The 57,671-nt window shown below is 40.6% G+C and carries 45 protein-coding genes (2 of these 45 only partly in view); 12 read left to right on the top strand and 33 right to left on the bottom strand.

Annotated features, from left to right (window positions below):
• A protein-coding gene (gene metE, locus INT76_RS09555; protein WP_212570238.1) for a 5-methyltetrahydropteroyltriglutamate--homocysteine S-methyltransferase crosses the window boundary here: on the top strand, positions 1-525 show its final stretch. 1,725 nt of this gene lie to the left of the window's left edge; the window shows 525 of its 2,250 coding nt (coding positions 1,726-2,250); its start codon lies off the left edge, out of view; the stop codon is at positions 523-525.
• Positions 526-530: 5 nt separating this feature from the next.
• A complete protein-coding gene (gene metF, locus INT76_RS09550; protein WP_212570236.1) occupies positions 531-1,385 on the top strand; it encodes a methylenetetrahydrofolate reductase [NAD(P)H] in 855 nt (284 codons plus the stop codon).
• Positions 1,386-1,750: 365 nt separating this feature from the next.
• On the opposite strand, the gene INT76_RS09545 is transcribed toward metF, so the two are convergent.
• Positions 1,751-2,467, bottom strand: a complete 717-nt coding sequence (locus INT76_RS09545; RefSeq protein ID WP_212570234.1) for a YebC/PmpR family DNA-binding transcriptional regulator — start codon at positions 2,465-2,467, stop codon at positions 1,751-1,753.
• Between the two features lie 112 nt (positions 2,468-2,579).
• On the opposite strand from INT76_RS09545, the gene INT76_RS09540 reads away from it, so the two are divergent.
• From INT76_RS09540 to INT76_RS09530, 3 genes are all read left to right on the top strand, one after another.
• Positions 2,580-2,891, top strand: a complete 312-nt coding sequence (locus tag INT76_RS09540; protein ID WP_212570232.1) for a PadR family transcriptional regulator — start codon at positions 2,580-2,582, stop codon at positions 2,889-2,891.
• 12 nt (positions 2,892-2,903) lie between these two features.
• On the top strand, positions 2,904-3,530 hold the full coding sequence (locus tag INT76_RS09535; RefSeq protein WP_212570230.1) for a DUF2812 domain-containing protein: 627 nt from the start codon (positions 2,904-2,906) through the stop codon (positions 3,528-3,530).
• 81 nt (positions 3,531-3,611) lie between these two features.
• Positions 3,612-4,268, top strand: a complete 657-nt coding sequence (locus tag INT76_RS09530; protein WP_212570228.1) for a CPBP family intramembrane glutamic endopeptidase — start codon at positions 3,612-3,614, stop codon at positions 4,266-4,268.
• A gap of 101 nt (positions 4,269-4,369) precedes the next feature.
• On the opposite strand, the gene INT76_RS09525 is transcribed toward INT76_RS09530, so the two are convergent.
• The 3 genes from INT76_RS09525 to malQ (INT76_RS09515) are packed head-to-tail and all read right to left on the bottom strand — an operon-like array spanning position 4,370 to position 8,891.
• On the bottom strand, positions 4,370-6,535 hold the full coding sequence (locus tag INT76_RS09525; protein WP_212570226.1) for a PTS transporter subunit IIBC: 2,166 nt from the start codon (positions 6,533-6,535) through the stop codon (positions 4,370-4,372).
• A 13-nt stretch (positions 6,536-6,548) separates the two neighbouring features.
• On the bottom strand, positions 6,549-7,340 hold the full coding sequence (locus INT76_RS09520) for an endonuclease/exonuclease/phosphatase family protein (RefSeq protein WP_212570224.1): 792 nt from the start codon (positions 7,338-7,340) through the stop codon (positions 6,549-6,551).
• Between the two features lie 36 nt (positions 7,341-7,376).
• A complete protein-coding gene (gene malQ, locus INT76_RS09515) occupies positions 7,377-8,891 on the bottom strand; it encodes a 4-alpha-glucanotransferase (RefSeq protein ID WP_212570222.1) in 1,515 nt (504 codons plus the stop codon).
• Positions 8,892-9,119: 228 nt separating this feature from the next.
• Between malQ (INT76_RS09515) and INT76_RS09510 the strand changes: the two genes are divergently transcribed.
• Positions 9,120-9,827 carry a UTRA domain-containing protein gene (locus INT76_RS09510; protein WP_212570220.1) on the top strand — a complete coding sequence of 236 codons (708 nt, stop codon included), beginning with the start codon at positions 9,120-9,122 and terminating at the stop codon, positions 9,825-9,827.
• A gap of 81 nt (positions 9,828-9,908) precedes the next feature.
• Here the strand turns inward: INT76_RS09510 and glgP are convergent, their stop codons facing one another.
• Together glgP and malQ (INT76_RS09500) are read right to left on the bottom strand one after the other, a co-directional pair.
• Positions 9,909-12,173, bottom strand: coding sequence for a glycogen/starch/alpha-glucan family phosphorylase (glgP, locus tag INT76_RS09505; protein ID WP_212570218.1), 2,265 nt, complete (start codon positions 12,171-12,173; stop codon positions 9,909-9,911).
• Positions 12,166-13,674, bottom strand: coding sequence for a 4-alpha-glucanotransferase (gene malQ / locus INT76_RS09500; RefSeq protein ID WP_249116147.1), 1,509 nt, complete (start codon positions 13,672-13,674; stop codon positions 12,166-12,168). Before malQ (INT76_RS09500) ends, glgP begins: the two co-directional genes overlap by 8 nt.
• 303 nt (positions 13,675-13,977) lie before the next feature.
• Between malQ (INT76_RS09500) and INT76_RS09495 the strand changes: the two genes are divergently transcribed.
• Entirely contained in the window at positions 13,978-16,311 is a 2,334-nt protein-coding gene (locus tag INT76_RS09495) for a Cna B-type domain-containing protein (RefSeq protein ID WP_212570214.1), read from the top strand.
• A gap of 56 nt (positions 16,312-16,367) precedes the next feature.
• Here INT76_RS09495 and INT76_RS09490 read toward each other — a convergent pair whose 3' ends face one another.
• From INT76_RS09490 to rhaB, 9 genes are all read right to left on the bottom strand, one after another.
• Entirely contained in the window at positions 16,368-18,464 is a 2,097-nt protein-coding gene (locus tag INT76_RS09490) for an ATP-dependent Clp protease ATP-binding subunit (protein WP_212570212.1), read from the bottom strand.
• A gap of 298 nt (positions 18,465-18,762) precedes the next feature.
• A complete protein-coding gene (locus INT76_RS09485) occupies positions 18,763-19,455 on the bottom strand; it encodes a histidine phosphatase family protein (RefSeq protein WP_212570210.1) in 693 nt (230 codons plus the stop codon).
• A 67-nt stretch (positions 19,456-19,522) separates the two neighbouring features.
• Positions 19,523-20,860 (bottom strand): PFL family protein, encoded by a 1,338-nt coding sequence (locus tag INT76_RS09480; protein ID WP_212570208.1) that lies wholly within the window; start codon positions 20,858-20,860, stop codon positions 19,523-19,525.
• A gap of 11 nt (positions 20,861-20,871) precedes the next feature.
• Positions 20,872-21,138 (bottom strand): ACT domain-containing protein, encoded by a 267-nt coding sequence (locus INT76_RS09475; RefSeq protein ID WP_212570206.1) that lies wholly within the window; start codon positions 21,136-21,138, stop codon positions 20,872-20,874.
• Positions 21,139-21,256: 118 nt separating this feature from the next.
• Entirely contained in the window at positions 21,257-21,382 is a 126-nt protein-coding gene (locus INT76_RS11190; protein WP_212570204.1) for a helix-turn-helix domain-containing protein, read from the bottom strand.
• 84 nt (positions 21,383-21,466) lie between these two features.
• Positions 21,467-22,072, bottom strand: coding sequence for a DUF1349 domain-containing protein (locus INT76_RS09465; RefSeq protein ID WP_212570202.1), 606 nt, complete (start codon positions 22,070-22,072; stop codon positions 21,467-21,469).
• A 271-nt stretch (positions 22,073-22,343) separates the two neighbouring features.
• Complete coding sequence (gene rhaD, locus INT76_RS09460) at positions 22,344-23,159, bottom strand: rhamnulose-1-phosphate aldolase (protein WP_212573059.1); 816 nt, start codon at positions 23,157-23,159, stop codon at positions 22,344-22,346.
• Between the two features lie 13 nt (positions 23,160-23,172).
• Complete coding sequence (gene rhaA / locus INT76_RS09455; protein ID WP_212570200.1) at positions 23,173-24,435, bottom strand: L-rhamnose isomerase; 1,263 nt, start codon at positions 24,433-24,435, stop codon at positions 23,173-23,175.
• 10 nt (positions 24,436-24,445) lie between these two features.
• Positions 24,446-25,834 (bottom strand): rhamnulokinase, encoded by a 1,389-nt coding sequence (rhaB, locus tag INT76_RS09450; RefSeq protein WP_212570198.1) that lies wholly within the window; start codon positions 25,832-25,834, stop codon positions 24,446-24,448.
• A gap of 114 nt (positions 25,835-25,948) precedes the next feature.
• On the opposite strand from rhaB, the gene INT76_RS09445 reads away from it, so the two are divergent.
• Positions 25,949-26,908 (top strand): AraC family transcriptional regulator, encoded by a 960-nt coding sequence (locus tag INT76_RS09445; RefSeq protein ID WP_212570196.1) that lies wholly within the window; start codon positions 25,949-25,951, stop codon positions 26,906-26,908.
• A gap of 237 nt (positions 26,909-27,145) precedes the next feature.
• Here INT76_RS09445 and INT76_RS09440 read toward each other — a convergent pair whose 3' ends face one another.
• The 3 genes from INT76_RS09440 to INT76_RS09430 are packed head-to-tail and all read right to left on the bottom strand — an operon-like array spanning position 27,146 to position 32,824.
• The gene (locus tag INT76_RS09440) at positions 27,146-29,761 is read right to left on the bottom strand and encodes an alpha-L-rhamnosidase (protein WP_212570194.1); all 2,616 of its coding nucleotides are present in this window, start codon (positions 29,759-29,761) and stop codon (positions 27,146-27,148) included.
• Entirely contained in the window at positions 29,751-31,394 is a 1,644-nt protein-coding gene (locus INT76_RS09435) for a glycoside hydrolase family 3 protein (RefSeq protein ID WP_212570192.1), read from the bottom strand. The genes INT76_RS09440 and INT76_RS09435 overlap by 11 nt, the downstream gene beginning before the upstream one ends.
• 56 nt (positions 31,395-31,450) lie before the next feature.
• Positions 31,451-32,824: an MFS transporter gene (locus INT76_RS09430; RefSeq protein ID WP_212570190.1), complete on the bottom strand. Its 1,374-nt coding sequence runs from the start codon at positions 32,822-32,824 to the stop codon at positions 31,451-31,453.
• Between the two features lie 119 nt (positions 32,825-32,943).
• Here INT76_RS09430 and INT76_RS09425 point away from each other — a divergent pair, with 119 nt between their 5' ends.
• Positions 32,944-33,948 carry an AraC family transcriptional regulator gene (locus tag INT76_RS09425; protein ID WP_249116203.1) on the top strand — a complete coding sequence of 335 codons (1,005 nt, stop codon included), beginning with the start codon at positions 32,944-32,946 and terminating at the stop codon, positions 33,946-33,948.
• Between the two features lie 131 nt (positions 33,949-34,079).
• Positions 34,080-34,742 carry a beta-phosphoglucomutase gene (gene pgmB / locus INT76_RS09420; RefSeq protein ID WP_105120511.1) on the top strand — a complete coding sequence of 221 codons (663 nt, stop codon included), beginning with the start codon at positions 34,080-34,082 and terminating at the stop codon, positions 34,740-34,742.
• Positions 34,743-34,924: 182 nt separating this feature from the next.
• Here the strand turns inward: pgmB and INT76_RS09415 are convergent, their stop codons facing one another.
• The 10 genes from INT76_RS09415 to INT76_RS09370 form a co-directional block, all read right to left on the bottom strand.
• The gene (locus INT76_RS09415) at positions 34,925-36,076 is read right to left on the bottom strand and encodes an iron-containing alcohol dehydrogenase (RefSeq protein ID WP_212570186.1); all 1,152 of its coding nucleotides are present in this window, start codon (positions 36,074-36,076) and stop codon (positions 34,925-34,927) included.
• Positions 36,077-36,472: 396 nt separating this feature from the next.
• The gene (locus tag INT76_RS09410) at positions 36,473-38,785 is read right to left on the bottom strand and encodes a glycoside hydrolase family 3 C-terminal domain-containing protein (protein ID WP_212570184.1); all 2,313 of its coding nucleotides are present in this window, start codon (positions 38,783-38,785) and stop codon (positions 36,473-36,475) included.
• Positions 38,786-39,209: 424 nt separating this feature from the next.
• Complete coding sequence (locus tag INT76_RS09405) at positions 39,210-41,657, bottom strand: glycoside hydrolase family 3 N-terminal domain-containing protein (RefSeq protein WP_212570182.1); 2,448 nt, start codon at positions 41,655-41,657, stop codon at positions 39,210-39,212.
• A 109-nt stretch (positions 41,658-41,766) separates the two neighbouring features.
• Positions 41,767-43,251: an MFS transporter gene (locus INT76_RS09400; protein WP_212570174.1), complete on the bottom strand. Its 1,485-nt coding sequence runs from the start codon at positions 43,249-43,251 to the stop codon at positions 41,767-41,769.
• A gap of 12 nt (positions 43,252-43,263) precedes the next feature.
• The gene (locus INT76_RS09395) at positions 43,264-44,397 is read right to left on the bottom strand and encodes a pectin acetylesterase-family hydrolase (RefSeq protein WP_212570172.1); all 1,134 of its coding nucleotides are present in this window, start codon (positions 44,395-44,397) and stop codon (positions 43,264-43,266) included.
• A gap of 9 nt (positions 44,398-44,406) precedes the next feature.
• Positions 44,407-45,258 (bottom strand): MBL fold metallo-hydrolase, encoded by an 852-nt coding sequence (locus tag INT76_RS09390; RefSeq protein ID WP_212570170.1) that lies wholly within the window; start codon positions 45,256-45,258, stop codon positions 44,407-44,409.
• Between the two features lie 4 nt (positions 45,259-45,262).
• Complete coding sequence (locus INT76_RS09385; protein ID WP_212570168.1) at positions 45,263-46,303, bottom strand: alpha/beta hydrolase; 1,041 nt, start codon at positions 46,301-46,303, stop codon at positions 45,263-45,265.
• Between the two features lie 154 nt (positions 46,304-46,457).
• Entirely contained in the window at positions 46,458-48,794 is a 2,337-nt protein-coding gene (locus INT76_RS09380; RefSeq protein ID WP_212570166.1) for a family 78 glycoside hydrolase catalytic domain, read from the bottom strand.
• Positions 48,778-49,824: an alpha/beta hydrolase gene (locus INT76_RS09375; protein ID WP_212570164.1), complete on the bottom strand. Its 1,047-nt coding sequence runs from the start codon at positions 49,822-49,824 to the stop codon at positions 48,778-48,780. Before INT76_RS09375 ends, INT76_RS09380 begins: the two co-directional genes overlap by 17 nt.
• A 4-nt stretch (positions 49,825-49,828) precedes the next feature.
• Positions 49,829-51,280 carry a family 43 glycosylhydrolase gene (locus INT76_RS09370; RefSeq protein ID WP_212570162.1) on the bottom strand — a complete coding sequence of 484 codons (1,452 nt, stop codon included), beginning with the start codon at positions 51,278-51,280 and terminating at the stop codon, positions 49,829-49,831.
• A 132-nt stretch (positions 51,281-51,412) separates the two neighbouring features.
• Here INT76_RS09370 and INT76_RS09365 point away from each other — a divergent pair, with 132 nt between their 5' ends.
• Complete coding sequence (locus INT76_RS09365) at positions 51,413-52,159, top strand: AraC family transcriptional regulator (RefSeq protein WP_212570161.1); 747 nt, start codon at positions 51,413-51,415, stop codon at positions 52,157-52,159.
• A gap of 217 nt (positions 52,160-52,376) precedes the next feature.
• Here INT76_RS09365 and INT76_RS09360 read toward each other — a convergent pair whose 3' ends face one another.
• Positions 52,377-53,396 (bottom strand): alpha/beta hydrolase, encoded by a 1,020-nt coding sequence (locus INT76_RS09360; RefSeq protein ID WP_212570160.1) that lies wholly within the window; start codon positions 53,394-53,396, stop codon positions 52,377-52,379.
• Positions 53,397-53,662: 266 nt separating this feature from the next.
• Positions 53,663-54,586: a poly(ethylene terephthalate) hydrolase family protein gene (locus INT76_RS09355; RefSeq protein ID WP_212570159.1), complete on the bottom strand. Its 924-nt coding sequence runs from the start codon at positions 54,584-54,586 to the stop codon at positions 53,663-53,665.
• 141 nt (positions 54,587-54,727) lie between these two features.
• On the opposite strand from INT76_RS09355, the gene INT76_RS09350 reads away from it, so the two are divergent.
• On the top strand, positions 54,728-55,237 hold the full coding sequence (locus INT76_RS09350) for a TetR/AcrR family transcriptional regulator (RefSeq protein ID WP_212570158.1): 510 nt from the start codon (positions 54,728-54,730) through the stop codon (positions 55,235-55,237).
• 111 nt (positions 55,238-55,348) lie between these two features.
• On the opposite strand, the gene INT76_RS09345 is transcribed toward INT76_RS09350, so the two are convergent.
• The 3 genes from INT76_RS09345 to INT76_RS09335 all read right to left on the bottom strand — a co-directional run.
• On the bottom strand, positions 55,349-55,798 hold the full coding sequence (locus INT76_RS09345; protein ID WP_212570157.1) for an Rrf2 family transcriptional regulator: 450 nt from the start codon (positions 55,796-55,798) through the stop codon (positions 55,349-55,351).
• 9 nt (positions 55,799-55,807) lie between these two features.
• Positions 55,808-56,437 carry an NAD(P)-dependent oxidoreductase gene (locus INT76_RS09340; protein WP_212570156.1) on the bottom strand — a complete coding sequence of 210 codons (630 nt, stop codon included), beginning with the start codon at positions 56,435-56,437 and terminating at the stop codon, positions 55,808-55,810.
• Between the two features lie 279 nt (positions 56,438-56,716).
• Positions 56,717-57,671: the 3' portion of a PTS transporter subunit EIIC gene (locus tag INT76_RS09335; RefSeq protein WP_212570155.1), read on the bottom strand. 434 nt of this gene lie beyond the right edge of the window; only the last 955 of its 1,389 coding nucleotides appear in the window; its start codon lies beyond the right edge, outside the window; its stop codon occupies positions 56,717-56,719.

Here is a 57,671-nt window from a genome sequence, read left to right as displayed (position 1 = left end):
AAGGAGGAGGTTCTTGACCTGGAAGCGGCTGGTATCAAGATTATCCAAATCGACGAAGCTGCCCTTCGTGAAAAATTGCCACTGCGCCGCAGCGACTGGTATAGCGAATACCTTGATTGGGCTATTCCAGCCTTCCGCTTGGTACACTCTACTGTTGCTCCAGATACGCAAATCCACACCCACATGTGTTACAGCGAATTTACCGACATCATCCCAGCCATCGACAATATGGATGCGGACGTTATCTCCTTTGAAGCTAGCCGTTCAAACCTGGTCATCCTCGATGAACTCAAGGCTAAGAACTTCCAAACTCAGGTTGGCCCTGGTGTCTATGACATCCACTCACCGCGGGTCCCTGCCGTTGAAGAAATTGCACATACTATTACAGCAATTCTTGCCAAAGTACCAAAAGAAAAGGTTTGGATCAACCCAGACTGTGGTCTGAAAACACGCGGTGAACGTGAAACAAAAGAAAGCCTTATCCACTTGACACAAGCGGCCAAGGCAGCTAGAAAGGAACTCTAAGATATATGACAGGTCAAGCTCCCAGCCTCTCCTTTGAAATTTTTCCTCCTAAACCAGAAGTAGGCAATACAAAAATACTCCAAGCCCTCAAGGAGATGCAGGACTTGGCCCCTCATTTTATCAGTGTTACTTGTAGCAACAACAACCTCAATGTGGAAGAAACTACCATTCGTCTGGCAGACCATATTCATAATGACCTCCAGATTCCCTCGATTGCCCACTTGCCGGCTGCCTATCTGACAAGGGACAAGGTGAAATCTGTCCTGACCGCACTTGATGACATCGGGGTACAACGAATCTTGGCACTTCGTGGCGACATTATTGACGGACTTCCTCCCAAGGAGGACTTTCGTTATGCGACGGATTTGGTTTCCTTTATCAAAGAGGAGGCCCCTCACTTTGACATCATCGGTGCCTGCTACCCAGAAGTCCATCCAGAGTCACCAAACTCTGTATCTGACATCAAGAATCTGAAAAAGAAAGTTGATGCAGGCTGTTCTAGTCTGGTCACCCAGCTCTTCTTTGACAACGAGGTTTTCTACGATTTTCAGGAGAAATGTTCCCTAGCAGACATCGAGGTGCCTATTATTGCAGGGATTATGCCCATCATCAACAGGAATCAGGCCCTCCGTCTTCTAAAAACCTGTGAAAACATCCGCCTACCAAGAAAGTTTAAGGCTATTCTGGAAAAATACGAACACAACCCAGAATCCCTCCGAGCGGCTGGTCTGGCCTATGCAGTGGATCAGATTATTGACCTGGTGACCAATGATGTTCATGGTGTTCACCTCTACACCATGAACAATGCGGCCACAGCCCGCTACGTCCACCAAGCCACTCACGCCCTCTTTAAGCACTAAATAAACTGATATGAAAAGGTTCAAACCGATTGAGTTTGAACCTTTTTTGTGCTCTCAAGCCATAATTTGAAGCAATCTGCCGACGATTCTGATTTCAATTAGCTCTGAAAACCGCCTGCCGGCGGTTCCTATCTCCAACCTTCTAATAAAAATGACTGTCCCCCGGACAGTTGGATACAAAGAAAACCAGCTACCGCTGGTTCTCATTTCCAACCTTCTAGGACGTCCCACTAGAAAGAAAACCGCCTGCCAGCAGTTCTTATCTCCAACCTTCTTGAAAAAATTACTGTCCCCCGAACAGTTGGCTACAAAGAAAACCAGCTACCGCTGGTTCTCATTTCCAACCTTCTAGGACGTCCCACGTCCTAGAACCCATCTACATTCGTATAGATTTTTTGGACGTCTTCGTCATCATCGAGGGCGTCGTAGAGTTTTTCAAAGGTTGCTAGATCATCGCCTTCAAGGGTAACTTCTGACTGGGGAATCATTTCCAGTTCGGTTACTTGGAAGCTGGTGATACCTGATTCTTGGAGGGCTAGGATAGCCTTGTGGAGGTCAGTTGGTGCGGTGTAGACAGTGATGGTGCCATCTTCTGCTTCCACATCGTCCACTTCTACATCAGCTTCTAGAAGCAACTCAAAGATACTGTCCGCATCGTCACCTGCAAAAACTGCAACACCTTTTTTGTCAAACATGAAGGAAACGGAGCCAGACGCTCCCATATTTCCGCCATTTTTACCAAAGGCAGAGCGAACATTGGCTGCTGTACGGTTGACATTTGAAGTCAAGGTATCAACAATCAGCATAGAGCCATTTGGTCCAAAGCCTTCGTAACGACCTTCTACGAAGGTTTCGTCTGTGTTTCCTTTGGCCTTGTCAATGGCCTTGTCGATGATGTGTTTTGGTACTTGTGCCTGCTTGGCCCGGTCGATAACGAATTTGAGGGCTGAGTTGGTTTCTGGATCTGGATCACCCTTTTTCGCTGCTACATAAATCTCAACACCAAATTTGGCGTAAACTTTCGAGTTGGCACCGTCTTTAGCGGTTTTCTTGGCTACAATATTGGCCCATTTACGTCCCATGGGGAACCTCCTGCATTTTTTAAAATCGTTTTATTATACCATATTTGGCACAGATTGAGAAGATTTTTTCAAATGCAAGCGATATACAGTTGAACGATATATAGGAGGAGCTATGAAACGTAATAAGCATTTACCCCTAACAGAAACCACTTGTTATATTTTGCTAGCCTTGCTCAAACCGGCCCATGGTTATAGCATCATGCAAACCGTGGAAGAAATGAGCGATGGAGATGTCCGCATTGCAGCTGGTACTATGTATGGTGCCATCGAAAACCTATTGAAACTGCAATGGATTGTTGCTCTTCCCAGCACAGACAAGCGCCGAAAGGTCTATCAGCTAACGGCTGCTGGAAGGGAAATAGTGGCGCTTGAAACCGAGCGCATCCGCAAATTAGCACTGCTTGCCAAATCTCGCCATCTGTAAGGAGGTTTAGTTATGAAAAAATGGAAATTATTTACCAGCATGAAGAACGAAGAAACTTGGATTAACCACATTCAATCTCAAGGTTACCGCCTGACCAAGATCAATCCTTGGCTTGGCATCTACCAGTTTGAAGAACATCAAGGAAGTCCGCTCTTGGTACGATTGGATTTTCATGAACATATTAAAAGACAAGACTACCTTGAATACCTATCTTTATTTCAGGAAACCGGTTGGAACTGTCTGGAGGGGAGCAGACGCAGTGGTATGCACTATTTCCAGCAAGCGACCAATTCTTCTAGTACTGAAATTTTCTCCGACCGAGAATCCTTGGTTGCTGTTCATAAACGCTACCAACAGTTTGCACTAACCTACTTTACCATCTTTTTAGTCTATTTCTTCCTTTTTTACCAAAGCAATATCAACAACGGTTTTTACCCTTGGAATCCCAAATCTTGGTTTCTGACCCCTGGCCTTTGGGAACGAGAAGGCTTCTCCTTCTGGTTTGGTTTTTTGCTTGAAATACCGTTTGCTCTATTTCGGAGTGGTTTAATTCCTCTCGTTTTTCTCGTTTGTTCTATTTATTTTCTTTTTATCTCTGAAAAAGTTAAAAAAGAAATTCAACACATACAGGAATATTGAACAGTTCTTTCATTCCTACCTTGTCATTTTTTTCTGAAAATCCTATAATCAATACAGGCATTCATAGAAAGAAGGTTGTTTATGAAAATATTTACCAAGGTCCTCTGGTTGCTCCTTGTCTTTATGATATCTCAAATCTGGACCTTTATCATGGGCTTTACCATGGCCTCAAGCGTCTTAACGAACACGCCCTATGACCCCAATCTGTTGACGGAGTTCATCATCACCGCCAGTGCTATCGCCTCGATTTACCTCACTTGGCTTATTGCAAAAGCTGCTCAAATCCCTCTACCCAAACTCAAAGGTTGGACAGTAAAAGACTTTGCCGTTGTCCTTGGGATGACCATTCTGACACGAGTTTTGGTTCGTGTAGGAATCTTTTCACTCCAAAATATGGATATCAAAAGCACTGCCAATGATGCTGTGTTGGCAAATATGTTTACCAACTTCAGTTTTCCCCTCCTCTTTATCATCGTTGCTATTTGCGGTCCGATTTTGGAAGAATGGACCTTTCGGGCTGGGATTATCGGCTATCTCTTTGAAAAATATCCTATCATTGGCGTCATCATCAGTAGCCTGATTTTTGGGGCCATGCACATACCAACAAACTTAATTAGTTGGGGCATTTACGGAGGCATCGGCCTGGTCTACTCTCTGGTTTACTACAAGACCAAGCGCCTGGAACTCGTTATGGCCATGCACATTTTACACAATGCTGCTGCCACCTTCAATCTTTAAAACTAGAAGACTCTTAGACCTCTGGCTTCTAAGAGTTTTTTTTGCGACTAAAAAAATGAAGAGAGCCTCTCTAAGAGAACTGTCTTCATTTCTTTTCGTTCTTACAAGTCAACCGTTGCAACCTGGCTATCTTTGGTCACTTGGCCGAGGTTATCAAGCGTCACCGATTTGATTTCTGCTGTATTTGTAAAGGCAACAACGATAGTAGTTTCACGTCCTGCCGAACGGATAGCCTCTAGGTCTGCGACCAAGAGCAGGTCGCCTGCTTCAACGCGTTGGCCATCTGCTACCTTAGCAGAGAATGGTGCACCGTTGAGAGCTACTGTATCAAGACCAACGTGTACCAAAATTTCCAAACCTTCGTCTGTCAAGAGACCAATCGCATGTTTGGTTGGGAATACACTAGTAACTAGACCTGATACGGGGGCATAAACATTGCCGTTTGCTGGTTCTACTGCGTAGCCATCACCCATCATTTTTTGTGAGAAAACGGGATCTTTCACTTCTGTGATTGGGCGAACTTGACCTTCCGCTACGGATTGGACAGCAACAGTCAGCCCTTTAAAGGTGGTTGGAGTGTCTGTTGTTGTAGCTGCTGATAGATTGCTTTTAGGAATTTCAACTCCTGACTCCAAGAGGTCTTGAATATCAGACTTGAGAACATCTGCCTTTGGCCCGTATACTGCCTGAACCCCTGAATCTTTAATAATTAGACCCATGGCCCCAGCTTGTTTCCAAGCATTTTCCTCTCCGACTTGCGCAATATTCTTAACTGTCACGCGCAGGCGAGTCATGCAGGCATCAACATCCGCAATATTTTCACGGCCTCCCAAGAGGTTGATGATTTGAACAACTTGTGAGTTAGCATCCGCTGTTCCCGCTTCACCAGCAGGAGCGTCTGTTGTTTCAGTGTCATAGTTTCCATTGCGACCAGCAGTTGCAAGGTTGAATTTCTTAATCATGAAGTCTGCAATGAAGTACATCAGAACTGCAAAAAGGATACTTACCCAGACAAAGTTAACAAGATCCATACCGATACCGGCCTTCAGAGCCATCGGAGTACGGGTGAGAAACTCAATATTCCCAAATGAATGGACGCGCAGGTTGACGATATCTGCCATCGCAAAGGCGACACCCTGCACCAAGGCATAGACAATATAAAGAGGAAGAGCTGCAAACATGAACATAAACTCGATTGGCTCTGTTACCCCTGTCAAGAAGACAGCGAGAGCAGATGACAAGAACATCCCTCTGTACTTCTTCATCTTATCCTTATCTACATTGCGGTACATAGCAAAGGTCAAGCCCATGAGAATACCACTTGAACCAATCATTTGACCAACCTTGAAGCGAGCAGGTGTGACAGTCGCAAGAAGGTCATTGTACTGACTCATATCGCCAGCATCTTTGAGGTTAATCAAATCGGTAATCCATGCCAGCCAGAGCGGGTCTTGCCCAAATACTTGGGTACCTGCCTGGGCACCGGTCAAGATTTCGTAAGTACCGCCTAGAGAGGTGTAGTTCATTGGGATCGTCAACATATGATGCAGACCAAACGGCAAAAGAAGACGCTCTAAGGTACCGTAAACGAATGGAGCTAGGATAGGAGCCGTATCTTGTGAGTTGGCAATCCATTTACCAAAACTGTTAATTCCTGTTTGAACTAGAGGCCAGAAAACTGCCAACGCAAGAGCCACAAGGACAGAGCGATAGATGACCACGAATGGCACAAAACGCTTGCCGTTAAAGAAGGTCAAGACATCTGGAAGCTTGCGGTAATTGTAGTATTTGTTAAAGGTTGTAGCGCCAACGAAACCTGCAATAATACCGACGAAGACACCCATGTTGAGGGCTGGTTGTCCTAGAATATTGACAAAGTAACCTGAAACAGGAATCTGTGTGCCAAAGACCGTAGTCACTGTCGCTTCGGCATCTGCCAGCATGTCTGTGCTAACCCCAAAGAAGTGACCTGTAATGAGATTAATCAGGATAAAGGCCAAGCCAGCTGAGAAAGCACCGCCCGCCCGTTCCTTGGCCCAGCTACCACCGATAGCCAACGCAAAGAGCAAGTGAAGGTTTCCAATAATCCCCCAACCGATTTGGGCGATGATGTTTCCGATACGGATGAGAATTTCCGAATCTGCGTCAATTAAGGGGATGGAGTTACCGATACTCACCATAAGACCAGCCGCAGGCATAACTGCGATAACAACCATCAAACATTTTCCGAATTTTTGCCAAAATTCAAAGCTCAATAATTTTTTCATCTTATTGTTTCTCCTAAAGATCTACTATAATCTCCACACCATAATGGTCTGAGATAGGGAGTTTGTTATTTCCGTTGAAAATAACCCGACTTGATAGAATGCTCCTTTCTTGGTTTAAAAAGATATAATCCAAACGTTTGCCTTGGGCGTGACCTGTCCAGCCATCGATAGCCTTTTCCGCTGTGATACCAGAGTCTTTATCTGCTGTCAGTTCATAGCTATCATAGAGTCCTAAATCCTTAATAGCCTCATAGGATTTTTTGTCCGAAATAGCATCTGTATTGAAATCACCCATCAGAATTTTGAGGCGTTCCGTCTGACTCCGTTCCACGATGGTTCGTACATTTTCCAGCTGATCCTCTCCATCACAATCTGGTAGGTTGATATGACAGGAATAGACATCAATCAACTGACCCTTGTAGGATAGAGTCACCCCTAAAACCTTCCGAGATAAAATAGAATCCACTGTCTGATGTTGGCTGCAGTAAAAACTATCAACCTCATAAACAGGTAGCTTGGTCAATAGCGCAATCCCTTCGTCATAGCGACTGTATCCGATATGGGAATTGCTCCAAAAATAGGAATAGACATCGCCGACCAATTCTTTCAGCCGTTTTACCAATAGCAGTCCATAATTATCTGCCTTCAATTCTCGACTGATTCGCGGAGCCGAAATCTCCTGATTAACCTCTTGGAGGGCAATCACGTCGTATTTTTTCTCCGCAATCGTTTGGGCCAGCCGTTCTAGTTTTTCTTCCTGCTGTTCCTCCATCCAAGCATGAACATTGATGGTCAATAGTTTCATGATTTCCTCCTTTCTGATTTTAATTTTTTCTCATGACTAGGCTTCTTCCAAAGCTTCATTGACACGTTGATAAAGGCGAGTGACCTTGATGAGAAAAGCTTTTCTCTCCTCGGTCAAATCTTCTTCTCTCATGCGCCACTGCCAGTTGCCGCCGATGGTTGACGGGTAGTTCATCCGGCTATCTTCGCCCAGATCCAATATATCCTGCATGGTCGCAATGGCTGTATCACTAACTGTTGCAAAAAGAACGCGAAGCATGGCCTGACTGACAGGTTCTATCGGCTTGCGGTTGCTGTATGCATCAACGTACTCTTGCTGCTCAGCACTCAAATTTTGGTACCAGCCGTTGACCACTTCGTTGTCATGGGTTCCCATATAGGCAATAGAATTTGGGATACAGCGATGCGGTGCATCAATGCTCTTGCCAGTCACATCACTCAAACCAAATTCCAAGATTTTCATACCTGGATAGCCACAATCATTGAGCAGTTTTCTAGCCTTGGCATCAATATTTCCTAAGTCTTCTGCGATAATCGGCAGATCTCCCAGCGTTTCTTTGACAACTTTGAACAGACTGTAACCCGGGCCTGGTTCCCAGCTGCCAACTTTGGCAACCGTTGCTTTTCCATCAACCTGCCAGTAATCTGAAAATCCTTTGAAATGGTCAATTCGAAGCAAATCATACAGTTTGAAACTTTCGTGAATGCGGTAAATCCACCAGCTAAAACCGGTTTTTTCATGCTCTGCCCAATCGTAAAGCGGATTCCCCCAAAGCTGACCATCTGCGCTAAACTGATCTGCTGGAACACCTGCGACAAAGGTTGGCTTGCGCTCGCTGTCCAGTTTGAACAGCTGAGGTTTCGTCCATACTTCCACGCTGTCTGCGGAAACGTAAATAGGCATATCGCCGATAATCTTGATATGGCGTTCATTCGCATACCGTTTGAGCTGCTTCCATTGGCTGAAGAAGAAATATTGACACACCTTAAAGTAGTCGATTTTATCTGCCAAGGCTAACCGGTACTTGTCAAGTGCTTCTTCGTTACGAGCTACAACTGCCTTATCTTCCCACTCCTGCAAGGCACGATTGCCAAAATACTCCTTGATTGCCATAAATTCTGCATAATCATTGAGCCAGGAAGAGTTCGCTTTTTCAAATTCTAACAAGGCTACTTTTTGTTTCTCATCAGCCAAAAATGCCCTAACTGCTTTTTCTAGGATTGGCCGCCTAATCTGATACAGAAGAGCGTAATCCACACGCGTTGGGTCAGCACCGAAGCAAATCCCTTCGTAATCACTCTCTTGCAAAAAGCCGTCTTTTGCGAGTAAAGCAAAGTCAATCAGATGCGGATTGCCAGCGATAGCTGAAAAGGACTGATAAGGGGAATCTCCGTAGCTAGTTGTGGTGAGGGGCAGTAATTGCCAAAAGGTTTGCTTGGTTTCCACCAGAAAATCCACAAAATCATAGGCTTCCTTTCCAAAGGTTCCTATCCCAAATGGACCTGGTAGAGAGGTAATATGCATCAGTACACCACTGGTTCGTTGTGTCATAAAGCGCTTTCCTTTCTGTTAATTTATCCCTATTTTAACGGAAACGTTTTCACTTGTCAAGTATTTTTACGTAACAATTTTACCTTTTACGTAAAACTACTATTTCTGTCAGGCCGTTCCTGCCCTTCTGTCCCAAACAATGAACGGTGTTCCTAATTCATCAGCTATATTTTTAAGTAAAATTATGGTACACTTATAGAAGAATCTTCGTAGAGAAAGCAGCATATCATGAGCAAGTACAAGAACGTCTACACTGACATTAAAGAAAAGATTGAGCAGCATATTTGGAAGCCCAATGAGGAATTACCTACCGAAAACGAGTTAATGGAGCATTACTCCTACTCAAAAGACACCATTCGCAAGGCATTATCTATGCTTGAAATGGATGGCTATATCCAAAAGCGTCAAGGACGCAACTCAATCGTTTTGGAACACAACCTGATGAAGAGCCAGTTCGTTTCTGAGATTAAAACTTCTGGCGAACTCAACCGCCTAGCTCTTCATGATATTCAGACTCACTTAAAAGATCTCTATATCATCCAAGGTGAAGAGGCCTTAATGGCCATTCTGGAGGTGGATGAAAAAGTAGACTTCTATCGTGTGGCACGGGTTCGTACCATTGATGGCGAGCGTCTGGAGTATGAAGTATCCTATTTTGACCGCCGCCTTGTTCCTTATCTGAATCGCGAAATTGTCGAAGGTTCGATTTACCGTTATCTTGAGGAGGAACTCCATCTTAAAATTTCCCACTCTAGACGGGAGATTTCCTTCCGCTATGCGAATGAGGAAGAACGAACACAGATGGACTTGGGCGACTATGATATGGTTGTCGTGGTCACCAGTATCACCTACTTGGCCAATGGACACCCCTTCCAATATGGAACCATCAGCTACCGTCCAGATAAGATTAGTTTTGTTTCCATGGCCAAACGATAACAAAAACAGAATGTTTCCAGCGAAACATTCTGTTTTTGTATATAAGGAGAGCTTAGTTGATCATTGCTGCCTTGCAGTTGCTTACTTACTGTGCCAGATGTCTTCGTTGTACTGCTCGATGGTACGGTCAGATGAGAAGAAACCTGCCTTAGCAATGTTGTGCACAACTTTCTTGTTCCAAGAATCTTGATCCTCGTAATCTGCAAAGACTTGCTCTTTAACTTCAATGTACTCAGCCAAGTCAATCAAGGTCATGAACCAGTCTTTAGAGATGAGTTCATGGTGCAAGCGACCAAGGCGCTCGTCGTTGCCGAGGGCACGGATTTCATCGCTGACGATAAAGTCAACTGCGCGCTTAATGTTGGTATCGCCATTGTAGTAGTCTGCAGATACATAGCCAGCCTTGTCGTACAAGTCGATGATGGTATCAGAGTCTTTACCGAATGTGTAGATATTGTCCATTCCTGCCAATTCTGCAATCTCAACGTTGGCACCATCCATCGTACCCAGTGTCAAAGCACCGTTGAGCATGAATTTCATGTTACCAGTACCTGACGCTTCTTTAGAAGCAAGCGAGATTTGCTCAGAAATATCTGTTGCAGGGATGAGTTTCTCAGCAACTGTTACGTTATAGTTTTCCACCAAATGAACGTTGAGGTACTTGCTCACTTCTGGGTCGTTGTTGATCAACTCAGACAAGCAGAGAATCAAGTGAATGATGTCTTGAGCAATCACATAAGCAGGAGCTGCCTTACCACCGAAGATAACGGTGATTTTACGTTTTGGCAGGTTGCCGTTCTTGATTTCAAGATACTTGTGGATGACATACAAGGCATTCATCTGTTGGCGTTTGTACTCGTGGAAACGTTTGATTTGTGTATCAATGATGGAATTTTCGTCCAATTCGATACCCTTGTTGTCTTTTAAATAACGTTTAAGAGCCAATTTGTTGTTAAACTTGATTTCAGCCAACTTAGCATGCACTTCCTTGTCATCTGCGAAGGCAAGCAATTTCTCCAACTTGGTCGCATCTGTCAAGTAGTCATCACCAATCAATTCCTTGATGTAATCCGCAAGGTCTTGGTTAGCAAATTCCAACCAACGACGGAAGGTGATACCATTTGTCTTGTTGTTGAATTTTTCTGGGTAAAGCTCGTAGAAACCTTTCAATTCAGAGTTTTTCAAGATTTCAGTGTGGAGAGCCGCAACCCCGTTGACTGAGTTTGAGAAGTGGATGTCCATGTGGGCCATGTGGACACGACCAGACTCATCGATGATGTGAAGGGCTACATCTGGAACGTCCTTGGCTACCAAGGCATCCAATTCTTTGATGATGTCCACTAAGTGTGGCACGACTTCTTCCAAGAACTCAAGCGGCCATTTCTCAAGGGCTTCTGCCAAGATGGTGTGGTTGGTGTAACCAGTCATGTTCTTAACGATTGCCACTGCTTCTGCAAATTCCAAGCCATGTTTTTCTGTCATCAGACGAATCAATTCTGGGATAACCAGTGATGGGTGGGTGTCGTTGATTTGAACATAAGCATAATCAGCCAAATCATGCACGTTTGATCCACGCTCAATAGCTTCATCAATCAAAAGCTGAGCAGCATTTGATACCATGAAGTATTGTTGGTAGATACGAAGCAATTCACCCTTCTTGTCTGAATCATCTGGGTACAAGAAGAGGGTCAAGTTTTCCTTGATGTCGGTCTTATCAAAAGAGATACCATCTTCAATCAAGTCATAGTTAACAGATTCAATATCAAACAAGTTAAGGTAGTTCTTGCTGTCTTTTTTGTAGCCAAGAATGTCCAGACGGTCCAATTTAGATGTCAGGGTAAAGTCTTTGAACGGTACATCGTAGCTGATAGTAGTCGGAATCAACCAAGAGTCGTTTTCAATCCAGAAGTTTGGTTCTGCTTCTTGCTGGTTGTCTTTGAAGACTTGCTTGAACAAACCGCAATGGTAGTTGAGGCCAACACCTTCACCGTTGATGCCAAGGGTTGACATAGAGTCCACAAAGCAAGACGCCAACCGTCCAAGACCACCGTTACCAAGTGATGGTTCTGGTTCAACATCTTCTACCTGCGCCAAGGACTTGCCGGCCGCTGCCAATTCTGCTTGAACGTCTTTGTAGATACCGAGGTTGATTAGGTTGTTGGACAAGAGTTTACCGATCAAGAACTCAGCTGAGATGTAGTAAACCTTGCGTTTTCCGGTATTTTTAGGCTTGTCTGCAGCCGCTTCTTTCACATAGTGAAGCAACTGAAGGTAGATTTCTTCATTGGTCAATTCCGACAATTTCTTGTTGGTATTACTTTCTGCAAATTGGGTAAAGTTAATCATGGTGTTCATTTCCTCTTTGATATAGTTTCGTCATTTTCAGCAGGAAGTCTTTGCGTTCCTGTGTCAAATCTTCTGGTTTCATGCGCCACTGCCAGTTTCCGCCGACAGTGGAAGGGGTATTCATCCGGCTATCTTCGCCTAGGTCTAAGACATCCTGCATGGTCGCAATAGCGGTATCGCTAACTGTCGCAAACAGGATACGAAGCATGGCTTGACTGACTGGCTCAATGGGCTTGCGGTTGCTGTACGCATCAACGTATTCTTGCTGCTCCGCAGACAGGTTGTTGTACCAGCCATTGATTACCTCATTGTCATGAGTGCCGGTATAGGCGATGGAGTTCGGTGTGCACCGGTGGGGCGCATCAATGCTCTTTCCTGTGACGTCAAAGAAGCCAAACTCTAGAATTTTCATCCCTGGGTAGCCACAGTCTGCCAAAAGCTTACGAGCCTTGGCATCAATATTGCCCAAATCTTCTGCGATGATTGGCAAATCACCCAAACTTTCTTTGACAGCCTTAAAGAGATTGTAGCCAGGCCCAGGCTCCCAAGTACCGACTTTGGCCACTTCCGCCTTACCATCTACCTGCCAGTAGTCTGAGAAGCCTTTGAAATGGTCAATTCGCAAGACGTCATAGAGTTTAAAACTCTCATGAATGCGGTAGATCCACCAGCTGTAACCTGTTTTTTCATGCTGCTCCCAGTCATAGAGCGGGTTGCCCCACAGCTGACCGTCCTTGCTAAAGTTGTCTGCCGGCACACCTGCCACATAGAGAGGCTTGCGTGTGGCATCCAACTTGAAGAGTTGTGGCTTGGTCCAGACTTCCACGCTGTCAGCCGAAACATAGATTGGCATATCGCCGATAATCTTGATGTGGTGCTGGTTGGCATAGGCCTTGAGCGCCTTCCATTGACTGAAAAAGAAGTATTGACACACCTTGAAGTAGTCGATGCTATCAGCCAAGGCCAACCGGTACTTGTCCAAGGCTTCTTCATTACGGGCGATGACTTCTTTGTCATCCCACTCCTGAAGGGCCTTGTTGCCAAAGTGTTCCTTGATGGCCATAAACTCTGCATAGTCTGTCAACCAAGAAGCATTGGCTTTTTCAAAGGCAGCAAAGTCTCTTTTTCGTTTATCATCTTGTAAAAATCTGTCCACAGCCTTCTCCAGAATGGGACGCCGCACCTGATAGAGCAGGGCATAGTCAACCGAGTCTGCTTCTTTGCCAAAATCTTGCTCAGAAAAATCCGCCTCATCCAACAAACCCTCTTCTGCCAAGAGTTCAAAGTCAATCAGATGTGGATTTCCGGCAATCGCTGAGAAGGATTGGTAGGGAGAATCCCCATAGCTTGTGGTGGTTAAAGGTAAAATCTGCCAGTAGGTCTGTTTGGTTTCTACCAAAAAATCAACAAAGTCGTAGGCAGGCTGACCAAAGGTACCGATACCAAACTTTCCAGGAAGTGAGGTAATATGCATTAAGATTCCACTGGTACGATTTGTCATAGTTCGCATCCTTTCTCTTTGGAATACAGTTGACATTTTAACGCAAACGTTTGCGCTTGTCAAGGATTTTTCTTTTATTTGCCTAAAACCATTTGTTAAATCCCCTTCTAGCAGGCTTGTTAACGAGTAACAAAAGTGCTGTTGCCGCCTCTTCTGTTTTTTCTCTCTAGTTTTTCCACTCTTTTCGTAAGAGTAGTTGAAAAACCGATCGTTTTATTGTATGTTAAGGAAAATACTTGCTTTATGAGCTGTTTTATTTTAGAATTATTTTGTAGCAGTATACTTTTAGGAAGGAATCGAAACATGATAAAGAACATTCTTAAGTTTTTTATTACCGCAACCTTTTTGGTTTCATTTTTCTCACCCTCTCGTATGGACACCGTCCATGCTGCCGAGCATAACGATGTCATTACCAAGATTTCCATCGTAAATAAGGATGGAAGCCCTATTACCGGCCCGGTCCGGCAATGGGAGCGATTCCGTATTGACATAGACTTTGCCCTGCCAAACAACACGGTAAAGGCCGGCGATACCTCCACCTTCACCTTCCCTAATGAACTCGCATTATCACAGAACCCCGCTTTTGAACTCCGAGATCCCAGAGGAAATCTGGTAGCTACGGCTGTTATGAAGCAGCGGACAGTGACCCTGACCTACACGGATTATCCCGAGCGCCATTCCGATGTGACCGGAACCCTTCATATCTTTGCTCGTGTAGATCATGTTGTCATTCCGAACGCCCAAACCATTCAAGTGGATTTTACTGTTGAAGGCAAGGTCATCCCTGGCGGAAAAATTGACTTCAACGGTATCGGAAAACCCTATCCAAACGAGATAGACAAGGCCGGTTGGCAAAGTTCGACCGATTCAAAAATTATTGAGTACGCTATTTCGGTCAACCGTAAAAAGGTTGCTTTGAACAATGCCGTTGTCAAGGATACATTGAAAATCCCAGGCGCCAGCTTTAATCAATCATCTCTAAGAATCTACCAAGGTGATTGGCAATTTATCAACGGCGACTGGCGACTCCTCAACCAACGGGATGTGACTGCCGACTACGCCGTTACTTGGAACGGCCAAGAATTCTCTGTGAATCTAGGGAACCTCCGTGCAGATCAGGGAATTATGCTACGCTACCAAGTTCATATTCCTTATGTCCCTGCAAGCGGGGAACTCTTCCAAAACACAGCTAGCCTAGAAACCAATCAAACCCTTCAGAAAACACTAGACTCCTATGTTCGTTTCCTCACAGCGGATGGTCGAGCAGAAGGTTATGTATTCACTGTCCAAATCAAAAAAGTATCCGAAGACGGAACTGCTTTGGCCGGTGCTGAATTTGAACTGGTTCGTAATTCGACAGGTCAGGTTGTTGGCAAGCTAATCACTGACGAGAGCGGAATTGCTTCTGTCAATGGATTATTGAAAGATAATTACACCATTCGTGAAAAGAAGGCACCTACAGGCTATGAACTAGAAAACAAAGAAATTAGTATCAGTCCTTCCGATTTCGGCTCCATTACTCGAGTGGCTTTCAAGACAATTACCAACAAACGGATTGTAACCTCTATCCAAGGTAAGAAAACCTGGGATGATAACCTGAACCAGGACGGCTTGCGTCCTCAGTCTATCACCATCCACCTACTGGCCAATGGACAGCCGACTGGACAGACCACAACAGCTACTGAAGCTACTGGATGGGCCTACCAGTTCACCAACCTACCAAAATACGAAAATGGTACCGAAATCCGTTATTCTGTCAAAGAAGAAGAGGTGACCGGCTACACTGTTGTCTATGATGGCTTGAACATCACCAACAAGCACGAGCCAGAAAAAACCAAGATTGTCTTTAACAAAATTTGGGAGGATAGCAACAACCTAGATGGCAGCCGACCAAACAAGATTACTGTTATTTTAAAGTCTGATGGTCAAGAAGTCGACCGCCAGGAGGTGACAGTAGATGCAGACGGCAACTGGAAAGGGGAATTTACCAATCTAGATGTCTATAAACAAGGCGTAAAAATCAACTACACTGTCGATGAAGTTGTCCCAGCAGGATACGAAAAAACAATAACAGGTGACAGCTCAACTGGTTTTACAATCAAAAACAGCCACACACCTGTCACAACAACAACGACAACAACGACAGAAGTTACAACAACCACCTCTACTACTACTTCTGAGGAACCGTCCACTACAACGTCCGAAGAAACAACTACGGTGACCACTACTTCTGAGGAACCATCTACTACAACATCCGAAGAAACAACTACGGTTACTACTACTTCTGAGGAACCGTCTACTACAACATCCGAAGAAACAACTACGGTGACCACTACTTCTGAAGAACCGTCCACTACGACATCCGAAGAAACAACTACGGTGACCACAACAGAAGAACAAACCACTACAACCTCCGAAGAATCTACGACAACTACGACCACTGAGGAGGCTTCTACCACAACCTCTACGGAGGAAACAACAACCCCACCGACACCAAGTTCTTCAACTACAACTGTTGAACCTAAAAAAGTCCTGCCAAAGACAGGACAATCCTCAACCATTTGGTTAAGTTTCCTTGGAGTCTTGCTTTTTGTAGCTTGTGGATTCGGCTATCGTTTCCATAGACAAAAAGACTAATCTTGCTATATTTCTCATAAAAAAACGCTAGTCTGGAAAGGTCCAGACTAGTGTTTTTAGTTCCCCAGCTCTTCCTGAATGACTAGCTGTCCATCCACCATGTCTGCTACAAGTCGCTTAGCATGGATGTTGTCAAGATAGAAATCTGTCACCTTATCACGGATCTGACTCTCTATCACACGGCGAAGCGGGCGAGCTCCCATGGCCTTATCGTAGCCTTCTTCCATCAGATAGGCCTTGGCTGCTTCTGTTACCTTCAATTCAATTTCCTTCTTGGCCAAAGTCTTGTTAACCTGTGCCAACATGAGATCAACGATGGCTTTGAGGTCTTCTTTGTCCAAGTGCTTGAATTCAATGACTGCGTTGAAACGGTTGAGAAATTCTGGACGGAAGTAAGGGGCAATCCGCTCCATAATATCACCATCTCCTTCAGCGGTTGCCGGATAACCAAAACCTGCGTTTGAGGTTGCAATAATGACAGTGTTCTTGAAGTTGACGGTGTTACCCTGACCATCTGTCAAATGCCCGTCATCTAGTACCTGAAGCAGAAGGGTAATAACCTGCGGGTCTGCCTTTTCAATTTCATCCAAAAGGACAATCGAGTACGGATTGCGGCGCACACGCTCGGTTAAAGTGTTGGAGTTGTCGTCATAGCCCACATAACCCGCGGTGGTTCCAATAAGCTTAGATACCGCTGTTCGGTCGCTGTACTCAGACATATCCAGACGGATGATGGCTTCTTTTGAGCCAAACATATCCAGAGCCAACTGTTTGGCTAGCTCAGTCTTCCCAACCCCAGTCGGGCCGACAAAGAGGAAGGAGCCAATCGGACGGTTGCCTTCATCAAAACCAGCACGATTCCGACGAATGGCGCGTGATACAGCTTCAACCGCATCGTCTTGACCGATGACATTAGCAGCAAGACGTGACTTCATCTCCTTGAGGCGCTCAATGTCGGATGCCCCCATCTGCGATACTGGAATCCCTGTCATCCGCTCAACTGCCTCAGCGACGTCGTTGACCGTAGCTACGACACGCTGGCTCTCTGTATGGTTGTCGATCTGCGCTTGCAGCTTATCAATACGGACTTTTTCCTTGAGCGCTTGTTCATAGTCTTCTTTTTCAGCAGCCTGAGTCTGGCGATTGCGGGCTTGAGCAATTTCTTCTTCAAGCGTTTTAATATCTGTTACAGAGTGCTGAGCTGCCAAGTGAGCAGCAGTTACATCAATCAAGTCAATGGCCTTGTCTGGCAAACTGCGTTGAGGAATGTATTGAACCGAGTAATCCACCGCTGCCTTCAATACAGAATCTGGAAGGTCGATATTGTGGTGAGCCTCATAGAGAGGTTTGATCCCCTTGAGAATCTGGTAGGTATCCTCAGAAGATGGAGCATTAACCTTGACTTCATTGAAGCGGCGCGCTAGAGCTGCATTTTTCATGATGGTGTTCCGATACTCATCCTGTGTTGTTGCCCCGATTAGGGTTAATTCTCCGCGGGAAAGTGCTGGTTTCAAAATATCCGCCAGACCTTTGGAACCTGAATCCCCTCCTGTACTACCTGCACCCAAAATCTGATGAATTTCATCAAAGAAGAGGATGATGTTGCCTGCTTTTTTGACCTCATCGACCAAATTTTGGATGTTTTCTTCAAAAGCACCGCGGTATTGGGTTCCGGCCTCCAAACCTGAAATATCAATAGAGATAATTTCCTTGTTTTTGATAGCAGCTGGAACATCACCGTTGACAATGGCTTGAGCCAGACCTTCTACTACGGCGGTTTTTCCGACACCCGCATCTCCAACCAGAACAGGATTGTTCTTGGTACGACGGGCTAGAATTTCGGCGGTTTCTTGAATTTCCTTATTCCGACCAATGACTGGATCCAACTTGCCTTCACGGGCATCCTCTGTCAGATTGCGACCCAATTTAGCCAAAATACCACCTGGCTTGACATTTCCTTTAGTTTCCTGCGTTTGGGCTTGCTCGCTCTGTGGGAGCTTACCTGTTTGGCGATAGTAGACAAACTCTTCTGGTGTCACTTCGCGGCCATTGATAGAATAGCGTCTGCGTTCCGTATTGTAGCCGCCCATATTTCCCATAAGTTGGTTGAAAATGTCGTCCATATTGTTAAAGTTGTTGAAATTATTGTTCATAGTAGCTTCTCCTTGTTTTTTGTTTGACCATTATTGACCTTTGTTTGTTAAAAAAATACGCTAGTGTCGATGTGCGTCATTCATCATAGGACCTCCCTGGGTCTTTTTCTGACCAAAATTGACCAATCTTATAAAAAGAAGAATCAAATTTTGACTTTTACTGACCTTTAAATCTTAAAATTTGTAAGGTCTTTTACCTTACGAGGACTATTATACACTATTGGTCAGTGAAGGTCAATAGGTTTGTTTGACTTTTTTTCAAAAAAAAAAGCTGGGGGAAAACTCCCTCCAGCTAGTCTCATTTCTTCGCAAGCAACTCTGCTCCTCTACGGCGGTAAGACAAATCTCCGACGGCTTCAATGGTAAAGCGACCTGATTCGTATCGCACAACTGTAACGGAACCATTGTCCAAGGCTAGATTGGTTGGACGGTTTGGCTCCAAAAGATTGACCAAAGTAGCAATCGTCATCCCATGACTGACAACCAAAGCATTACCGCCACCCTGGGCCTCCAGATCGCGAGCGATAGACTCAAAACCAGTCAAAATACGGTGGCTCAACACTTCCCAGGACTCAGACCAGCCCGCTGTATCGGCTTCTTGAATGCCGTTTGCAATTTCTTCAAAACTCATGGTTGAAGCATCTACGATACCGCTGATACGAGGCAGAACTCCGTTAAATAGCTCCGCATCATACATGCCCTCAAAACTACCAAAACACCACTCCCGAATCCGCTTGTCTTGGTAATAAGGAATTTTCCCAAGGATGCCCAACTCTCTCTGGGCAATGGTAATGGTCTGCACAGTCCGTCCTAAGTCACTGGAAACTGCCTTTTTAAAAGGAATACCAGCATCTTTTAACCCACGACCCAATTCACGGATTCCTTCTTCTCCGAATTTCGTCAAAGGGGTATCACACCAGCCTTGAACGCGACCGATGGTATTAAACATGGTCTTACCGTGACGCGAAATATACAGTCTTGTTTCTGTCATAAACTCCTCCTCTTTCTCTTCTTCTAGTATATCAAAAAACGATTGCTGACGGCAATCGTTTCTCATTTTAGTTTTTAAAACTATGAATCGGGGCAGGAATTTGTCCGCCACGATTGATAAAGTCAACAGATGAGGCTTGGTTGACCTTCATGACTGGGGCTGTTCCCAAAAGACCGCCAAATTCAATCATGTCCCCTTCCTTACCCTTTGGAATAATCCGAACGGCAGTGGTTTTTTGGTTGATAACCCCGATAGCCGCTTCGTCCGCAATCATGGCCGCGATGGTTTCATAAGGGGTATCTTCTGGGATGGCAATCATATCCAAGCCAACCGAGCAGATAGCTGTCATGGCCTCCAGTTTTTCCAGATTGAGGGAACCATTTTGGACAGCCGCAATCATACCCTCATCTTCAGATACAGGGATGAAGGCACCTGAAAGGCCGCCAACTTGGTTACAAGCCATAACCCCACCCTTTTTAACGGCGTCATTGAGGAGGGCAAGTGCAGCTGTCGTTCCGTGTGTACCAACGGTTTCCAGACCCATTTCTTCCAAGACACGCGCCACAGAATCTCCAACCGCTGGCGTTGGGGCAAGGGAGAGGTCAACGATACCAAACTTGACACCCAAGCGCTCACTAGCCAAGGTTCCAACCAACTGACCGATACGGGTAATCTTGAAGGCTGTCTTTTTAACGGTTTCCGCCACCACATCAAAGCTCTCACCGCGCACTTTCTCAAGGGCACGTTTGACAACTCCTGGGCCAGAAACACCGACATTGATAACGACATCTGCTTCACCGACACCGTGGAAAGCGCCTGCCATGAAGGGATTGTCTTCAACCGCATTGGCAAAGACCACCAGCTTGGCCGCACCCATATCAGAAGCCTGAGCTGTCTCCTTGATAATCCGCCCCATATCCCGAACGGCAGTCATATTGATACCGGTCTTGGTGGAGCCGATATTGACAGAGGAGCAGACCTTAGAAGTCTGAGCCAAAGCCTGCGGAATAGAGTTGATGAGAATCTCATCCCCCTTCTGGTACCCTTTTTGTACCAAGGCTGAAAAGCCACCGATAAAATCAATGCCGATTTCATTGGCTGCCTTGTCGAGAGCGTGAGCCAATGGAAGGTAATCTGTCGCATCCGTTGCTGCACCAATCAGGGCAATAGGGGTCACGCTGACCCGTTTATTTACAATCGGAATCCCCAACTCTGCAGCGATTTCGTCACCGACGGCAACCAAATTCTTAGCCTTGGTAACGATTTTTTGATAGACTTTTTCAGCTGCTTTATCAATATCTGCATCAATACAGTCGAGAAGCGAAATACCCATGGTGATGGTACGGATGTCAAAATTCTGCTCCTCAATCATGTCAATGGTTTCTTTTACCTGTCTAATATCCATGAAAGGCCTCCTTACAGATTGTGCATAGCATCAAAGATGGCTGCGCTCTGGATATTGATCTTCACGTTCAGGCTCTGACCATAGGCTTCCAACTCTGAGCGTAGCAGGGTGAAATCTTTCTTTTCTTCTGAAGATACCACTGCCATCATGGTGAAATACTCATCCAAAACGGTTTGAGAAATATCATCAATGTTGAGCCCCAATTCAGAAACCTTGGTTGCAACGCCTGCAACAATACCTGTCTTATCCTTACCAACTACTGTAATAATTGCTTTCATACTACACCTCTTTTGATTTTTAACTATTCTACCATAAATCCGTATAAAACAAAAGAAATACTAAAAAAGAACAGAATAAACTGCTCTTTCGTTAGATTTTTACGAACGTTTTCAACCATTAACGAGGGAACTGTTTCTTATAATTCGTTAACGTCATGCCTGTCCACTTGTTAAAGGCACGGCTGAAGGCATCGACCTCGCTGTAACCAACGAGGGAGGAAATCTCCTCGGTCGGCAGCTTCATTTAAGGGCAACCTTTTTATGTCATCCGGCTCAGCATCAGCATACCTTAGGAACACCTACCGAAGGTAGGCATAGCCCGATTTAGCTATGCTTCATCTGGCTGCTGGCCATCGTGGGCCAGCCACTTGCAGTCTGTCAAACTCATTTCCGAAAAGACGGCTTCAAAGGAAGAGTCTTCTGGCGAGCAGGCATAGATGCCGAAATGGATCTTACCGCTGCCTTCCTGCAGGTGGCAGACCCGCATTTGCTCAAAATGGACACCGTCTTTGGAATTTTCAATACAAAAATCACTGCCGCGTCGGCTCAAACGGTAATAAATGGACTTGACGGAGGCAGGAATTTCCTGGGTAGCCCAGTCGGAATAGCCATGGTTGGTCACGACGCTGCCCAAGTGTTGAAAATCTTCATTTTCATACTCAATCGAGCCCTTAATCCAGTTTTCCGAATCCTGATAGACTACTACACCGCACTGATCAAAACGAGTATGGCTATTGGAAAAATCCGTCTTAACCGTAAAGGAAAAATACTCTTCCTCCGTGTCCATCAAGAGCAGGGGAGCATTGTCATTGACAAAATGGTAGTAGGTCTTCTGCCACAAGTCTGTATGAGCTTGGGTTGTGATTCTAATTTCTGTATCCGAAATCTGATAATTTTCTGGTTCCCGAACCCAGTAAAAATCCTTTGTGTTCATTTGGATTCCTTTCAGCACATAACATCTCATTAAAAGCTTACCATATTGTACTGTAAAAATACAGATGCTGCAAGTGTTCTCTAGAGATCTTTTCGTTTTATATTGCTTGTATATACTGAAAAAAGCAGACTTCACTTAAAAATAAAAGAATTTCAATTTTTTCTGACACCCTATTGACAAAACTTTGGAACTTCGGCTACGGATTTCCTTAAGGATCAAAGTGGACCAACGGTTTCTTAGAAGAGGCACCCCATCTTCTCTAGAACAAGTCCTACAAGAATCCTTTCTTTGGTGTTACACCAAAACGTGCAGCCAATTCTTTCAGTTCATGGTCTGTGATTTCTTGCTTGATGACACCACCCTGTGCTCCGACTTGGCTATAAATCATGGCTGCTTTTTCAATGACTTCCACCAAGCCATAGGTTTCATCAAGAGAGACACCAGAAGCAAAGAGTCCATGATGTGGCCAGATAACAGCCGAGAAATCAGCCATTTTTTCTGCTGTCGCTTGTCCAATCTCTGTTGTACCTGGAGTCATATAAGGAATGAGCCCAATTCCTTCAGGAAAGACAACCAGCGATTCTGCCTGCATCTTCCAAAGTAAACGTGAAAGATGACGCTCATCCAAGTCCTGAGTAAAGGTAAGTGCAATCAAGTTGGTTGGGTGACAATGGAAGACAACACGTTGTTCAGGGTTAACTTTCAGGCGTTCAATGTGGCTCATCAAGTGACTTGGAAACTCTGAGGTTAGTCGTCCACCATCTTCAAATCCCCAAACAATATCGTAATGGTGACCATCTTCAGAAATTTTGACCAATCCTAAATCAAGTAGGGGTTGCTTGGTCACATTTCTAAAATAGCGACCTGTCCCTGTAACAAGATAATACTGACCTGCTAATGCTGATGCATCAAAGCCAAGTTCATGCGTGGATTTGACTTCATGCACATCTTCATAAAAGCTCACTTCTTTCTCGGTTAACCGGCAGGAAACATTGCCACCATTTCGCTCATCCCAGTATCGAAGATAAGACTGGTAAGTCACTTCTCGCATGGTTTCTACATAGGGTGAATCAATAAATTTTGTCATCATGTTCCTCTTTCTAGTTTCGTTTACTTAAAACATCTTCTTCGTATTGACGGACTTCAGTTAACCAGTCCAAGCCAACAGGTACATTATTCTGCAAGCAGAAGTAATTCCATACATCTGCATATGGGAAATCTTTCAGCTCCTCTGTGTAGACCAAACGGGAGGTGAAATCAAAGGCATTTTCCATATCTTTCAAATCTTGAGTAGGCTCAAGCATGGCTTTCAATAGAGCTTTTTGAGTATTGCGTGTACCGATAACCCAAGCTGCAATTCGATTGATGGTCGCATCAAAGAAGTCTAGTCCAATCACTGCCTTGTCCAACAAATCATTGCGGACCAATTCTTTAGCGATATCTTGCAATTCGTCATCCATAATGACAACATGGTCAGAATCCCAACGAACGGGACGAGAAACATGGAGCATAATGCCTTTTCCAAAAAGAGCCAAAGATGACAACTTGTTTGAAATGACTTCAGTAGGATGGAAATGTCCCGCATCCAACAAAATCATTTTTCCACGGGTCAAGCCATATCCCATGTAAAACTCATGTGAACCAACAGTATAGGCTTCTGCACCAAGACCAAAGAGCTTGCTTTCTACCGCATCCTGCGTATAGCTTTCATCCACCTGATCAGCGAAGATTTCATCCAAGGATTCCATCAAACGCTTGCGAGGACTGAGACGGTCAATTGGATTGTCTTTGAAGCCATCTGGCACCCAGAAGTTGTTGTAGCACACTTGACCAAGTTCTTTCCCCATGTACTCAGCAACCTTACGGCTACGTTTGCCATGTTCAATCCAATAATCACGGACTTCTTTATCTGGGTGAGAGAGGGTGAAGCCATCTTTCATCATCGGATGTGAGAAGAAAGTTGGGTTAAAATCAAGTCCCAAACCTTGTTCTTTAGCCCAAGTCACCCATTTTTCAAAATGCTTTGGTTCAATTTTATTCAAATCTACCTTTTCATCTGTATCCAGATAAATCGCATGGAGGTTGAGTTTGTGCTGACCGGGAATCAGGCTAAAGGCTTTTTCTAGATCCTTGCGGAGTTGTTCTGGACTGGTAGCAGCCCCTGGATAATTTCCCGTTGACATAATTCCGCCAGTCAACTCACCCTCTGGGGTCAAAAAACCTTTAACATCATCTCCCTGCCAGCAATGCATGGAAATCTTGATTTCTTGAAGTTTTTTTAGAGCAGCATCGGTATCAACTCCGATAGATGCATAACGTTCTTTGGCAACTTGATATGCTTGTTTCAATTGTTCAGCGTTCATTTCTTTCTCCTTACAGTTGTGGTATAAATGTTTCAAATTCAGATGTTTCTGCTAACCATTGTCTAGCTTCTTGGAGATTTTCAAACTCCCCTGTCGTAATCATCTGGACTAGGATATTGCCAATTGCAGTTGCCTCTCCTGGTCCTGCAATCACTTCTTTTCCGATGACGTTGGCGGTTAGCTGGTTGAGCAAGCTGATGTTAGAGCCACCACCTACGATATGAAGACAATCGATGGTCTGGCCAGTTAATGCTTCAACTTGCTTCAATTCTCGTCCGTAGGCCTTAGCTAAGTTGGAATAGACAGCCATAACCAGTTCTCCGATAGATTCAGGCACTTTTTGCCCTATCTCACGACAAGCCTCTTTGATTTCTTCTATCATATTTTCAGGATTAGTGAATCGATCGTCATTCAAATCAATCTCTTGCTGGAATGGCTCAACAAGGGCTGCCTGCTCTGCCATTTCCTTAAAGGAATAGCGATAATCTGTCAGGCGTGCAATTTCTTGGACACACCACATACCTGTAATGTTTTTGAGGAATCGGTATGTCTGATAAGCGCCCCATTCATTTGTATAATTGGCTAGATAGCTGTCTTGATTGGCGATAGGCTGCTTAGATTCAATACCTATCAAAGACCAGGTGCCTGAGCTAATATAGGCCCAGTTCTCGCTAGTCGCTGGAACCCCCACAACGGCCGAAGCGGTATCATGTGTGCCAACTGCAATCACTTGTGCTTCTGGTAGATCATATCCATCTACTTCTAACCGACCGATGAAACCACCCGCTTCAATCAAATCAGGGAACTTGCCAGTCTCGATACCAATCACTTCCAACAACTCCTTGTCAAAAGTGCGTGTTTCAAGGTTCATAAATTGGGTCGTTGACCAATTGGTCACTTCTCCTGTCATCTTTCCTGTCAATCTGTAGGCAATGTAATCAGGAATCATAAGAATTTTATCTGTTTTTTCCAACAAACTTCTGTCTTCGACAAAGAGCTGATAGAGGGTATTGAAATTTAGAAATTGGATTCCTGTTTTCTGATAAATGGTTTCTTTTGAGATATGCTGAAAGACTTGTTCCATCGCCCCTTGAGTTCTAGCATCCCGGTAAGCAATTGGTTGGGCTAGTAGGTTGCCATTTTTGTCAAGTAGACAATAATCAACAGCCCAGGTATCAATACCAATTGTACAGGTGTTTACCCCAGATTGCTTCACTTTTTCAAGCCCAATCAGTACATTGTCAACCAGCTGGTCAATATCCCATCTGTCATGTCCGTCAGCCTCCACAAATCCATTTTTGAAACGATGAATTTCTCTTAATTCCAATCCATCAATCTTATTTGCTAAGATCACACGGCCACTAGATGCTCCAATATCAATGGCAACATGATAGGTCATGAGGTTTCTCCTTTGTTTTTTGATACTTCTATTTAACCTTATTTCGTTTTATGGTACAATGTCGATAGAACATTAAAAACGTATCAAATTTACAGTTTTTTGGGGGGAATCGCAATGAATCTGTTAGATCAGTTATTATTAAGAAAAACAGAGCATGAACTCTTGCAGGAAAAACAGGGATTCGTATCAGATTATTTGGACATGCAATCCGTAAGTCAGACACCAAAACTCTCTCAACAGTTCTTCTTTCAAAACAAGGATATTTTCATTAGCAAGCACAGTCGCTTTGCTGCTTACCCAGAGCATACCCATCAATTTTTAGAGATCAATTATGTTTATAAGGGGTGTTGTCGCCAGCAGATTAACGGCCAGGAATTTGAATTGAAGGAGGGAGATATTCTGCTCATGGATGTGGAAAGCCGGCATTCCATTGAGGCATTGGGGGATGAGGATATTCTGATTAATCTCTTGTTTCAAAACAAGGATGTATCGATCAACTGGCTCAAGCAACTTCAGGGGGAGAACAGCCTGCTATATCAGTTCTTGCTGTCAGATTCCTCCCAACACTTCAAACGGGACAATTTCCTTTTGTTGCATACGGAGGAAAATAGCCCTGTCCGCCAGATTTTAAGTGAAATGATGACTGAATATTTGCTACCGCAGGAATTTTCCCAACAGATGTTGAAACACTATCTGCCACTTTTCTTCTACCAATTGGCTCGCCTATTGCCAACTCTTGAAAAAACTGTTGATTTACACTTAGAAGAATCAACCTACGCTCAAATATTGAAAATCATAGACCGCGAATATGCTAGCATCGGTCTTGCTGATCTAGCCCAGCGACTGAGTTTTAATAAAAACTACCTGAGCAACCTCATCAAAGCAGAATCTGGCCAAACCTTCACCCAACTAGTCACCCAACGCAAACTGATGAAGGCTCAATTATTACTGAGAACGACCCAACTCCCTATCCAAGAAATCGCCCTCAGCGTCGGTTTCAGTAATAAAACCTATTTTTACGAAAAATACAAAGAAACCTTCGGCCATGGACCGAAGGTAGAAAGAAAAAACTAGCAGTTTGAGGCTACTAGCTTGTACGTTTATGAAATATTCTTTGTTGTATGTATCGTCCATGTCAGGCTAATTTTCCTGAATGATATTTTTAACACACTTTAAAATACCTCCGCCACCTAGATAGCAGGTGACTTACTAATTGTTTTCTTCGAAAAAATCTAGCTTGAAGCCATAAATAAACCTTTGACTCACGGTCAAAGGTTTATAAAGGAAAATTTTACAAATACCAAATCAACACTAACTGTCATTTCGGAAAATAACATCGCTAAATTGATAGGTTCCTGTTCGCAATGCTTTACGTTCGCCATTCAATAGTATAAGATTTATATTGGTTCGTGCAGGAACATCTATTCTCAATTTGACATTTTCATTTTGAATTTCCCAGTTCACAGCAATCGTTCCATTTACTGTTTCTAATTTTCCAGATAAGAAGTCTAACTGGGAAGGGTATCGTGGAGAAATCGTGTAAGTATTTGTATTATCGTTTATATCTGGCAAGTTAATACCAATAATTTTCTCAATTACAAAGTCTTCAATTGCTCCGTATGCATAATGATTCATGGAATTCATTTCAATACCTGATATTTTTCCATTTGGGAGAATGGAATCCCAACGTTCCCAAGTTGTCGTTGCTCCCATATTTACTTCAAATAACCAGCTTGGAGAAGTTTCTCTAAACAAGAGCGAATATGCTTCCGAAACAAGTTCACTTTCAAAAAGTGCATGAGGTAATTCAGGAGTTCCTACGAAGCCAGTTGTCAATGCTCCGCCTGATTCAATCATCCTTTCTTTTAATTTGTTAACTAGTTTTAGACGAGCAGATTCAGAAGGATAGATTCCAAACCGTAACAAAAGGGAGAGACCTGTTTGTGTGTCAACTCTTGTCGAAATATCAATTCCACCAAATAATCGTCCCATCTCTTGACGGTTTAGTTCAACCTCGGATTGTAGGGTGACAGGAATTAAATTTAATTCATCACCGATAAAGTAAGTAGTCAACAATGCAGTACGGATTTCAAGAGCTAGTTTTGAATAGAAAGACGCTCTTGAATCATTACATAATTTGAGTGCTTTGGCTGTATTGCTTGCTGAGTAATAATAGTAAATTGTCGCTATTAAAGCTGAATCAGTTGCCCCAAATACTGTACCGGGAATACCCAAATCGAGTGCAAGCCAATCACCAAGTTGAAAACCAAAATCCCATAATCTTTTCCCACCATGTTTTTCATCTTGATGATAAATATAGTCTACCCAATTCATCATCATTGAAAGGTGTGATTTTAAAAGACCTAGGTCGCGAAAGTGGCGAAACAGCGTTATTGGAAGAACTGTTGCTGCATCTCCCCAGACCGCCGAACCTGCTGATTTAAGAAACGGATTGTGAGCGTCTTTATCTGCTAATTTTGGATATGGTGCAAAAAAGGGAACCGCTCCATTCAGTTGTTCCTGTTCCAACTCAACCATCTTTAAGAAATGACCTAAAAACGCCCTAGTTTCCATATTATATGAAGCAGTATTTGCAAATACTGTTATATCACCAGTCCATCCCATTCTCTCATCCCTTTGTGGACAATCTGTTGGTATACTTAGAAAATTATCTTTTTGACTCCACCTGATGTTGCTAATTAGCTGGTTCAATTTTCTATGGGAAGATGAAAATTCAAATCTTTCCTCTAACACACTATGAAGAACTTTTGCAGAGAATCTCCGAGCTTCCGCTTCATTTAATCCTTCAACTTTTACATATCGAAAACCGAAAAACGTAAATCTAGGACGAATGATTCGTTCTTTTTCATTGTTTAGAATGACAAATTCCTGTTTGGCTGTCCGAAGATTCTCTGAATAAAATTGACCATCTTGCAAAATCTCTCCAAATTTAAATACAACTTTAGGCTTGTTAGCTGGTAAAACGCCTTCAATCCAACCTGTAATTTCTTGTCCAAAATCAAGTAGGAGGTTGTTAGCTGTATCTCTGAAAATATAAGGTTCAAGACTTTCCATGTTGCAAATTGGTAAATCAATTCTCTCACGTAATAATTGTTTACTTGCCTTATCCATGATGACTGTCAGTGGCTTACACTTCGATGAAAAATCAATTATTTCTCCGTCATAGATTGAATTTTCAACAATTTCATTTGTAATGGCATTCCAAGTCGTATCACTTTTGATGATTTCTGTACTACCATCGCTATATAAAATATGGAGTTCTGCAATTAGTTTTTGTTTATCTCCATAAATATTCTCAAAACCACCTTCAAAAACAAACCGACCTCTATACCAACCATTACCAACAAGAAAAGTTACCTCATTACTGTCTTGTAAAAACTCTGTTACATCATAGGTTTGATACTGCTGAATGAGGTCATAACTATGGTAACCAGGAGTAAGGTATTCATCTCCAACTTTCCTTTTATTGATAAAAACTTCATAAAGCCCTAGACCAAGGGAATATAAGCGTGCAGAACTTATTTTTTTCTCAGCAGAAAATGTTTTTTTAAATGTAACTGATTCAATAGTTGGTTCCTCATAGCTAATCCAATCTGCATCCCAGGGTTCATACATTTTTCCAGTTTCAAAATAGCTAGTTGCGGAAACTTCATCAACACTTACTCTCCAAAAGTATCTAATCCGTGGTTCAAGAAATTCAGTCGTTACAGTATATGTATTGTAATAACTATCTGTCACTCCACTAAATACTATTTCTTCGAAGCAATCATCCTTTGATATTTCAATTTTAAAGGTTAACTGTTCGTGAAATTCAGAGCTTTGAAATCTCCAAGAAAATGTTAAATAATCAAAATGATAGCCTAATGGAGTGCTTACCCCGTTTACTTTTAATTGGTCAATCTGCATTGTTTAACTCCTCTAATAGATCATTGGTACAAAATGGATTAACTGGACTGACACCTTTAAATGGACTATTGCCAACTAATTTCGAAATCCCTGCTTCAATAAAATGATCATAGTTGCAGTATGCATTTACAACAGTCTCAACCATTGGTAAGTCAAACAAATGATAAGGATTTCCAAAACTAACTAGCAAAGTTGGAATCTCCTTTACAAACCAAGGAAGATTATTTCCTAATCCAAACAGAGTATGCCAATTTATTCGTGCAACAGTTTGATTACTTGCATTTTCAATATTAGCTACATACAACACAATATCATATTTACTTGAAAAACTCTGCACAGTTTCTAAATCCCAAAAGTTCGTTTCGGGTTCATAAACAGTCACATCAAAACCGAGTTGTTCAAGCTCAGTTTTTACCTTTTGACTTACGCGTTCATTCGAATCGAAATTTCCTAACATTTGAAGCAGAACTCTTTTGTGTTTTTCGGGAGATAGGGGAAGCAATTGTTGGCTATCTCTCACAAGTGTTACAGCACGATCAGCAAGTTCCGCTTGGTCTTTTTTTCTATCTTCAAACATTGCTGAACCATGTTCGATTTGTTTGTGTAAGCCTAAAGATGCTTTAGTAGCTAATACCCGAGTAACAGCTTCGTCCAATCTCTCATGAGATAGAATTCCATTTGCTAGTCCATCTTTCATATACTGAACATCTTCTTCAAAAACCCGATTGAATAATAGCATATCACAGCCCGCTTCAATCGTATATGGAACTGCCTCACTTCGCTTCATTGCTGCACAGAATCCCACCATTGGACTAGCATCAGTAATGACCAAACCATTAAACCCAAGTTGTTTCCGAAGTAAATCTTTCAAAATTTTTGGACTCAATGTCGCTGGCATATCATCTCCAGTAAAAGCTGGTAAAGCAATATGCCCCACCATGACTGCCTTGGTACCAAAATCAATTAACTCTTTATAAACCAATCCAAATGTTTTTTCCCAAGCCGGCATTGATAGGTGGTTAACAGATGTCAATAAGTGTTGATCCCGCTCATCAGCACCATCACCGGGAAAATGCTTTATAGAAGTCATTACATTTTGCTCGTGAAATGCTTTCGTATAGGCTTTAGCATTTTCAATGACTTTTTCAATATCACTACCATAAGTTCGAACATTTGTGATCGGATTTCTAAAGTTAAAATCCAAATCAATTACAGGTGCGAAGGCCCAATTGACTCCAACTGCCTTTCCCTCTTTAGCAGCAATTTCACCAAGTTTGTAAGCAAATTTGGGATCATTAGCTGCTGCTACAGCCATTTGACGACCATATGCTGTCGCTTCAAAGGCAGCACCATTTCCTCCGTCTTCTAAGTTTGCAGTTGTTAATAGTGGAACTTTACTAATCTCTTGAATATACTGATAGGTATCTCTTACTTCTACTGCATTTCCAGGTCTGAAAAATAATCCTCCAATGTTAAAAGAAGCCAAATGATCCAAGTATTCTTTTTCTGTCGAATAACCTATTGGTAAAAATAGTTGGCCTATTTTCTCATCTATAGTTAAACTTTCCAATGTATCTTCAACCCACGCAACTGCTTCATCATCCAAGTAAAATGGTTTTTCTGTTAATTTCATTATTTTCCTACTTTCCAAAATACAAAGGAGTAAGCTAATTACTTACCCCTAATTTATCATTCGTGTCCTTTACGGGCTTCTAAGTCCTTAATAATACTAGGAAGTTTTTTATCCAAATCATAAAAGAGGATTAAAATGACACTCACAACCCCTAATATAAAAGGTATATAAGCAAATACTGTTTTTATTGCAAACAAAGTTGATGCTGTTTGAGTAGCTGCCCCTGCAACATAGCCACCAAGTGCCATTACCATACCTAAAATCCAGCCTCCCAATCCAGAACCCACATTTTCACCAAAAGTTGCTGCCGCAAAAATGATTCCGTCTGACCGAATTCCTGTTTTCCATTCTCCATAATCAGCAATATCACCTAACATCGCAAAGCTGGCAACTGATACAGGTGCAATCCCCAATCCTCTAACAACCAAACCAGCTGCAATCATTGTGAAATTACTTGGGAATAGAGCTAATATTACACCACCTATTAAACTAAGCACTGTACCAATTATCATAATCGTCCGTTTAGAGAATCGACTTAACAATAACGGTGCAAATAGACAGCCAGCAATAATTGGAGCAAATGACAACATGCCAATCAAGCCAACTTTGCTCATATCGTTCAAAATCCATTGTGCATAAAAAATATTGATTCCCATAAGACCAGCATTAATAAAACTAATCAAAATGACTGAAATGATAATTAACCAATATTTATTTTTAACCATGGCCTTTATATTATCAATTGTGGAGAATTTTTGTGCATTGTCGGCACTGATAGCCTCACTGGTTTCCAGCACCCTTTCTTTTGAATTTCCATAAAGAATAGTTAGCAAGACAATTGAAATTAAACCAAGTGTTGCCGCCATTTTAGTCCATGAAGAAGTTTCAGTAACTGCACCATACATTTCAACAATTTTTAGAACTACACCATTAACCAAGAAAGCTCCAATGAATCCAAGAATTGTTCGAGAAGTTGATAAGTAACCCCTCTCCTTTGGATCAGGCGTTGCGGTCCCAATCAACGCTGAATAGGGAACCATAGTCATAGTATAAACACCAGCAAGTGAAATAACATAGGTAACAAATGCATAAATTGCTTTCATCTCATCCGGTAGAAAACTCGGTGAAGTGAACAATAATGTAAGGGCTAATCCATATGGAATAATCATACGCTTAATCCATGGTCTCGCTTTTCCTTTGCTAGAAGATGTCTTATCAACAATTGCTCCCATCACTAAGTCAGCAACACCGTCAAATACACGGGCAAATAACAAAATTGTTCCAACAACTGATATCGTTAGTCCAACTACATCAGTATAGAAATATGTAATAAATGCATTTGCTGTGGTGATCATTAAGTTCGCTGCCAAATTACCAAAACCATATGTTATTCTTTCGCTTACAGGTAAGGCATATTTATTTTCTTTCATACCCACGGCTATGTCCTCCAAAAATTTTTTTGATTTTTTATAAATATATTATAAATCCCGATGTATCCGTTTACAATGCATTAAATGTATTATATAATGAACTAAATACAGATTTTGGAGTGAACGATTTGAAAATTAATATCTTAGAAAATTTCCTCTTTGAAATAAATGAATATGAGAAAAAGCAAAAAGAAACAGGCCTTTCAATAAATGATTATCCATTTCAATCTGATACAAGTAAAGATACATACATCGACCCTGCCTTCAAAGTTGCGAGATTACCAAAAGAGATATTTTTTACTGGGGACAGTTCCATTTTCTTAAGTCGACATAACCGTTTTGCTCCTATGATTACTCATTTACATGATTTTATTGAAATGGTATATGTATATAACGGTCACTGTACTCAAGAAATAAATGGAGAAACTGTATCGCTTTCAAAAGGTGATTTAATTGTACTAGATCGTGATGTCCCACATTCTATCAATGCCCTAGGTGAAGAGGATATTCTCATAAACATTCTTCTAAACGAAGAAACCTTTGATACACTCTTCTTATACAAATTACAAGACTCTTCGAGTATATTAACTCAATTTCTAGCAGATGCTTTCAATACTCAAGCAAAACATGATAAATTTATTATTTTTCATACTAATAAATCTTCAACTATCCATAGTCTTATTCAACTCATGCTCTGTGAACATCTCGACAATAAAATGCAAGCTCAACTATTCTTGTTTCAATATTTACAAATATTATTGATGGAATTGATTCGGATTTACCAGGAGGAGAATATCTATCAAAACAGTTTATTAAAATTTAATTTTGCCCCAATCTTATCATATATTGATCAACATTTTAAAGATATTGATATCGCTGAAGTTGCTGATAAATTTTCTTATAATCCTAACTATTTAAGTAATAAGCTAAAGCAGGTTACAGGTAAAAGTTTTCAAAAGATTGTTCTTGAAAAAAGGTTACTCTATTCAAAGGAATTACTGAGAAATACTGACTATTCTATCGAGACAATTTCATTAGAATCTGGCTTTAATTCACCTAGTTACTTCTTTCGCCAATTCAAAAAATTCTTCGGCAAGACACCTAATGAAATGCGTAAAAATTAACCATCTATTCTTCCATAGTCATTTAATAAACTGTAAAAAGAGCATAATTATCTGTTCAGAAGTGATTGAATCCTCTCTTCTTTTAATACTATAATGAAGTAAGTAAAAATTAAAGATGGAGAGAAAATATTATGTTTAAAGGTGCTCTTTTTGATTTAGACGGTGTGATTGCGGATACTGCTCCGTTACACTTCAATGCATGGAAGCAAATTATTTTTAAGCACTTCGGGCTTAATCTCCCTGATTCTATTGAGGAAAAAACAAAAGGTGTTAGTCGAGAAGATTCTCTTCGAGTCATTTTAAAATACCTGAAAATTTCAATCTCTGATTATGACTTTATGAAACTCTGTGAAGAGAAAAATTTATTGTATGTCGAATCACTTGAAAAACTTACTCCAAAAAATATACTCCCTGGTATTGAAACATTTATTCAAGATTTACAAAGAAATGGTATTAAACTTGCTTTGGCTTCATCATCTAAAAATGGACCATATATTCTTAAAAAACTAGAACTTGATAGGTCTTTTCAAGCAATAGTTAACCCTGAAAACATTACTGAGGGTAAACCTGCACCAGATATTTTTTTAGAGGCTGCCAAATCTATCCAATGTGAACCTGAAGAATGTATTGCAATCGAAGATTCTGTGGCAGGTGTTACTGCAATAAATTCAGCAAATATTTTTTCAATCGCAGTTGGTGGAGCAGAACTCAATCATGCTAACAAAATATTCACTTCAACCAAGGACTTAACTTTATCTGAAGTAGAAAATGCATGGCAAATCCAAAAAAAATAGCTCCAATTTCAAATTAGTATTAAGCAGAGCCAACAGGCACTGCTTTTTTGAATATATTTGAAAAAAACATTTGTACTGATATAACCTATCAACCACCAATCAAACTTTTATAGCTAATGACAAAAAGTCGCTAAGAATTTCATCCTAACGACTACATTTATATTGTTTAATTATCATATTTCTCAAAACAATTCTTTATAAAATGCGATTGTTTCTTCCAAGGTTGGCATGAATGGGTTGCCTGGTGCGCAGGCATCAATCAAGGCATTCTTAAACAGGTATTTAAAGTCGAAGTCTTCTTCTTTGATGTCTAGCTCGGTCAATTTTTTCGGAATGCCAACTTTAGCGGACAATTCTTCAATTTGTGCGATGGCGTAGTCTGCGCATTCTTCATCGGATTTACCAGCAATGTCCAGTCCCAAAGCTTTTGCGACATCACGGAAGGCAGCTGGCACCCGTTTGGCATTTTCTTTCTCGATGATTGGTAAAATCATGGCACAGCAGACACCATGTGGCAGGTCATAAACAGCTCCCAGTTGGTGCGCCATGGAGTGCACATAACCCAGACCAGCATTGTTAAAGCTCATGCCACCAAGGAAAATGGCATGAACCATGGCTTCACGCGCCTCAATATCCTGACCATTTTCGACCGCACGTGGCAAGTATTCTTTGATCAGCTCGATTGCACCCATGGACAGTTTCTTGGTCACACCGTAGGCACCTGGTGTCACCAGGGCTTCAATGGCATGAGTCAAGGCATCCATACCTGTTGCGGCAGTAAGAGCCGCTGGTTTGGACAACATGAGCTCAGGGTCGTTGACAGACATCACAGCTAGACTGTTTTTGTCCACCATCACCATTTTGACCTTGCGGTCTTCGTCGGTAATCACATAGTTAATCGTAATCTCAGCTGAGGTACCTGCAGTTGTATTGATCGCTACAACTGGCAACCCTTTTTTCTCAGACTTATGAAGACCTTCATAGTCTTGCGGTTTTCCACCGTTGGTCGCCATGATGGAAATACAGCTAGCCGCATCCTGTGGAGACCCGCCGCCAACTGAGATGATAAAGTCACAGTCATTTTCCTGCAGGACAGCCAAACCATCGTAAACATTTTTACAGGTTGGGTTTGGATCCACATGACTGAAGACCACATAGTCTACACCTACTTCATCGAGTGGCTTGGTCACTTTTGCTAGAATATCACTTGTCAGCAGAAATGCATCTGTCACAAGCAGGGCTTTTTTGTAGCCCAATTCCTTGACATAACCACCGATGTCATTAACACAACCGCGACCAATCAAGTTGACCGCTGGAACGTAAAATGTTGCCATAGACAACCTCCTTTAGTTTTTTGTGAATTTATAAACAAATTATAAGTTAAATTGTTGTGTTAATAAAGAACAATTCTCATGATAAATTGTATCAAATATACAGATAGTTCATTGACAATAATAAAGACAATCCGACTTAACGTTCAAAATACATTTTCATTTTGAGATGTATATTCGATGGCTTGCACTCATTTTGTATAATTCAAACAAACTTCTATTTCAATAGTCATTAGAATTACAGGATTCAACAATAAAACCTATTTTTACGAAAAATACAAAGAAACCTTCGGCCATGGCCCGAAGGTAGAAAGAGAATAATTTCAGATTGTTATATATACAAAAAATATTCTATGTAATCAATCCCCTATTAGCAGTTCAATATCAGTGTATTTTATCTCAATTTCTTTGACTCTTCATTACTGCTTGATTTAGCTGCTCGACTATCTGATAGATGGCTTCAATCGTGACTAGTCCTGCAGTCATGTCAGAAATTTTTATCAATGGCATAGCTTCTGCCATTGAATCATAAGCCATTGCTTTATCTGTGAAATTTTCCTCATCAGTTATGTCATTAACTGTTTTATTCTCCGTTTTTTTCGGAGGCATCATTTTACTGAAAACTGCCTTCAACACTTCGCTTGCAGCAGGGTGTTCCCTGATTTCTCCGACTGTGCTTTGTGGACTAAACATAACCGGAAGTGGATTGTTATTTATTTTCAGGATTTCTTGTTGAACGATATCTCTTACAGATTTGCCTATCATAATAAGATAGTTTCCGTCTTCTACGTACCAATCATGGATTTTCTCTTCATAGTATGCAAAACTTCTCCTATCCAGTATGAAGGTTACCGTTTTAGTTTCTCCTGGCAAACAGAACACTTTTTTAAAGCCTTTTAATTCTTTTATTGGGCGGTGCACTTTTGGTTCTTCTTTAGACACATATAGTTGTACAATTTCTCGACCTGCCCTTGATCCGGTATTCGTCACATCGACAGAAACAATCAGACTTTCTTCCTTCGTAAAATCCAGACAAGATTGGCTGATATTTAAATTCTGGTATTCCCAACTTGTATAAGAGAGCCCAAAACCAAAATCAAAAAGGGTAGATATTTTCTTCTTATCGTAGTATCTATAGCCCACATAAATTCCTTCAGCATAGTTTGCTTGCTCTTTCTCTGGAAACGTCAAGCTCGTTGGTGTGTGAGATAGAGAAATTGGGAAAGTTTCGGCAAGTTTACCCGAGGGATTTCTCTCCCCAAATACTAATTTCCATGCAGCTTCAGACATTCCTTGACCAGCTGTAGAGAAATATAAGAGCGACTCAACATTCCCTAACCAAGGCATTTCTACTGGAGAACCAGAAAATAATAAGCAGATAATTGGTTTATTTAAGGCTGATAATTGTTTGAGGAGATGTTGTTGGTTTTTAGGAATTTCCAAATGCTTGCGGTCCAATCCTTCACTTTCCCAGGTATTTGGTAAGCCCAAACAAAACAGCACTGCATCAACTGTCTCAGCTGCAATCAACGCTTCTGAAATATATTGAGAATCGTCCACATCCTGTTTTAGACGGTAGCCAGGTGAATATGTGTACTCAACATCTGGATAATCGTCCTCAAGAACATTTAGCAACGTTTTGTACTTACTAGGAATGACATGACTACTACCACCGCCTTGATAACGAATGTGTTGTGCCAATCTTCCGATAATGGCAATCTTCGTATTTCGAGTTATGGGCAATGTAGAGTGTTCATTTTTTAATAATACTGCACTTTCAATCGCAGCTTCCACAGCAAGTTGATGGTGTTCCTCCTTCGAAAAAGTCGCGGTTAATTCATTTTTTATACATTTTTTCACAAGTGTCAGAATCCTCGTCACTGTTTTATCTAAAACACACTCGGCCAATTTCCCAGTTTCCACTGCTTCTATCAAAACCTTGGTGTAATAATCGCCATTAAAAGGCATTCTCAAATCAAACCCATTTTGAATTCCGACAATTTGATTATTAGTGGCTCCCCAGTCTGATAGGACGACTCCGTCATATTGCCATTCGTCCCTAAGAATTTCATTCAGTAGATGTGAATGTTCGCAACAGTATTCTCCATTGACTTTATTGTAGGCAGCCATAATGGTCCAAGGTTTTGCAATTTTTATCGCTGTTTCAAAGCTTGCCAAATATATTTCTCGTAAGGTGCGTTCATCAACCTTTGCATCTACGGTCATCCGTTGTGTTTCCTGGTTATTAACAGCAAAATGCTTGAGACTCGCCCCTATACCCATGCTTTGGATACCTAAGATTTGACTCTTTGCCATGTGTGAAGATAGATAAGGATCTTCAGAAAAATACTCGAAGTTTCTACCGCAAAGGGGACTTCGTTTGATATTGACACCCGGTCCTAACAGAATTGATACATTTTCTGCAATACACTCCTTGCCCAGTGCCTCACCTACACGCCAAATGAGGTCTTCATTCCATGAATTTGCGATGGAAGATGCTGTTGGGAAGCAGGTTGCTGGTAAACTCAAATTCATACCATATTGATCTTTTTCTTCCGACTCTTTTCGTAAGCCATGAGGACCATCTGTCATCAGAATGGCTGGAATTCCTTTCTCCTTAATCTCTTTTGTTTCCCAAAAACTAGAACCTTGACAAAGACTTGCTTTTTCTTCTAAGGTTAAACTTTTTACAATATCTTTAATTTCTTTCATTTATTTTCTCCTTGAAATTAACTAGACATCCATAGTTTTATCTTCTTATAAACTAGGTTTATATAAAACAATAAATACGAAAATATATTAAAGTAACTTAATTTGCTCACTTTAATACTTTCTATTTGTTCATAGACTTGGTAATAATGATAGAAACTGTCTTCACAAAATTGAATCAAATAATTTCTTAGTTATACCTTAGTAAACTAGGGTAAGCATCATTTCACTCGCGATTCAGATTATCCAGACTAAATACCACAGATAGAGCCGTAGACTTAGCCGAAACGAGTTCTGGTTCAATAATTGACATAACAGCTAACTGATTTTATCAAGCATGACCTTTTTGAGTTACAGTCTTATCAGTTATTAAACAGGATAAAACACTTCAACCTTCGGCTTGTAACCGAAGGTTAAAGTATAAATTCTAGATATTTTTTCCTGATAATTTTACAATTAATTCAATTACCCTTGTAGCACTTCTTTCCAATTCTACCCTTGTAATTGGGTAGGTGACTTCAGTTGAGTTCAGTGCTTTCATTAAATCTTGGAAATCGTGAACTCCACCTGGCATCATCAAATCATTGCCAGCTTTAATACTTCCCGAAGCAATTGCTGATGGATATGTATTTTTACTTTTTCCTGAAAGTCCCGCTGTTACCCAGTCTGACATGACTAAACCTTTGTATCCCCATTCTTTACGTAAAATAGTCTCTAGTATATCTTCTCTTTGAGATGCATGTTCACCATTTAATAAATTGTAGGAGGACATAACTGTTGCAGGATCACTCTCTCTGATAGCAATCTCGAACCCTTTTAGGTACAAATCACGCAATGCACGCTGACTTACAATTGAATTATTCCACATTCGGTTCGTCTCTTGGTTATTACAACAGAAATGTTTGATTGAAACCCCTAACTTATCTAGTTTTTGAACCCCGATAGTAATCGCAGCTGCCATCTTTCCACTAATCAATGGGTCTTCTGAGTAATATTCAAAATTCCTTCCGCACAAAGGATTTCGGTGAATATTCAAGGCAGGAGCCAACCAAATATGAATACCAAAAATTTTCATTTCCTTACCGACTAGATTACCAACTTGCTCTGCTAAGTCAGTATTCCAACTCTGTCCGATTGCTGTTCCGATTGGAATTGCCGAGCAATATTGTTCAAAAACTTCACCGACAATTTTTTGTTCTTTCATCTTATCAAGGCCCAAGAGTTGAATCATTGAATCCGGAAGCACTTCCATCAATGATTCAAAAGAACCTGTGTCAAGACTATAGGCACCTGTTTCATCTCGATAGTATTTTCTCGAAAGCCGTAGTCCAGCAGGTCCATCAGCCATTACTAGTGCAGGTAGATTCTCAATTTTCGAAGTAGTTTCTCCTGCTGCACCCGCAACTTTTCTGCCTGCATTTCCTATAAAGCTATTATTTCCACTATCTTCAAAGCCACCAAGACAGATATATGCTAATTCTTCATTTGTTAATCCTTGCACAAAATCACGAATATTCTGATCACTGCTATGTGTTTCATTAACTATTTGAGGAATTTCATCTGAGTTTATTTGTATGATTGGTAAATCTGGTAACACATCATCCTGAATGTTCTGATTAGGGATCCAATCTTCAAAATCAGGCTGTCCACCTGCATCTGAAAGTTTTTGAACTAGTGTTCGTGAGGAAATGTTAATGACCGCCACTGGTTCAGTTTGGTTACTTGTATTTCCTAATCGAACAATATAACTTCCGCTCTCCAATATTTTTGAAGAACTTTTAGTATCAAAGGACGCCAAATCACGAATATCGAATGTTAATATCAGTGTTTCACTTTCACCTGGTTGTAGTTCTTTGGACTTTTTAAAAGCTGCAAGTGTTTGGAATGGTTGATCGATTTTTCCGCTAGGAACTGATACATATAGCTGTAAGACCTCTTTTCCTTTAAATTCGCCTGTATTTGTAATTTCTGTTACCAGACGAATTTCAGTCTTATTACGACTAATTTCACTGACTTCCCAATCAAAAGTTGTATATGTTTTCCCAAAACCAAACGAGAATACAGGTGTAGTTTGTACTGTATCAAAGTATCGATACCCTACATAAATCCCTTCTTTATATCGAGTGTCATCAATTTCTGCGAAATCACCAATTTGAGGATAGTCTTCATATTTTGCCCAAGTAGTTGTCAATTTTCCTGAAGGGTATGCATGACCTAACAGAACATCCGCAAAGCCATCTCCAATTGCAATACCTGTCTGTGAGATAAGTAGAATATTTTCAACTTTATCTACGATTGGAGATAAATCAACCACACCACCAACATTTAGAACCAAAATGAACTTTTCGTAGGTTTCTTGTAAATGACAAATCGTATTAATTTCGGTAGTTGTTAATTGAAAGTCTCCTTTTACTGCCTCACGATCCGAACCTTCGCCACTCACCCTTGCTAACACATAGATAGCCGTATCGGCATTTCCATTTGTTGCAAGCTCATACTCTGGTTCTGGCATAACTGCACCAATACCGAGCATAATTGCTGTGATACCTTCTTTTTCAATCCGATTCTTGATGTTATCGCAAAATTCACTATGAGCTTTCTGCCAAATTTCATCATAGCTATCTAACCAAGTAGTTGTCCCAATTTTGAATCCTGCATTCAACAACCCTTCTTCAATCGTTGTAAAATGCCGTACATTTACATCACCTGAACCGGTTCCTCCTTTTATTGTACGTCTTGCGCCATTTCCGTACAAATCAATCAGTTGTGGACCATCTAGCGGAAAGTCTTCATTTGATTTCAATAAAACCATACATTCTGGAGTCAATTCCCTTAATTTCTGATAATGTTCTTCTTCATGTGCTTGAAGTGTCATTTTGATTTCCTCTACTTTCCCTTTAGATATTAAAACTGTTGTTCAAATATTGAAAAGCTTTTACATTTGTAAAACAAATTTTTGTTAAGATTTTCATTTCATTGAGCCATTAGTAGGTTTTTGACAATTGCTGCTCGCATTCCTGTCTTGTGATCTCACCTGAATTACATTTCGCCATTAATTCAGCATCCCCATCATCTAACTTATAAAACATTAATGTAATTGCTGCTAGAATAAATCCGAGACCAGGAATCAATGTATATACTACCCACATACCATGAATAGCCTGAGGTGTTTGATAGGCTGCTTCTCCTATTTTTGTCCCCATTTCAAGTAGTTCTTGATAGCTTCCAGCTTTAATTTCGTTCCATCCAAACAAACCTAAAATCAATAGGCCAATACTAGCTCCAATACCATTCGTTGCCTTATTTACAAAAGAATTGAGTGCATAAAATATGCCTGAACAATCTTTTCCTGTTTTATAGCGTGTAAATTCAATAGTATCAGGTGCAATAAAATTTTGAAATACATATCTAAGTGAATTTGCAAGTCCAGCTAATACCCCCAAAGTAATGAAAATCACTAAATTTTTGTAACCTAGAAAGTATTGCAATATAAAGGTAGCTCCAAAGAAGAAGCTTAAACCAACCATGGAGTTTTTACGACCGAATTTCTTAGCAATCTTATCTCCCTGACTACTGATTAGAATTCCAGGAATGAAAGCGAGCAATAATGGAAGTTGAACGATGGCGGTGTTTCCATCAAAGAGATAGAAAGAAGCCAATGAGCCTACAGCTGTTGCAGTAGCTGTAACACCTATAATGAGTGAAGAAGACAAGAAAATTGCCATATACTTATTCACTTTTACACAATTCCACATGTCCTTTAAGGTATAAGTTTCATTCTCTTCTAACTCCGTATTTTTGAGTTTTATATTGTACTCTTTGCCATTTTTTACTAAAGGTAACATCATGATCAAACATACTGATACTAGGAGAATCGCACTTTTCGAGAATGTCAACCCCAATCCGACTTTTGGATCTACCAATAATGTTGAGACAATTGAAAGTAGTACTACTGCGATTACTGTAACAATTCCTCTGACTGTAAGAATTCTGTTACGTTCATCAGTCACGTCAGTAAGAGTCAAAACTAGGCTACTCATTGGTGTTTCAATTAAGGTACATGAGAAATCATAAAATAGATAGGAAACAATAAACCATGCCAGTTTAGCCCATTCAGGAAGTGAATTTGGCATAGAATAAAATACTATTGTGAACAGAGGGAATAAGAAAAATGTCAGCTTGAACCAAGGAAGATATTTTCCATCCCCAACGATACGTTTTAGACTTTGAATTTGACTGAGTTGAATTTTGTCAACCCAAAATCCAAATAGGATGTCATTGAAGGCATCAATTAACTTTAGAATCAATAATAATCCTGCGAGAACACTTAAATTTACTCCTCTTAAAGCTAAGAATGCGGTCATATAAGTTTGAAATATCATTGTCCCAAACATTCTTCCAGAATCTGCTAAGTAATAATTTAAACGCTCTTTCCGGCTCATTCGCCAATTTACTTGTTTGTTTTTCATTAGTATGTCCCTCTAATCTAAAAATGTGAGCCCAACTGTCGATGGACTATCTGTCAAATTTTCCCAAAGCCATTCAGAACAGCTTTTTCCTTCAACCTGAACATCATAAAATTCCTTATCAGAAATAATACAGTGCTTTGTCAGCTGGTGTACTTTTTCACTCTTTGGTCTCGATGGAATATCGAATATATATATCTGAGCACTTGGAATTTGGTGTTTAACTCGTTTCATCATTTGTTTCAGCCAAACTTTCAATTTCTCCCCACTTTCTCTAGAAAACTCAAAACGACCATTTTGTAATAAGTTAACCATTCTAGCTAATGCACCATCTCTATTTGATACAGTCAGTAATATACGAATTTTCCCATGGTAATCACGTTCTAAGGCTTCTAAAGCATCTAGAGTAATATTATCCGAATGGATTCTATTGATTATCTCATTAGGAGATTGCCAGACATATTTCGCTACGTTTTTCCAGTCATCCATTGGGAAAAATCCACTATCAACCAAACAGGTAATATCTTCACATTTTGGGTACATTTTACAAATTGTATCTGTTAATAAAGCTGCTCCAAAGCCACCACCAGAACAACCAGTTACAAGTAAAGTATTCGGATTATCAACCATTTTGGTTACTTTTTCCATCAATTTTACGAAATTTGTGTACCCATGATGGTGACACAACCTATTACTTCCATCTAAAGCAACATAGGGAAAATCTCCCGTACCGCTGTGAAAATCACCTGTGGAATATGGAATTACTAGTTTAGACCAATCTTTGAAGCTATTTCGTTCACTATTCTCGAATATTCCATTTTTTACAGCAAGGTCCGAGAATAAATCAACATGAATCATATAATATGAATCTTCAATATTCTTTTGGTATAAGGAACTCGGTCTAGCCGCTGTATACTCATTCCAACTCACTCCTCCTCCTTGGAAGAATATCATCAATTTATTTTCTTTTCCTTTTTGAAAATCAGCATAAATTGGTTCTCCATTTGCTGATACACAGCCTTCTGCATAGATTCGATACCATTTATTCTGGACAGGTTCCCCTTTTAGTTCTGGGAACCTCTTTTTGCGAAGATAAGGGGTTATCAATTTTAGCCAAATCGGCTCTCTTTCCCATGATTCTAACTTCATAGTGTTCACCTAATCTACTTTAGAGGGGTCTAAAACTAAAGATGGTCCCTTTCTCTTGCTGTCACCTTTTCCCCAGACTCTCATTGGTACGACACCCGGTGCAAAAAAGAGCTCTTTTTCATTTCTTACATTTGAAAAATCAGGATTTTCAGCAACATATATCCACTTAGTTAAATCTTCCTTTGTATATAATCTTTTACGATGACCTGTCAATAAATAGTCTAGTTCTAACTTTTCTAATTTTTTCAAACTGCTACGGTAGGTAGTTAAGTTAGTAGATTCAGGTAAAAATAGGTAAGGACCATCACATGCACCATCTGAAACAATTGCAAGTTTAAGTTCTGAAAAATAGAGTGCTACACTGCCAGCAGTATGGCCTGGAATCTCTATGACTTTCCCTGTAATACCACCTAAATCAAACATGTCTCCTTCTTTGATAAATTTGAAATTGTTAAATTGTGAACGTTGTTCATCAAATTTAGCAGGTGTCTTCGAAGTGAAGTCTCTCCAAAACAAAATCCTTTTAAAAATTTTTATCGATTCTTCAACTTTTCGATGTAAGGACGGTTGATGATGTTGTTTGTAAAGCTCAACATCTTTTTCATGAATATATGTAGGACCATCAAAGAAAAAATTTCCACCAGAATGATCGACGTGACCATGTGTATCTACTACATATAGCGGTAATGTAGTAATTTCTTTCACAACCTGACTAATGTCACCGTATCCATATCCGGTATCTAAAATCATCGCAGCTTTCTCACCTACAACAACATAGCTCATAACCAAAAATGAATTGATCACGTAAACATTTGGTAAAAGTTGTTTAATCTTATACATTTTACTTAATGTTTTGTCCATATTTTTATCCTCTAATAGCTTCAATAGTATTGAGTTCATTATCTAAGGAATCAATATATTCTTTTGGTAATCCTGCAACTTCTAACATTCCTCTCAATGTATAGAGTGTTTTTACGTACGATGCCGCTGCACCATCATAACCTTTCGCTTTAATAATCGTATCAATTGTTTTTAATTGTTCACCGATGATGTGAGAAATTCGTTCACCTTGTTGTTCAAGATACAAAACAGTACAATCTACAGAAAGATACTTTTCCATATCCCCACTAACACATCTTTTTATTTCTGGTTTAGTAAAACCATTTGAGGTAAAGATTCCCCATACCTCTTCTAAAAACCTAGTAGCTTCATTCATCCAACCTTGAGCACCTCTAGAAATTGAATTTTGATTAACCCACCGAGCACCATTAGAGTAGCCGTGATTGCCATAAGAATGGATATGTAATTCAAAATTAATTCCATTTTCTGTTAGCGCACTAGCAAAATTCATTGCATTCGATACACTAACTAGTAAATCATCTCTTGCAGCAGAAATAAAGCATGGCGGGGTTAAATCGTCAACTTCTTGAGCTGGACGAGGGAGCCCTGGAGCACAAAAATCACACATATCATCATTGATTGCTGGATAGACTAAGATAGCTGCTTTAGGTCTATTTTTCGCTATCGTTGCGGTGCAGGCCGCTAAGTGCCCGCCAGCTGAAAAACCACAGACAGCAATTCGATCAGTATCAACAAACCATTCATCAGCATGCTCTTTAATTAAATCATATGCTTCATCGTAGTCATTAATTGGATGTGGCCAGATCAATTCTTTCTGTTCAGCACGAACAGTATATCTTAAGATAAATGCTTGATAGCCAACTCGTGCAAATTCTAATGCAACTGGATCCGCTTCTCGGTCGGAACAAATTCCGTACCCACCACCTGGAAGGACAATTACCGCAGGGCGCTTATGAATCCCTTCAAATTCACCACCAACTTCTTGAAGATAACCTGTAAGTTTCACACCACGTTCCTTATTCGTTTCAATTTCAATAACTTTCATATGACACCTCATTTTTTGTATGCGTTTACATTTTTTATTATAATCTTTCGTAAATCATTTCACTTTCCTAAAATTACTCTTTTTTTCTTAAAACAACTTTGGTAGTATAGTTTTCACTTCTCAGTTGAAATTTTTAAAAGTGTAATTTATGGAATTAGCTCATACTAGTTTTAAATGTGTAGTTACCTTCTTCTAATCTATGATAGAGTCCATCTGGTAAAGTTAAATGACCGACAGTATTTTCTGGTATTGTACATTCATAGAGAAATGCATCATTTTCAATCTTCCATTTGGAATAGATTTTTCCATATTTCGTCTGATAACTCCCTTCTGCCCATCTTAGGCTGCCACCTGGAATTGGTTTTAGCTCAAATTCTTTAAAACCTGGTGCCTCAAAGATTGGACGGATTCCAGCAATATATTCAAAGAAAAATTGACAAACAGCTCCAAATGAATAATGATTCAGACTATCTCTAAAGTTTGTAAATCCATCCCAATTCTCAGGAATTGTTGTCGCTCCAACCGTAATGGGTTGAAGCCAACCTGGTGAATCAGTTTGCTCCAAAATTTTATAAGCTTCTTCAATTAGCCCATTATCACATAACACAGGTAGCAAATAAACTGTTGACAAAAAACCTGTATTTAAATGATAATTTGAATTTTCTAGTTCTTGTTTCAACTGCTTAATGACAGAAGGTTTCTTTCTTTCGTCTACCAAATCTAATGCAAGAGCTCTAATATAAGGTGCTTGATGACCTTTTAATATTTCACCATCATCTGCGACTAAGTAATTGTTATATGCTTTTTTAATTTTTTCTGATAATTCTTTGTAACGTGCTACATCATCTAGCTTATTCAGAATTTCTGCAATGTGTGCCATATTATCACAAGAACGCTTTGTATATGCAGTGGCAACTTCTGGTTGTCCATATTTTGCCATATGTTTTACAAAATCTTCTGGCTTACCTCCATTTTTAAAGAGTTCAATAACTGCAGGCTCAGGTGGTAGCGGTTCATTCCATTCTCCATAGTGGAAACGAGTATCATAAATATAATCACCATCACCGTTTCTATACCATTCCTTGTCCTCGTATTTTGGATTTCTCTCTTTCATGCAACTTATTGAAAACTCAAGCCATTTTTTTGCTGTTTCATAATGATCTTCTAAAATCTTTTTGTCCCCATACATCAAATACAGCTGATAGGGCAACCAAACTGCAGAGTCTCCCCAACCCACACTATCCTCACCGATATTTCCATTTCCTAAAGGGCCTGCTAAAGCCATCTCAGGTCTAGTAGATTGAATGCGTACTAATTCTATCGGATTATGAACAGAGGAGGTTGATGGGAAAGTAATTCCAACTTTTCCACTTGAATATTGCTCAATTCTCTGATCAACTAGCCATTTTTTGAAAAATTGTTCTACATTCATGAAATACGCAGCTGTTCTTATATATATTTGAGCATCACCAGTCCAGGCATTTCTTTCCCGAGTCGGGCAGTCCACTGGAACATCTAAAAAATTACCTTTTTGACTCCAGCGGGCGTTCTCCACCAGTTTATTTATCAATGGGTTTGAACAATGAAAATCTCCAGTTTGGTCCATGTCTGAATAGACAGCAATAGCTGTAAATTCTCCGTTTTCAATTCCTTGAATTAAGGCATAACGGAAACCAAAGTAGGAAAACGATGGAGCATATTCTTCACGTTCTCCACCTTTACAAATATAAGTAATTTCCTGAAATTCTTTCATTCCAGCATCACAGTTGGCTGTCGAAAAATTTCCTTCTAAATCTAGTGCCTCACCGTGTTTTATCCGTACTACTTGTCCAGGCTTTGTATTATACAAGACCATCCGAACGTAGCCGGCAACATTCTGTCCAAAATCTGCAACTAAATTTCCACTAGTATCTCGGAACAACTTAGCAGGAAAATGCTCCTTCTCTCTTACTGGAACACTCTGATTATCGATTAAGTCGGCATCCGTCTGTTCAGTTTCGACCTCAACTCTTTTCCAATTTCCAAGTGTAATTCTTGCATCAAAGACTTCGCCTCTTTGAAGATCCGATTTTTGGATGGGACCTTCACCAACCTCAAAAGATTCATCCGTATAAACCATTTCAATGCTACCATCGGCATAAGATAGTGTTAATTGCCCCCAGAGAGCCAAGCGATACCCAAAATTATTGTTCCAGCGCCACCATCCGTCTCCTACTGTCGTTAACCAACTATTGGTTCCAATATGGAGTTGACTTATAACATCATATTCTTGAATCTGAATACGATGATAATAACTTGTAAAACCTGGTGTAAACTTATGATCAGTTATTGACTTGGCATTAAATGTAACATCATAAACACCGTGTGATGTTATATGAAGTTTCGCTCCAATCAGACCTTGTTTAACTTGAAATTCACATCGAAAAACAGACACGACTTTATTTTCTTCCGAATCAATTGGATTGCAAATCCATTTAGCTAACTTGTTCATTACCATTACCTCCAGTGTACTTTTTCATAAAGCTAAGAATATGATCAAAACATAATCTGGCGTGTTCATTTTCTTTCACAAGATTCAAATATCCATGTGGTAATTCACAAACGTTTTTCGGAACGAAGAAATACTCACATTCAGTACCAACTTCTGTCAACTTTTGAGCAAAAGCGCTCATGTCATCTGGAAAACCATCTGTGTTTCCTGCTGTAAGAAAAGTAGGTCGATACCCTATAGTGATAAATTCATATGCATTGGATTTCTTGGCAGTTGGGCTTTGCATATTCATTGTCCCTAAGTAGTTTCCAGTCATCAACTTTAATTTTAGACCGAATTTTTCAGTCATAAACGGAGCATCATCAATGATCAATGCTTTTATTCTTTCGGCTTTTATTGATGGGGTAATGCCAAGAATTTTTTGATATTCCTCATTCGCTAATAGTGAACCATACTGCCCAACTAGGACGGCACCGGCTGACTGACCAAATAACACTACATTTTGCATATCCAAACCTAATTCAAAATCATGTTGTAGCAGAAATTCAATAGCTTGATTCATCTGAATTAAGGGTACAGGGAAATGATAATCTGGTACGAGTGCATAATTTACATTAACAAAGTTAAATCCATTTGCCGCAACTTCTTCGAACAATCTGTTAGCATCATCATCTACTGCTAATGGATCACCTAGTCTTTTGTCTCCTCCAAAGAATCCTCCCCCGTGAAAATATATGACCGTGGGGCGCCGAACCGAGGTATCCTCGCTAGGATATAAGATATCTAAAAAACTATTGGGATACTCGGTACCATAACCTATTTCTGTTACAAGCAATTGCTTATTTTCTTTTATCATTCGCATAGGTGGATCGAAAGGTTCATAAGAGTTTATCGGTCTTTTATTTTTATATAAGACATTCTGAATTCGACCGACGATAAGTTGCGGATGATAATAGACATAAACTGCTACTGCAATACCAATTACGGAAATACATGCGACAATCAATAATACTATAGAAAAAAAATCCATTTTACTAACCTTCCAACTTTAATTTGTATAGATTTACATCCCCTGAACCCATATATTTTAGATATAGAGCTGAATGAACACTACCTGAAGTATGTAATACAGATGTAAACCAAAGCTTTTCATCTGTCGCAACTACTTCAATCTCACCTAAAATTGCTTCCTGACCAAACTCTTCATCATATGAAAGAACAATCTTACCCTCACCATTTCCATCAAGCTTTATTCCGATTTCCTTTGTTTTTGATAAGTCAAAGTATTTATAGCCAACCACTGTTTCATCTTGTATATTGGCTATGTATTGAGTCTCTACAGTTGAGCCATCTTCCTCTTTCTGAGTAAAATACGGATGATTCCCTTTCTTGTAATCTTTTTCCGCATGATAATAGATTGCTCCTTCCTTACTCCATAGATGACAAGCAATGGAGCAATTGTAAATTCCATTACCACTTAATACCCCATCATTTAAGCCACAACTGGTTAATTCAGCCTGTAGAAAATGCCCACTTTTAGTTCGCTCTAATTTTTCTGCGCATGCTTGCCGCGAGTAAGTATGCCCATTGGTTTGACGATGGTAAAATACATACCATTGGTCATTGACACACACGATACTTCCGTGTGTATTTCCTGCGTAATTCTTGTATTTTACTGACCCTGAAAGTCCATAATCACAATTACTAATTAAGGTTCCTTGAAAGACAAAATCTTTGAATGGACTGTGACTTGTCGCATAGCATAATTCATGTGATCTTTCTGATGAATAAATAAAATAATAAGTATTTTCAATTTTTCTCATTGAGGCGGCTTCATAAAAACCATATCCTTCAAAGCTTGTTCCTTTACTATATTTTTTCTTTGGAACAATTGAACCATAATACTCCTTAATTGTGATCATATCGTCATCAAGTAAGAATGCATATGCACCATTCATTTGATACTTTTTACAAATATCTTTAAAGAACCCTTCCTCTTCAGGACCAAAACCTGTATAGAGATAAATTTTTCCATCATCATCTTTGAAGACACCTGGGTCAAACATAAAAATATCATTTTCTCGTGAACCAGCAATCGTCCCATCCTCCCACCGGACAATGCCGTGATATTTGTATGGTCCTGATGGTTTCTCGCTTACAGCAACGGATACGAATGGTACTTTTCCAAGCGCATAATATAAATAGTATTTGCCATCGTTACCTTGCACCACATCGGGGGCTTGCATAATGCTGTCACTTTTTGCAAAAGGATCTTGAGATTTTCGATACATGATACCATGGTAGTGCCAATCAGAAAGATCCGTTAGTGGAGCAGAGTAACAAACATAATCATTTAAGCAGAACTGATTTCCGTCAAATTTATCATGGCTACCAAAGACATATAATCGATCTTCAAAAATATGCGGTTCACCATCTGGGATATATTCACAATTGGGTAAAAATGGGTTAAAAACTTGTTTTTTCATATTCTTTCCTCTTTTCACATTATTTACTGTATTATAAAAAAAGTAAACGCTATCAACTTTTCTGTTTTTCTTGTTTTTTTTCTATTATTACGATATTATCGTTTAAGAAATATCTAGAAAGCGAGTTTTCGAATGCAATATCTCACAGATAAAGATTTTGAAACCTTTGTTGATCTTTTAAAAATTAGAAAGGACGAACTGCAACATAGTAGAGTTCCCTTAGAATATGAAGCTGAACTCCTAAAGCAAATTGAAAATGGAGAATACCAACAGTTAGAAGGACAGTCATTTATAAAACTAGAAAGTACTCTAATGGAAAATGAAATTGAAGTAAAATTAAAATTGCAATTTACTCTAGTTTCAGCCATCACACTTTTCTCCAGAGCAGCCATTTCCGGTGGTCTATCACCTGATGAGGCATTTTCAATTTCTGATGCAATGCTTTACTATATTGCAAAATCAAAAGATACCAAAGAATTTAATGAGTTGTTCCAATTTGCAGCAATATTTTTTGCCAAAAAAGTAAGTTCTTCAAAAGAAGAGCACCTTCCTCACCATGTGAAAAAAATCTGCACCTATATTAGCAACCATATATTCCATAAAATCACAATTACAGATTTAGCAAATTATGCAAATTTATCCCCAAATTACATGTGCAAGTTGTTTCATTCACATATGGGAGTTACCATACATAAATATATCCAGAGTGAGAAAGTGGAAATTGCCTGTAACTTCCTTAGCCAAACAGATGTTTCCATTCTTGATATTTCAACCTATCTAGGGTTTAAAACTGTCAGCAATTTTTCTGTCATCTTTAAAAAATGGAAAAAAATGACCCCTTCAGAATATAGAAAAGTACACTTTAAGAATGTCATTTAACCGCAAAAAAAAGGCCGACTGCTAGGTAACGAAAATACCTACCAATCGGCTTTTTATCATTTTATTTAATTCCCAATATTGAACGGAAAAATTAGTTTTTCTTCAGCCAATCTCCGATGGCTGCTTCTAAATAGTTGATGGCATCTACTGTCGACCTGCCGCCTTCCTTTTTCCACAAAAGGCTTGACCTGCTCCCAATTCTTGTACTGTCATCCATTTATTCCTTGGCTCTATCGTCTATAAATGTCATCAACCGCTCGAATGCTTTAGCAGACACAGGGTCATTTCGTAGATTCGCCACAAAGCCATGGGGCTTTTCAAGCCCTTCTTCTGCTAAGGGATCGACCAATTCATTCTCAACTCCCGCTTGCTTCAAGGCTTTATTGAGCGACACCATATCTGTCCGATACTCGCTTCCCAGGAGGAAACTTGCTGGGTAGTCCTTGTTCACATGGAAAATCGGGTTATAGGCATTGATTTCTTCCTCACTTAGATAAATGGTTTCTGAAACATAATTTCCAACCAAAATCTTGGTCCTTAAGCTAAATTTGGCGTAATCTAAGGGAGCGTCGTCGATGACCAGAGCCTTGACATGTTCTTTTTCAATAGTTGGTTCAATGTTCAATAGCTGAGCGTAATCATTGTTGGCTAAGAGACTGCCATATTGTGCTACCATGATGGCACCTGCTGATGAGCCCATTAAGACGACATTGTCCATGTTCAAATGGTATTCTTCAGCGTGTTCCTTCATGTAGGCGATGGCCTGATTCATCTGAATCACTGGTGTTGGAAAATGGTGGTCTGGTACAAGGGCATAGTCCACATTGACCACATTATACCCTTTTGACACGATATCGTCAATGAGATAGGTCGCTTGGCTGGCAGCCAGAGGGTCCCCCATATTTTTGCTGCCTCCAAAGAATCCACCACCGTGGAAATAGAAGAGGGTTGGACGGTCAGCTTCAAAATTTTGGTCTGGATAGGTAATATCTAAAAAGCTGTTAGGATAGTCCTTGCTATAGGCAATCTCACTTTTCAGATACTGACCATTTTCTTTCAAGCCGTCAATGGGATCATAAAGGGGACTGTAAGAGTTCGGTGAACTCTCCTGGTACATAAACGATTGAATGACCCCGACCACCAACTGCGGATGATTGGTAACGGACACATAGGCAATGAGACCGAGGCTAGCTACAATCCCAAGGGTCCATAAGATGATTTTTTTGAATTTTTTCATGAAGAATTCCTCTCTTTTTACACATTTTTTGAATAAGCTACTAACATATAGTCGAATGAATTAGCTTTCAGACAAGGAACTGAAGTGCAGGTTGCTAGAACAGCCTAGAGGCTGTTCTAGGTTGGAAATAAGACTTGCGATGTAAGTCACTTTCGTTGAGTACGGCAAGGCGAAAGTGACTATGTATCAAAGTTAATTCAAATGACTATAAAACAAGGACAAACAATAGAAAGACAAAACTCGCTTTTGAAAAGCGATGATAGCTTCTAGTCGTTTCGTTTTTGGTCTTGATAGAGTTTGTTTTGAACTATTTCAGGCGAGTTTCCTTGAAATGCCGTCTCTGCTTCAGGGTCCCCTTGTAATTGCCACATAAACCAAGCTACCATATAGCCATTTGGAAGACTAAGCATATCACCATGTCCAGCTTCTTTTCTCCGAGCCATTACCTTTGTGATGGTAGCTGGTAATGTTTCATAAATTTGTGTCAACTGCTTGCCAGACACTACCAAATCCTCATCTCCAGCACCCGTACCTGAGACAAGAAAGGTCGGAACAGTGATCAAGCTCGGGTCATAGTCCCATTCTAAATTACTAGAAAGTTCTAAATTTGCAGGACTTGCAGCGTAGATGGCTTTGATCATATGCCCATGCTTTTGTTCTGTAACAGCATTAAAGACCCCTACACCACCTTGAGAATGACCTGATAATCCAATCTTATCTAAATCGACTTTACTAAAGAAAGGATTTGATTTTAGGCCTTCAACAGTCTCATTATCATTTAGCTTGATAGCAAGTCGCAAGCTCATTTCGGATGAAAATCCATTCCAAGAATATTCTTCCTCAGTACCAATCACAATAAAGCCCCAAGAAGCCAAATGTTTCAAAACAGCCGCATACTTAGAAGCTCTAACACCGGTACCATTAGAAAATATCACAACTGGAAATTTTCTGGTTTCTGTTTCAATACTTGTAGGATAATATAGTTCATATTTTTTGAAATTTTGTAAAGCATTGATTTCGAGATAGGAAACGTCATAGTTTCCTAGCCCAAGATACTTTTTCTCAACAGCTCCTCCCGTTTCAACTACTTCTGTGTAGTTAGAAGCTACTGATGGCTTGCTGGCTAAATACAGGAAACCAATACCCAAACAAGCTATTAAAATCCCAATGCCGATTAAAACTTTTTTCATACTTTCTTTTTTCTGTCCTTTATGGTATCTTTTTAGAAACAGGTGTTTCGTTTTTTATCAGTATAGCAGATGAACAGTGGGAAAACCAGTCCCAGCTCTGCTATTTGCCCCAAAGGAAACAAATGAAAGGAAGTGTTTCGTGTGGAAAAAGTGAAGCGGAAAGAATCGCTATTTGTGGAGAGTGTCGTGGAGGCTCTGTGGGACTTGCTGGAAGACAAACCCTTTGAAAAGATTAGTGTGTCAGAGTTGGTAGAGCGGGCCGGTGTCGGTCGGGTGACCTTTTATCGCAACTTTTCCAATAAGGAAGAGGTTCTCAAACGCTCCTTCAACTTGGAATTGCAAGCCTGGTTGACCGAGCGGCAGATGGACTTGTCAGATTGGTCAGATGCTCGTCTATTACTAGCTTTACGGCAATTTTTTGACTTTTGGTATGAGCAACAGGATAGGATTCGCTTATTGACAGCCAACCATTTGGACTACTTGCTCGAGGAAGCCTTGGACAGCTACTTCAAAGAAAGACTGGGGGACTTGACTGATGATTTTCACCTGCAATTTATCGTGGGGGGATTTTTCCGAGTGCTTAAAACCTGGGTTGCTAGAGGCTGTAAGGAAAGCCCTGATGACATCATGCGGCTGATGGGGGAGCAATAGGACAAGCTGGTCAACTGTCTTGACCAGGCCAAGCAAAAAGACTTAGACAACTGTTTTTCAGTCACTCTAAGTCTTTTTTGTACATAGTGGTCATTGTGAAAAGATGACAATTTAAGTCCTTTTCACTTTTTCTTCAATGGCTTTTTCTAGGTCAACTAGAACATCAGACATATACATGGTTTTCAATTCTTTCTCCATAGCTGTCTGGACTTGGACTAGTTTGTCGTCCACAGCAGCATGGATATTCCCCCCCACGATGCAGGCAGGATGGGGATTTTCATGAAAGTTGAACAAGCCTTTCTTATCGATATTGTCAACCGTAACAAAGATGTCATAAAGGCTGATGGCATCAAGTGGCTTTGCTAAACGAAATCCGCCGCTACCTTGCTTGGCATCTACAATTCCCGCCTCCTTCAAGCCAGATAGAACCGAGCGAATGATAACGGGATTGGCTTGAATGCTGTTTGCCAAAACCTTGCTGGTGACACGTTGCTGGTCTTGAAAGAGATGGATAAAGGCCAAGGCATGAATGGCAATGGTAAATTTATTTGAAATCTGCATAACAACCTTTTACTCGCTGACAAGGCTGATACGTGCTTTGAGATGATTACCTGATGCAATCTCGTCAATCATACCAATGGCATAATCTGCATAGGAAATAACACTTTCTCCCTTGCTATTCAAGACCAACTCTTCACCGCCAAGAATATAGCGACCTGTCCGTTCGCCGTCTGCTTGGAAATCACCTGCTGGGCTTACATAGGTCCAGTTGACATCATCTACTTGACGAAGGGCCTCAAGTGCTTCCTTGTGAGCATTTAGCACAGGCAATACTTCCGCTGGAAACTCTGTCACATCTGCCACAGTCAAGGTATGTTCTGGATTAACATACAGGCTTGCTGCTCCACCAACCACAAGCAAACGTGTTTGTGAATCTTTTAGGATAGCCGCCAAATGTTTGGCTGCATCAGGAACCATATGCACAGTGTCTGCTGTCCAGGCACCTACTGCATCCACTACCGCATCAAAACCAATCACATCATCAGCTGTCAGGTCAAAAACATCCTTTTGAATAACCTGCTGTGCGACTGTCTTATTTTCATCACGAACGATAGCCGTTACTTCAAAACCACGTGCGACCGCTTCTTTCACAATCAAGCTACCTGCTTTACCGTTCGCTGCTACTACTGCTATTTTCATTTTCTTTTCCTCCGAAATGTTTTTGTTGTAAATTATTTTGTTACAACTTTACGTACACTAGTATATCCTAACCCCTAATAGTTGTCAATAGTTTTGTTACAACTTTTTTCGAAAATTGTCGGCAGGTTCATTTATCGTAGAAAAAAGAGGCCAAGTTCAAGCCACGAGCCACTTCTCATCGACAGTTCAGCATTGGAAGGCGGCTAAAAAAAGGGAGCAGGACAGAAATCGGTCATTTCTAAGATAGACGATTTCTGCCCTACTCCTATTTTATTCTTTTTATAAAGTATCTTCTTTCTTATATCCAAACATCCACGTCAATGCAAATGCAGTTGCAAATGCAATGAGGTTTGTCAGGATATAAAGCGGTAATTGTTCATTCAAGTATAGAAGAGTTCCAGGAATCCCTGTCAACCCCAATCCTGTCGCTTTCAGTTGGAAAATAGATGCGAAGAATCCTCCGATACCACCACCAATCATTGACATAATAAATGGTCTTCCAAGGCGTAATGTAACACCAAAGACAGCTGGTTCCGTAATACCGAGCGAAGCAGACAAAGCCGATGGATAGGCTACCTGTTTCATTTTGTTTGATACGGTCTTAATGGCAATGGCTAGAACTGCACCTGCTTGAGCAACGTTTCCACATGTTCCAACTGGGTTTAGTAAGTTCCACCCATCTTTTGCAAGCATATTGATTTCAAGGAGACTTAGAATATGGTGAATCCCCAAAATACCAAGCAATTGCCCAAATGAGCCATAAATCAATCCACCTAGACCAAATGGTAATGTTAATAAAAATTCAACCGTAGCAAGTACATAAACTTCAATTTCATGGAAAACAGGACCGATAATAAACAGACCTAAAACCAAACCACTCAATAGTGTCAAGAATGGACGTAAGATTAAATCAAGAGAATCTGGAATTGTCTTTTTAAGCCATTTTTCAATCTTCGTGGTAATAAGAGCCGTCATAAAGGCTGGCAGAACAGAGGCCTGGTAACCAACAACCTTAATAAAACCAAAGAAGACCATCGGTTCAGCTTCACCTGAACCAACCGCATAGGCATTCGGCAAAATGGAGTTAACCAACATCAAGCCCAAGACCATACCAAGAATAGGTGTTCCGCCAAAGATTTTAAATGTAGACCAAGCCACAAGTGCTGGTAAAAACGCAAAGGCTGTATCTGTTAGGATTTGAGTAAATTGAATCAACTGAACGGGTACATCATCA

It is taken from the genome of Streptococcus oriscaviae, assembly GCF_018137985.1.
In the GTDB taxonomy this organism is placed as follows: domain Bacteria; phylum Bacillota; class Bacilli; order Lactobacillales; family Streptococcaceae; genus Streptococcus; species Streptococcus oriscaviae.
This window is presented reverse-complemented; position numbering and strand designations above follow the sequence as displayed.

What these genes read in the sequence shown, in the direction of transcription:
- INT76_RS09535 (WP_212570230.1), top strand. Translation starts at nt 2,904, where the DNA reads ATGAAAAAATGGAAATTATTTACCAGCATGAAGAACGAAGAAACTTGG.
- rhaA (WP_212570200.1), bottom strand. Translation starts at nt 24,435, where the DNA reads ATGAACGCTGAACAATTGAAACAAGCATATCAAGTTGCCAAAGAACGT.
- rhaB (WP_212570198.1), bottom strand. Translation starts at nt 25,834, where the DNA reads ATGACCTATCATGTTGCCATTGATATTGGAGCATCTAGTGGCCGTGTG.
- INT76_RS09345 (WP_212570157.1), bottom strand. Translation starts at nt 55,798, where the DNA reads ATGCAGATTTCAAATAAATTTACCATTGCCATTCATGCCTTGGCCTTT.
- INT76_RS09380 (WP_212570166.1), bottom strand. Translation starts at nt 48,794, where the DNA reads ATGAACAAGTTAGCTAAATGGATTTGCAATCCAATTGATTCGGAAGAA.
- INT76_RS09375 (WP_212570164.1), bottom strand. Translation starts at nt 49,824, where the DNA reads ATGGATTTTTTTTCTATAGTATTATTGATTGTCGCATGTATTTCCGTA.
- INT76_RS09540 (WP_212570232.1), top strand. Translation starts at nt 2,580, where the DNA reads ATGAAACGTAATAAGCATTTACCCCTAACAGAAACCACTTGTTATATT.
- INT76_RS09430 (WP_212570190.1), bottom strand. Translation starts at nt 32,824, where the DNA reads ATGAAAGAAAATAAATATGCCTTACCTGTAAGCGAAAGAATAACATAT.
- INT76_RS09435 (WP_212570192.1), bottom strand. Translation starts at nt 31,394, where the DNA reads ATGAAATTAACAGAAAAACCATTTTACTTGGATGATGAAGCAGTTGCG.
- INT76_RS09340 (WP_212570156.1), bottom strand. Translation starts at nt 56,437, where the DNA reads ATGAAAATAGCAGTAGTAGCAGCGAACGGTAAAGCAGGTAGCTTGATT.
- INT76_RS09495 (WP_212570214.1), top strand. Translation starts at nt 13,978, where the DNA reads ATGATAAAGAACATTCTTAAGTTTTTTATTACCGCAACCTTTTTGGTT.
- INT76_RS09475 (WP_212570206.1), bottom strand. Translation starts at nt 21,138, where the DNA reads ATGAAAGCAATTATTACAGTAGTTGGTAAGGATAAGACAGGTATTGTT.
- INT76_RS09410 (WP_212570184.1), bottom strand. Translation starts at nt 38,785, where the DNA reads ATGAAAGAAATTAAAGATATTGTAAAAAGTTTAACCTTAGAAGAAAAA.
- INT76_RS09365 (WP_212570161.1), top strand. Translation starts at nt 51,413, where the DNA reads ATGCAATATCTCACAGATAAAGATTTTGAAACCTTTGTTGATCTTTTA.
- INT76_RS09395 (WP_212570172.1), bottom strand. Translation starts at nt 44,397, where the DNA reads ATGAAGTTAGAATCATGGGAAAGAGAGCCGATTTGGCTAAAATTGATA.
- glgP (WP_212570218.1), bottom strand. Translation starts at nt 12,173, where the DNA reads ATGATTAACTTTACCCAATTTGCAGAAAGTAATACCAACAAGAAATTG.
- INT76_RS09355 (WP_212570159.1), bottom strand. Translation starts at nt 54,586, where the DNA reads ATGAAAAAAGTTTTAATCGGCATTGGGATTTTAATAGCTTGTTTGGGT.
- INT76_RS09415 (WP_212570186.1), bottom strand. Translation starts at nt 36,076, where the DNA reads ATGGCAACATTTTACGTTCCAGCGGTCAACTTGATTGGTCGCGGTTGT.
- INT76_RS09440 (WP_212570194.1), bottom strand. Translation starts at nt 29,761, where the DNA reads ATGCAGATTGACCAATTAAAAGTAAACGGGGTAAGCACTCCATTAGGC.
- INT76_RS09385 (WP_212570168.1), bottom strand. Translation starts at nt 46,303, where the DNA reads ATGAAAGTTATTGAAATTGAAACGAATAAGGAACGTGGTGTGAAACTT.
- INT76_RS09370 (WP_212570162.1), bottom strand. Translation starts at nt 51,280, where the DNA reads ATGAAAAAACAAGTTTTTAACCCATTTTTACCCAATTGTGAATATATC.
- INT76_RS09525 (WP_212570226.1), bottom strand. Translation starts at nt 6,535, where the DNA reads ATGAAAAAATTATTGAGCTTTGAATTTTGGCAAAAATTCGGAAAATGT.
- INT76_RS11190 (WP_212570204.1), bottom strand. Translation starts at nt 21,382, where the DNA reads ATGAAGCTGCCGACCGAGGAGATTTCCTCCCTCGTTGGTTACAGCGAG.
- malQ (WP_249116147.1), bottom strand. Translation starts at nt 13,674, where the DNA reads ATGACAAATCGTACCAGTGGAATCTTAATGCATATTACCTCACTTCCT.
- INT76_RS09490 (WP_212570212.1), bottom strand. Translation starts at nt 18,464, where the DNA reads ATGAACAATAATTTCAACAACTTTAACAATATGGACGACATTTTCAAC.
- INT76_RS09510 (WP_212570220.1), top strand. Translation starts at nt 9,120, where the DNA reads ATGAGCAAGTACAAGAACGTCTACACTGACATTAAAGAAAAGATTGAG.
- INT76_RS09405 (WP_212570182.1), bottom strand. Translation starts at nt 41,657, where the DNA reads ATGACACTTCAAGCACATGAAGAAGAACATTATCAGAAATTAAGGGAA.
- INT76_RS09390 (WP_212570170.1), bottom strand. Translation starts at nt 45,258, where the DNA reads ATGGACAAAACATTAAGTAAAATGTATAAGATTAAACAACTTTTACCA.
- metF (WP_212570236.1), top strand. Translation starts at nt 531, where the DNA reads ATGACAGGTCAAGCTCCCAGCCTCTCCTTTGAAATTTTTCCTCCTAAA.
- INT76_RS09465 (WP_212570202.1), bottom strand. Translation starts at nt 22,072, where the DNA reads ATGAACACAAAGGATTTTTACTGGGTTCGGGAACCAGAAAATTATCAG.
- rhaD (WP_212573059.1), bottom strand. Translation starts at nt 23,159, where the DNA reads ATGACAAAATTTATTGATTCACCCTATGTAGAAACCATGCGAGAAGTG.
- INT76_RS09530 (WP_212570228.1), top strand. Translation starts at nt 3,612, where the DNA reads ATGAAAATATTTACCAAGGTCCTCTGGTTGCTCCTTGTCTTTATGATA.
- INT76_RS09545 (WP_212570234.1), bottom strand. Translation starts at nt 2,467, where the DNA reads ATGGGACGTAAATGGGCCAATATTGTAGCCAAGAAAACCGCTAAAGAC.
- INT76_RS09480 (WP_212570208.1), bottom strand. Translation starts at nt 20,860, where the DNA reads ATGGATATTAGACAGGTAAAAGAAACCATTGACATGATTGAGGAGCAG.
- pgmB (WP_105120511.1), top strand. Translation starts at nt 34,080, where the DNA reads ATGTTTAAAGGTGCTCTTTTTGATTTAGACGGTGTGATTGCGGATACT.
- INT76_RS09360 (WP_212570160.1), bottom strand. Translation starts at nt 53,396, where the DNA reads ATGAAAAAATTCAAAAAAATCATCTTATGGACCCTTGGGATTGTAGCT.
- INT76_RS09400 (WP_212570174.1), bottom strand. Translation starts at nt 43,251, where the DNA reads ATGAAAAACAAACAAGTAAATTGGCGAATGAGCCGGAAAGAGCGTTTA.
- INT76_RS09445 (WP_212570196.1), top strand. Translation starts at nt 25,949, where the DNA reads ATGAATCTGTTAGATCAGTTATTATTAAGAAAAACAGAGCATGAACTC.
- INT76_RS09520 (WP_212570224.1), bottom strand. Translation starts at nt 7,340, where the DNA reads ATGAAACTATTGACCATCAATGTTCATGCTTGGATGGAGGAACAGCAG.
- INT76_RS09485 (WP_212570210.1), bottom strand. Translation starts at nt 19,455, where the DNA reads ATGACAGAAACAAGACTGTATATTTCGCGTCACGGTAAGACCATGTTT.
- malQ (WP_212570222.1), bottom strand. Translation starts at nt 8,891, where the DNA reads ATGACACAACGAACCAGTGGTGTACTGATGCATATTACCTCTCTACCA.